Here is a 43652-nt window from a genome sequence, read left to right as displayed (position 1 = left end):
ATGATCCTTCTGATCAGCCTGCCAGCCGTGGCACGCTGATCAGCCCGGCCCCATGCCGGAGAGCGCGGCGACCAAGCCGTCAGCTACACCACTCCCTGGGACACGATCACGACGCGTGCCTGACATTTAGTCAAGGAACGAACACTGTCCGGTTCTGTGTAGGTTTTCGGATGCCGTTCGGCGATAGAGATAGCTCTCGGAAAGGCCGAGGCGGCGGCACGACTGGACGGCTGGTGATGAATGAAGCACGGTGCTGTCGCAGATTGCAGCCGTCGTCTTCACAACAGCACGCTCCCACGGCTTCAAGGTCCAGCGGTCGCCGAGTTCCAACCGCTTGCGGACCCATTGGGGTAGGATCTCGACGGCCGCCTTCAGAAGCGGCCGCTGAAGGGGTCGAGCAACTCCCGGCAAGGCGGGAACTTCTTCCATGATCTCCAGGAACTCCGACACGATCGGCGACGCGACGAGTCTTTGCCTCATCACGTCGAACAGCGCGTAAAGCTCGGCCTGAGACGTGGGCGCGCCGACCGCACCATAGAGAAGCGCCACGGGGCGAGCCTCAGCAAACATCGCGTCCCGTTCGAAAAAATGCAGACGATGCACATAGACGTGATAGGCCTCCATGAAACCAAACTCGGCCGTCGCTTGCACCCAGTCCAGCAGCTCCGGGTCGGTGGCGTGGTATGGCTCGCCTTCGCTGGTTCGACCCGAAACGCGCCCATGCATCCTGACCACATCTTCAATCATGGCCTTAGCCTTGGATCGGGGGCCGTAGACCGTGACCAAAGCAGCGAGGCCCGTACGCTGCAATCGTCGGAGCGCGAGGGAGCGGAAGCTGCTGTGCTGCCAAATGGCGTCGCGAACCCGCGGCTCTGCCAATTCGAGCAGCACCGCCGTTACCCCGCCGATGAACAGCGCAACAGGGTTCTTAAAAATGCGCCAGGACACCGAGTTGGGTGGTAACAGCGCCGGCTCGCCTTCCGGAGTCGAGAAGTCCATCTGAGATCCGAGCCGCTGGCGCATGAACGACTGGGCAAGAGTGTCCACACGACGCTCAAGCGGGCGAGGCAGAGAAATGATGCCCGAGTTGCGAAACATGGTACGCCTCGAACTACTGAGAATAGCAAGCATTAGACCTGTGGCTAGCGGATGCAATATGCACGAACGTCTTTGGTCTTCCCGTCGTTCCAAATCATCCTCGCGCGAAGCCGATGAACCCTGCTTGATCTGCCCTGTTGCCAATGATGATGGAGCAAGGCTCGGGCGTGGTCATCCATGTCACCTCGATCCAGCGCGAGCTTCCGCCGCAGTCGGGCCTCGTCTGCCGATAGGAGAAGGCAAGATCTTGTGGCTTGACGACACCGGCATCGAGCATGAATCCGGCGATCGCGCCGCCCAGCCAGCCCGCTCCGATGCCGATCCTGGTCGAAGTGCTCATTTCCTTGCCTCCGTTCGACTGTCTCACGGTCAGAGCAATCCAGTTAGTTCGAGTGTCTGGTAGCCGGCCAAAAGCGTGATCAGAAATCCCACAAGCCGCAGGAGCGTCCTCTCCCGCAATGTCTTGACCATCCTTCCCGCCAGCGGCGCCGCTAAAACGCCTCCAACGATCAGTCCGGCAACAGATGTTAGGTCGCGGAATTCGCCGGCTTGCTCCCAATGGCCGGTTACAATCGTGGCGAGGAAGCTCAGCGACACTGAAAGTGCAATCAGGAACTCGCTCGCATTGACCGTGCCGATAACGAATCGCGGTTGTCCACCCGCGCCGAGTAGACCGGTGGTGGCAACAGGACCCCAGCCCCCACCGCCTGCGGCGTCCAGGAATCCGGCGGTTGCGCCCAACGGCGCCACGATTTTCAGCTTCACGGGGTTGGTGGGGATACGATGAAACGACCGATATAGTAACCAGCTCCCAATAACCGCGAGATATGCTGTAACGAATGGCTTGACCTGATCTCCGTCAAACGAAGTGAGTACGAAAGCGCCGAGCATACCGCCGCCGACACCAAAGGGGATCAGTCGCCAAAACAGTTTCCAATCGATGTTGCGATGATAAAGATGAGCCGATCCGGAAGCGGCGGTGGTGAACAATTCCGCAGCATGAACTGAAGCTGATGCTTGTGCCGGTGGCACCCCGAAGGTGAGGAGCACCGTCGAAGAGATCACGCCATAGGCCATCCCTAGAGCACCATCGACCGCCTGGGCCAGAAACCCGACGGCTGCGAACAGTAGGAACTCTTCCATGAGTGGCTCCGCGCATGAGTAGCGTCGCGCATAACGAAGCCTCACATGTGCAGTGGCACACCGAGGCTTTATAGCTCGACCAAGCTGCAGTCGTGATGCTCTTGGCACGCAGGAAACGGACCCATGCGTCGGCTTGTTCCGCGAAACTCAGCCCTTAGCGCGGGCCTAATAGCATAATGGCCGCAAGGCCCATGAATGACGCCAATCCCGCCCGGTTTGGTGGCAATGGCGATGACCTGGCTTCAGGGGCATTCCCGTTCTTGCGACAGGGGATAATAAGCAACCGAGAGTTCGGCATTTCTTGAATTGAAGGTCACTAGCAAGACGCTGACCTGACCTTCAACGTGCAATGTCGGCTTCTGGTGCACGTTGTCCTCCGAAATGTTGTGCGCCTGATCTCTAGTCGGACTAGCCGAGACTGAGACGAGCCAGCGCGTGGGTCCAAATCGCTCGGCGACGCCGCGACATCGTGCGGTGCGACCCATTAGTCCGGAACCGGAATTTATGACCTTAACCGGTCCTTCTTCAGCCTTATCATGAATGTCGCACATGCTTGTAAATCCGACATTGCGCTGGCGCTGTTCAGAGCGCTCCAGTTAGTTCGAGCGTCTGATAGCCGGGCAAGAGCGTGCTTAGAAATCCGACAAACGCAGGAGCGTCCTTTTCCTGCAATGTCTTGACCGTTTTGAGGGCGGCTAAGAGATCTTGGGCACTTCTAAGAGATTTGCTCGCAGCGGTTGGCGGTGCTAAACTTCAAAGCTGCCGCACTGATGTGTCCGATTGCGCCGCCTCCTGCCGCTGTTGATGTGTGTCTTCGGAGTGACGCAAAAAAGGCGGAGACCGGGATGATGAGCTTGACGCGCCGGGATGTGTTGATCGCCGGGAGTGCAGGGTTTGCCGGAGTCGCGCTCTTATCGCCGCAGAGCGCGCGTGCGAACGATGAAGCGCTGGATCTCGTCGAACAGTTCACCGGACGGACAGCCACGGTGTCGGATCGCCTTCACCTGATAATGCCGACATACTTCCCGACCGGCTATACCGTGCCCATGAGTCTTTACATCGACAGCCCCATGACTGAGGCCGACCATGTGAGGCAAATGCGCGTGTTCGCGCCGCGGAACCCGCTTATCGAAGTCGCCAGTTTCCATTTCGTCCCCCAACGCAGCCTGCCCCGCGTGTCGACCCGCATCCGCCTTGCCAAACCGCAGCATGTCATCGCTGTCGCCGAAATGAATGACGGCAATTTGCTGATGACCACGACGTGGGTCCGTGTCGCCACAGATGGCTGTGCCTGAGAACGGAGAGAGACAGTGACTACCGCAACACCACGCGTGATCGTGCCGAGCGCTGCGGCGAAGGGAGAGTTTTTTCAGGTCAAGACCATCATCAGCCATGAGATGGAAACAGGGCTGCGCCATGATGATCAAGGCAATGTAATCCCGCGCAAGATCATCAACAGGTTTGTCTGCCGCTACAACCAATCCGTGGTGTTCAGCGTCGATCTCCACGAGGCGATTTCGGCTAACCCGTTCTTCGAATTTTCCCTGCGCGCGACGGAGAGCGGCCGGCTCGATTTCGTATGGGAGGAGGACGGCGGTGCCGTCTACACGTTGTCGCACCGGCTCACGGTCGGTTGAGGTGGCGACGCAATCGAGCTGCGCGAGTTATGGCGTGACAAGTTGAGTGGGAGCGTGACCGGAAAACTCCGAAACAGACGGGTATTCAGCATGCGTCCCGTCGCGAGATCTGCGATTGCCACGGGCCTCGTGCTTCTCGTCAGCCAATCCGGCGCGGCGGCGGGGGCCGATCAAGGCGCTCAACTCGCCGCGACCTGTGCGTCCTGCCATCGCCTCGATGGCGGCGGCACAGGCATTCCCAGCATCATCCGGCTTGGTGAGGAGAGGCTCACCAACGCCCTGCTTGCCTACCGGGCGAGCGAGAGTCCAAATCACATCATGCACGCTATCGCGCTGTCGCTCAGCGACGAGGAGATCGCGAGCGTCGCGCGCTATGTCGCAGCGCAGGGAAAGTAGCGCGCCATGAAATTCTGGACGCGTCGCGAGTTCGGCCGCCTGACTGGAGCAGCGTTGCTAACGGCGCTCAACCAGCCGAAGGCGCGGGGCCAGGCCAAGGCGCGTGTCGTCGTGATCGGCGGCGGCATCGGCGGCGCAACGGTCGCCAGATATCTCGCCGTCAGCGCCACGGCTATCGAGGTGACCCTGGTCGAACCGCGACAGAGCTACACGACCTGCTTCTTCAGCAATCTCTATCTCGCCGGGCTCCGCCCGTTCAAATCGCTCAGTCATGGTTATGAAGCGCTGGCAAAACAATATGGCATCACCGTCATTCATGAGTCCGCTGAAGCGATTCACCCGGCGGCGAAAACCGTTGCGCTGAACAACGGTTCGAAGCTCAGCTACGACCGTCTCGTTGTTGCGCCAGGCATCGCATTCAGGGATCGGGCGCTTAGGGGCTATGACGAAGCTGCGATGGAGATCATGCCGCACGCCTGGAATGCAGGGCCGCAAACCAGCCTGTTGCGCCAGCAATTGGAAAGCATGGAGGACGGCGGCCTATTCGTCATCGTCGTCCCGCCGAATCCATTTCGCTGTCCGCCCGCCCCCTATGAGCGCGCTTCGCTCATCGCCTCCTATTTCCAGCGCAGCAAACCCAAGGCCAAAATTCTGATCCTCGATTCGAAAGACAGCTTCAACGCGCAGGACCTGTTCCAGGACGCTTGGAACCGCCACTATCCGGGAATGATCGAATGGCTACCGGCCCAGTTCACTGGCGGGGTCACGGCGATCGACGCGAAGACCCGGTCGGTGATCACCGAGGGAGCAACATTCAAGGCCGCGGTGGCCAATGTCATCCCGGCGCAAATGGCCGGGCGCTTGGTGCAGCAGGCAGGGCTCGCCAATCAGTCGGGCTGGTGTCCGGTCGATCCGGTCACCTTCGAATCGGCGCTGCAGCCCGGCGTCCATCTGGTCGGCGACGCGATCATCGGCGGGGATATGCCGAAATCCGCCTTCTGCGCCAACAGCCAGGCCAAAGCCTGCGCCTTTGCCATCGCGGCCGATCTCACCGGATCAGCGCGTTTCCCGGCGCATTTGTTCAACACCTGCTACACCTATCTCGCCCCCGACGATGCGTTCAGCAACGCCATCAGCTTCAAGCCCGTCGACGGAAAGCTCAAGAGCGTCATCAGCTTCGTCAGCAAGGTCGAGGAAAGCTCCGAGGTCCGCCGGCAGGCAGCGCGCGCGGCGGAAGGCTGGTACGACGCCTTCACGCACGACGTGTTTGGCTGAAACGAAACTCAACTCCGCTCGACGGCCGGGCCGGCCATTGCGGAAATGCCGGCACCATTCTGGGCGCGCTCCGCCTCGGCGCCGGATCGTTGCTCCGGGATCAGCGTTGCAACAGGATCGGGCAGCCGCTCCAGCCGCAGCGAATTCACCACCACGAGGATGCTCGAGCCGGCCATGACCGCCGCCGCAAGGATTGGCTGCAGAAGTCCGAATGCTGCGAACGTCAGGGCGACGAGATTGTAACCGAACGCCCACATAAGGTTGGTCAAGATGGTCCTGCGCACCGCGCGGGCCACGTCGACGATCCAGGGCAGCATCCACAATCCGTCCGCAGGCAGCACGAGCGCCGCAGTCTCGCGGGCGAGATCGGTGGCGGAGCCGACGGCAATACCGACATCTGCGGCGGCCAGAACTGGCCCGTCATTCAGTCCATCGCCGACCATTGCCACCGCATCGTGGTCATGGCGGAGCCGATCCAGGGCCAGCCGTTTGGCCTCCGGCGAAAGGCCCGCTTGGACGTCCTTGATCCCGACCAGGGCCGCGATCCGCTCCGCCGCTTGCGCCAAGTCGCCGGTCAACAGCGTGGCGTCGAGCCCGCGCTCACGCAGGGCCGCGATCGCGGCCTGCGCCTCGGGAAGCGGCGAATCATCGAGCGACAGCACGGCGTGAACCCGCTCGCCCCAACCGACATAGACCACCGAATGACCGCTCGCCTCCAGCGACCGCGCACGCTCGGCCAGCGAGGGGGGAAGCGGCCAGCCCAGATCATTCATCAATCTGCCGTTCCCTGCCGCCACGGGCCGGCCTTCGGCGCTGCCGCGGATGCCACGGCCGGGAACCATCCGGACCTCGCGGGTGACGAGCGGCGAGATGCCCCGCTGAGCGGCGGCTGCCGCGATGGCCCGCGCCAGACCATGCTCGGAATGGCGCTCCAGACCGGCGGCGCGCGCCAGTACTTCGTCGATGCCGACCTCCTCGCGGTCGACGCCGACGAGACGCGCTTTGCCCGCCGTCAGAGTGCCGGTCTTGTCGAAGGCGACCAACCGTACACGCGCGAGGGTCTCGAGCACGCCGGGGTCGCGGACGAGGCAGCCGTGCCGCGCCAGCCGGCCGATGCCGAGCGATATCGCCATCGGAGCAGCGAGGCCGACGGCACAAGGACAGGCAACCACCAGCACCGAGAGGCCAGTCAGCAACGCCCGATCGAACGGCAATGACTGGGCCCAGTAAACGATCGTCAGCCCGCCGAGGGCAAGGACGAGCGGCACGGACACGCCAACGACGCGATCGGCAAGGCGCTGGGTTGGACTGCGACGGCCCAGCGCTTCGCGCACCGACCGGCAAATCCGTGCCCAGCGGGTTGCGGTTCCGTCACCGCTGCTTTGGATCAGGAGCGGGCCGTCGATATTGATACTACCGGCAATCACCTTGGAGCCGGCGCGCTTTGTCACTTGCCGGCTTTCTCCGGTAATCACGGCTTCATCGGTGTTCGATTCCCCCTCGACAACCACGCCGTCGACCGGAATGCGCTCGCCTGGCCGGACCCGCACCAGCATGCCGGCCGTCACCTCCCGCACCGGACGGCGGATCTCTGCCGCGCCATCGACCGCGGTCGCGCTCTCGCTTTCTGCGGCCAGAAGTGGTTCGAGGTCGCGCGCCGCCCTGGCGCGGCCAACAGCCTCGAGATAGCGGCCAACTGTGAATAGCATCAGCACCATCACGGCGGTGTCGAAATAGACATGCGGGCTGCCCTCGAACACGGCAAATGCCGAATAGAGGTAAGCGGCAGCGACGCCAAGCACGATGAGTGCCGACGACGTCACTCGTCCCTGAATGCCATTGAGCCACATGTCGCGCAGATAGGGTCCGCCGAGAATCACCACCGCCGGCGTGGCGAAGATCCAGAGCAAAAAGTGAATCCACGGCAGCACGCCCGCATCGACGCCGGTGAACGCGTCCGAATAGAGGAGGAGGCTGAACATCATGATATTCATGGAGAGAAAGCCTCCCACGCCGAGCTGGATCAGAAGCCAGGCGGCTTCCCACTCTTCGTGTCTGCCGCTCTTCACCTGAAAGGCGATACAACAGCCGTAGCAGCAGAACGCGCAAGCCTCACCGTTGAGCCTGCGCTCCATCGGGCGCAGACCGACGGGGAGCGAACAATGGCTACAGAGGATATCGCCATGCGCAGTCATGCGGGATGCCCGCCCGGCCAGGCAAGGCCGATATGCGCGTCGGAAGGCAGGAGACCACGGCCGAGCGTGATGAGACCGAGCAAAAGAATAAAGCCACCAGCCAGCCGCACGCCGCGCCGCCGCCAGGCTGGCCCGAGTATCCGGCCAACGCCGCCCATCATCAACATCGCGGGGAAGGTTCCCAGTCCGAACCATGCCATGACGAGAAACCCGGGAAGCGCTCCGGCGGTGCTCGCCGCCTGAGCGGCGAAGGCATAGACCAAGGGACATGGCAGGAAGCCGTTGAAAACGCCAAAGGCGAGCGGTGCGGCGCTGCTCCGGGCCGTCAACAGACCGCGCAGGGACAATGCAAATGTGCTGCCGCCAAATCCGATCGCAAGGCGATGAAAGACCTGCAGCAAGCCGAAGAACTGCAACGCCATGGCAATCATGAGCAGGCCAGCGACGATCGCGAGAATTCGTTGGGCGATGTCGAGGGAGCCGTTCAAGAGCGGCGCCGCCGTTAGCCCTTGCGTGGTGCAGATGACCTGACCGATCGCGCCCGCGAGCCCGCCCAGAAAGCAATAGGTTGTCAATCGGCCGGTATTATAGAGCAGGTGGCGAAGGACGGTTGCGCCTCCCCCTCGCTGATCGCGGCCCAGCGCGCAGGCAAAGCCGCCGCACATGCCGATGCAATGAAAGCTGCCTGCAAATCCAGCGGCGAAGATCACGAGGTAGTACATCATTGGCGTTTGCGCAGTGGCGCGGACGCGGCGCTATTGCCGCACAAGATACAAAAGAAAGAGGATAAAGCCGACGGTGCAGCCGCCATAGATGAGGAAGCCAAGCATCTGCGGCAAGCCGGCGTCAGCAAGCTTGAAGACGGTATCATGTAGCATCCGCTGCTCCTATGTCAGCCGAAATAAAGACGAAGCACGTTTATCGCCAGCTCGAAGCACAGGAAAAGGAGGTTCAATGCGGCGACCCCAAGGAGAATTTTGGCTATCATCGTCTCCATCACTCCTGTCTTACTGGCCCTTGCGACCGTCTACTTAGAACAGACGGCCGGGCCCGAGCCCGCCCCAATAAACATACATGTAGTACAGCCCCCAGGCGAACAGCAGCACGTAGACGACGAGAAGCCATAGCGGAATGAATCCCACACGCGCCTGTATCAGGCCGCCGGCATAGTCCTCCAGTTCAGGGTGCGAGCTTTGACGCACATCCAGTTCCGGATGCGTCGGGCTCTCCGGATCGCTGCTCTGCAGATCGCTCATTCTCCATTTCCCTTTCAAAAAACCCGTTGGCGGCTTTATCGGTGCCGCTCAACGCGCCGGATAGGACGCCCCAGATGAACAAGAACAGGGCCGCCAGGCTCATCAGCATGGCGCCCGCATAGGGTCCGGTGACTTCAAAACCGAGCATGCGCTAACCTCCGGTGGGCGCCTGTTCCTCGCCAGGCGGAGCTGGCGGGCCGGACGCCGGCACCGACGGATCGGGCACATAGGCTCGCTCCGGCTTGTCAGCGACCAGTTTCAGATCGTTCAGCGCCGCGCGGGTCTCCTTCTTGATCGACAGCGGCTGCAGCGAGAGCGGGTCTTTATAGGCGGAAAGCGCCACCACGAAATAGGAAAGCGCCCACCGGTCCTCGTCCGGAAAGGCATCCCGATAGGACGGCATCGGCGTGCCGCTGAGGCCGGTAGTTATCGTCCGGAAGATGTCTTCGACGGCCGGGCCAGACTTGAACTGGCCGCTGGTGAGGTCGGCCGGCACGGTGGCGAACCCGATATCATCCTTGAGGCCCGCCGCCTTCTCGCCGTCGCCCTTGCCAGCTTGGCCGTGGCACTCCCAGCACTTCGCCACCTGCCAAACCTCCTTGCCACGGTCCAGCATCGTCTGGGACGGGGTCGGCGGGCGCCCGATATACAACGGTGGGCCAGGCGGTTCCTCGACGAAGAAAGCGTAAGGACTGGCGGGATTGGAACGGTCAACCGCTAGCTCATACTTGATGTACTGGATCACCGCCAGCCGATCGTTGAGCGGCAGTTCGTACCAAGGGGGCATTGCCGTGCCGCGGATGCCGCGAGTAATGGTGCGCAGCATGTCGCCGTCCGTGGGCAGGGGCTCCTTTGTCAATCTGAACTTGAAGACTGCGGACGTGAAGTTCCTGGGCCGCTGGTTAAACATAAAGGTGGCGGCCGGCCCGTTGCCGTCGCCTTTGGCACCGTGGCAACCGATGCAGCGGCGCTCATAGACTTCCTTGCCATAAGCAATCCATTCCTCGGAGCGCGGCATCGTCGCATCCATGACCTCCAGGCTTTGCGGCTCGAAAAGATCGCGCCATTTACCCCGGTTCGTGCCGAGCTTCTGGACGTAGGAAACAAGCGCCGCCAGCGATTCCGTCTCCGCCGCGATGCTGACGGTTTCGCCTGTGTATTCGTCGTTCGGCGTCAGGATGATCGGCTTTCTTTCGCGCGCCTTCAGCGGCACGAACAGCAACCCGTACGCATTGGGCGTCAGCTGGATCGCTTGCTTGCTGTCGAAGTCGAACAGGCCTTTGGTGACCTCTGTCCTTTCCAGGGTCCGATTGCCAGCGCCGTCGTCAACGATACGGACGGCTGCATCGGGCTCGTGGAAGAGGCCGCGATACGGCGCCATTATCGAGTCCGGCACCAGCATCCGCGGATTGTAGAAGTGCGCCAGGTGCCATTCGTCGCTGTATTTCAGGCCGACGCGCGTCAGGTCCGGTCCGATCCGGCGTGTGCCTAACAGGTGCGGCACGTCATAGGCGTATTCGCCCGCCTCGCTGACCGGTCCCCAGCGGCGGATCTCGCCGGTCACCGGCCGCACGAATTGCGAATGGCAGTACCAGCAGCCTTCGCGCAGGTAAATGTTGCGGCCGCGACGCTGCTGCTCGGTGTAGTCCGTCGCTTCTGAAACCGTCCATTTCAGCTGGCCGAAATCCGTGCGCACCACCGAGGTCACGCGCGTAGTTCGCGAGGACGGCTCCACGAAGGGCAGCACGCCCTGCGTGATCACCGCAAGGGTGATGCAGAAGACGCCGGCGAACAGCGCGAAGAAGCGAACGTTCACTGCGCGGGCCCTCCCGCCGGGGCCGGGATAGGCGCCTCCACCGGCCCGCGGGCGCGTCGCGCCTCAGCCGCCGGGCTGGTCAGTGCGGTCAGCATCAGATTCACCACCAGCAGCGACATACCGATATCCATGCTGATGCCTGCCAGGGTCCGCGCCAGCCAGTAGGGCTTCACCCAGACGAGCGAGTCGAGCCATTCGACCCCATTCATCCATTGATAACCCTGCTGCAGCCCGCCGGCTGTGAGGACCAGGCCCATGGTCGTGATGCCGACGGTGATCAGCCAGAACGACCAGTTGCCGAGCTTGAAGGACCAGAGTTCGCGCCCGAACAGCCGCGGCCAAGTATAGAGGAGGCCCCCCATCGCCCAGACGACGAAGGTGCCGAACACGGTGAGATGCGAATGCGAGATGACGAAATCGGTGAAATGGGTCGGCTGCTGCAGCTGCCGCAGCGCCTCGGTCGAGCCCTGGAAGCAGCCGACGAGATACATGAGCGAGCCCATGATCAGGAACTTCGCCGGCAAGTTCCTGCCGAACTCATGCCACCTGCCCATCATGGTGCCGAAGAAGTTCACCAGCACCGTCCACACCGGAATGATCAGCAGCATCGACGTGACGACGGCCAAGGTCTCGGCCCAGTCCGCGATCGGGCTGTAGAGGTAATGGTGGATGCCGACGAACGGGTAGAACAGTGCCAGGGACCAGAAGCCTACCAGCGAGAGCTTATGGGCATAGAGCGGATTTCGCGCGCTGACCGGCAGGAAATAGTAGATGATCACGTAGCCCGCGGGCGTTATCCACAGCCCGACGATGTAGTGGAGATAGAGGCCATGGAAGGCGGCGCTGTTGATGCCCGAGATCGTGTATGGCAGGATGAAGCTTCCAAGCACGAAGTTCATCGTCGTCCACACGAAAGTGGCGATCAGGTACCATAGCGCGACATAGATCGCCGGCTCCAGCCTTCGACTGATCGTGATCAGGAACTGCGCGGTAGCAACAGCCACCACGATGAAGAATGCGACCTTCGCGTAGAGCGGAAGCTCTCCGGCTTCCAAACCGTCACTGTCGCCGAGCAGCAAGCCGACCAAACCGGCAAGCGTTGCGACGTTCCAGACCCATGCGAGAAGAACCGACCACTCCGACCATATCACCCGCACCCCCGACAGACGCGGCACGAGATAGTAGCAAAGGCCGATGAAAAGCGTCGAGAAGGCGCCGAAGATGACACCGTTGACGTGGACCGGGCGCAGCCGGCCGAAGGTGAGCTCGAGGTTCCCCGATCCGAGATAGTCGGGGTAGTTGAAGGTGCCCGAGATCATGACGCCGACGGATGGCGTCACCATCAGCCAGAACATGCCGAAATAAAGCCAGGTCCGCACGACCCGTTTGTCGACCAGCGCATCCAGGTCCACATTCGCGAACTTGCCGCGCAGCTCCATCGCAGTCTCTGCCAACGCATGGCCCTCCCCGCGCGGTTCAAGGGCCGCACGACTGCTTTAAGCCCACCGTTCCCCATCGAGGTGTCACTCCGATGGCGGACTCGCTTCGCGCTCCCTGAAGCCGGTGCCCCGGCTATCGACGAGACTAGTATTTGCCTGGCACCAACACCGAGCCGCTGTTCGACCAGGTGATGTACGCCTCGAGCGCCTTCATCGCCTCCGATTCGGGATCGATCTTCTCGCCCTGGCTCGGTTTCTCGATGCACCAGTTGATCATGTCGCGCAGTGTCGCGAACTTGGCCATCGACGCCTGGAACTTCGGGAACGCCTGCGGGTGGGTATCGGAGGCCATCGGATGGCACATGGCGCAGGCCCACCCGGTGGTCGACAGCTTGACGCCCAACTGCTCCTTCATCGCCGCATCACCATGGAACAGGAGGTCTCCTTTCCTGACCTCCTCCATGAACGCTTCTTGATAGAGTTTCAGCTGCTTTGGCGTTACCGGATCCTTGTTGGCACTGGCCGGCCCGACGACGGCAGCTGCGACGACTGCTCCGGCGACGATGGAACGCCTCAGAATGCAGAGGAATGTCGATGTGTTTATCATAGCCACCACCGTTATGGATTTGCCCATGGGTACTGTTTGTCGGCGATGCGTGACCGTATGACCTCCGCAATGCTCTTGTCGTGGTCCTCCGGCGACTGGACGAACACCTCCTTGCGGCCCCACATGATGTACTCGACATCGACCTTATCGTCGGCGTTGACGTTCACGGTTTCCCAACCGACCCCGTCGAAGGGATCGCCCGGATCGACACGGATCATCGGCTTGGTAAGCTTGGGCAAGCCTTCCGGCGCATACGGCCACGGCCAGGAGGTCGCCAGCATGCCGATCGAGCGCATGCTGCCGATCTCGTTGTAGAGCACCTGGTGCACGTGACCGTGGATGTTGGTGACCTTGGTATAAGGCTTCAGCACGTCATTCACTTCGCGCCAGTCGCGCACCCAGAAGTTCCAGGGCGGGTAGTACTCGTACAGCGGATTATGGCTGAAGATGACGATCGGTTTGGACTTATCCCAGTCGGCGAGTGTCTTCTGCATCCAGTCGAGCTGGTCGCGGCCGACGCCGGCCCACGCGCCGGCAACCGTGCCGTCGAGGGTAGCCATATGGCCCATGCGCTCCTCTGGCGTCATCTTCTTCGCTGTCCAGTAGTCCGGTCCCCGGCTGACCGTATCGAGCCCAATGAAGCGCACGCCCTTGTGATCGAAGGTCCAGTTGGGTTGGCCGAACAACTCGCCCCACTTCTGGCCCATATCCAGATACCAGTCATGCTCGCCCGGGATGTAGTATTTCTTGATCGTCAGATCCTTGAGGAGCTCAACGCCAAGCTCAAGTTCCTCGATCTTTCCGAGCTGGGCCAGGTCGCCGCCGAAGATCAGGAAGTCGGCCGGCGGATCCATGGCCTGGACCTCTTGCACGGCGCGCACCACCTTGTCGACGAAGCGCGTGTTGAGCGATCTCTCGTAGAGATGGGTGTCCGAAATCCAGGCAAACTTGAAGGGCGCTTCGGCGGCGTGAGCGACGTCGATGGTGTTGAGCAGCGGCCACCACGCGAAGGTCTGGCCGACGGAAGCAGCGCCGAACAGCAGCGATCTGTGAATGAAGGTGCGGCGGGTGATTTGGAGCGAGTCGTCGGGGCGTACGCCAGGCTGCTGCAGCACCGCATGCATTTCGCGCCGAATGCGGTCAAGCTCGTCAGACATCAGGGTTCCTCCTCAGTGCAGACCGTTTCTTAAAGCGTCGGTCTTCTCGCAGGAACGCGACCCTGTTGAATCAGTGGGTCGCCCATTTTGTTATTTTTTCAGTTCAATCGTCAGACTGGTGGCCTTATTCTCCTCTACCGTGACGGGCTGCTCGATGGGCCCGGTGAAGGGATGGATCGCCACGAGCTTGTAGTCCCCCGGCGGAACATCGGTTATGCTGAATTTGCCATCGGCGCCGGTGACCGCGTAGTAGGGATTGTCCACCACATAGACCCAGCCCTCCATCCAGCCATGCGCGTCGCAATCGATGCGGACAGTGCCGGCACGCTTCAGTTCGACCGGTATGCGCTGGCCCTTATTGGGCAGCGCCAGGTTGAAGGCGGTGCGCTTGCCATAATAGCCGTGGGTGTTGTGGAGCACTGGGTCGCTGTTGACCACCTCCAACGAACCGGCCGGTATCATCTGCACCGCGGGCTCAAAGCGACATTTGAGGTTGTTAAGTTCAGGCAGCTTTCCGGGCTGCGGCCAGGCCTTTCCCTGTGCCACGTCGACCAGCTGCACCGCCGCGTTCAGCACGGCCTGATCGCTGCCGACTTCGATCAGCGGCTCCTCGCGGGGGTCGCCGCACACCTCGATATTCTTGGTGGGGATGATCTTTGTTGTCGGCACGTCGCCGCGGTAGACGATCGTACCCTCGATCGTTCCGCCTCCCGTGACCGGACCCACTTCGTAGGCTTGCGCAGACGCGGACATTATCGCAACGAAAGAGATCGCCGCTAGTCCGCTCATCAATTCGCGAATCATCATAAAAGCCACCTCCTTCAAGAGAGATGAGGGGCAACTCTCAAAAATAGAGCCAAACCAGTGCCATGTCTAGCCATCCAGCAACAAAATATGATAAAGTGGGTTGGTTTAGGCGAGTTTGTTAATCACAAACACACGCGGGGGTTTTGGCGCGTCATTCTCGAAGTGCCGGAGGTCCTTGATGAAGCGACGGCATCGACTCCTCCGCCCCTGGGCCTACGGTCCGCATCCCCTCTTCTGCATCATATTCGCAGCGGCCCTGTCGATCTGCCAACCGCTCGTGCGAGCTGACACGGCGCCTGTGACGGTCGGTGGCCCATTCACGCTCACGGCGCCGGACGGAACGACGGTCACGGATGAGACTTATCGCGGCAAATGGCTGCTGGTTTTCTTCGGCTATACGTCTTGCCCCGACATCTGTCCGACGACGCTGTCCTCAATCGCCGCGGCGATTAAGGAACTCGGCCCCGACGCCGCAAAACTGCAACCGCTCTTCATCACCGTCGATCCCGAACGCGACACGCCTGAGGTGATGGGAAGCTTTACCGCGGCGTTCGATCCGCGGATCGTCGGGCTGACCGGCAGCCCGCAACAGATCGCTGCGGTTTCGGAGGCATATGGCGCCTATGGTGTGGCGCGCCAGGGCGAGGCGGGCGATGACGACTACCTAATGGATCATGGCACCTACATATACATCATGAACCCACAGGGGCAATTCGTGGAGGGGCTAGACTCTGACACACCAAGCAGCGGTATTGCCGCTGTGTTGGGTGAATTGGTGCGATGACACGAGCCCTGGGATGACGGAGATCACGATTATGCAGTTGATCAATGCATAGCAGTTGTCATCCGGAAGGAAAGCGGCCATGCAAAGGCATACAAAGGAAGCTTCGGAGCTTAAGGCATTGATCCTCGCGGATCTTCATAAGGAGCCGGGATGCGAGCACGTCACCGATTTTGTGATTCAGCGGCTCGAAACCAAGGAGAACGGGGCAAACTGGACTGTCAAATATCTGGATCCCAATCAAGATAAGGTCTGCGAGACGATTCTGATAAACATAGCGCGAATGCTGCAGCTCAACTTCGACCTTCCTGAACGCGGGTCGTGAGGAACGATGCGAGCGGGACCGGCGCGCATTGCGCTTCGACATCGTTCGTATGCAAGCAGGGGAATCGGGCGATGGCGGAATCCACAGCGTTGCACACCGGCAAACCCGGCGGCGTAAAGAACGTCATTGCGCCGCGGCGATTTGGACCTCCGACGACCGGAAATGCGGGCGATATGGCCGATGGGCAAGGCAATATCGTGGAGCCAGGCATTACGAGTTATGACGGTTTCTTTGCGGATGCGATCGCGCGTCTGCAGGAGGAATGGCGCTACCGTGTGTTCGCGGACCTGGAGCGCATCGCCGGGCGCTTTCCCAATGCCGTGTGGCATTCCCCGCATGGACCGAAGGACGTCGTGATCTGGTGCTCCAACGACTATCTCGGGATGGGTCAACACCCAAAGGTGGTCGCCGCCATGGTGGAGACTGCTACCCGCCTGGGAACGGGGGCCGGCGGGACGCGCAATATCTCCGGCACCAGCCATCCGCTCGTAGAGCTTGAGGGCGAGCTTGCCGATCTCCACGGCAAGGAGGCGGCACTGGTCTTCACGTCCGGCTATGTTTCGAACCAGACTGGCATCTCGACTATCGCCAAGCTGATCCCCGGTTGTCTGATCCTGTCCGATGCGCTCAACCACAATTCGATGATCGAGGGCGTCCGCCAGTCCGGTACGGAGAAGAGCATCTTCCGCCACAACGACGTCGATCATCTCGAGGAATTGTTGAAGGCGGCGGATCCGGATCGGCCAAAACTCATCGTCTTCGAAAGTCTCTATTCAATGGGCGGCGACGTCGCGCCAATCAATCGCATTTGCGAAATCGCCGATCGTTACGGCGCAATGACCTACCTCGACGAGGTCCATGCTGTGGGCATGTACGGCCCTCGCGGCGCCGGTATCGCCGCGCGCGACGGCGCCATGAACCGGATCGATGTGATCGAAGGCACGCTCGCCAAGGCCTTCGGCTGCCTCGGCGGCTATATCACGGGAAGTGCTGTGCTGATCGATGCGGTTCGTTCCTATGCTCCGGGTTTCATCTTCACCACCGCGTTGCCGCCGGCGATCTGCGCCGCGGCCACAGCGGCGATCCGGCATCTGAAAACCTCGCAGTGGGAGCGCAAGTGCCAGCAGGACCGCGTCCGGCGGGTCAAGGCGGCGCTGGGTGCCGCTGGGCTGCCGGTCATCCTGAGCGACACCCATATCGTTCCGGTGGCAGTCGGCGATCCGGCGCATTGCAGAGCGGCGAGCGACCTGCTGCTGAGCGAGCACGACATCTATATCCAGCCGATTAATTATCCGACCGTGGCGAAGGGAACTGAGCGGCTGCGCATCACGCCGACACCCTGTCATGAGGACATCATGATTGATCGGCTCGCGGCAGCTCTGTTCGATGTCTGGAACCGGCTTGGGCTGCCACGGGACAATCTCGCCTGAGCGGCCGAATGAAGCTTCGCCGTTGCCCGGACGTTCCGGGTCTTAAGGTTCAAGGAAATGGCTGCCAAGGAAATCATGTTCTCGTTCGAGGCTCGCGACAGAATGCTGCGCGGCATTGACACCCTGGCGAATGCGGTGAGCGTCACGCTTGGCCCGCTAGGGCGCAACGTCGCGATCGGTAGGGAGCACGGCGCGCCGCGGGTCACGAAGGACGGCGTGACCGTCGCCAGAGAAATCGAACTCGACAACAAGTTCGAGAACATGGGCGCCCAGATGGTGCGCGAGATCGCAACAAGAACTTCCTATCAGGCCGGCGACGGCACGACCACCGCCGTCGTGATCGCGCATGCGATCGTCCGGGAGGGCGCCAAGGCGGTGGCCGCCGGCATGAATCCCATGGACCTGAAGCGCGGCATCGATCTCGCGGTCGAAGCCGTCGTCGCGGAACTCAAGAACAACGCCACGAAGGTCACCTCGAACGTCGAAATTGCGCAAGTCGGCACCATCTCGGCCAACGGCGATAGGGAGATTGGCCGCTGCCTAGCCGACGCCATGAAGAGGGTCGGCAATGACGGCCTGATCACTGTCGAGGACGGGACGTCGCTCGAAACCGAACTCGAATTCGTCGAGGGCATGCAGTTCGACCGCGGCTACATCTCGCCCCATTTCATCACCAATCGCGCAAAGATGCGGGTCGAGATGCAGGATGCCTATGTCCTCATCAGTGAGAAGAAACTGTCCAGCCTGAACGAAATACTGCCGCTGCTGGAGAAGGTGGTGCAGGCCGGCAAGCCGCTGCTCATCATCGCCGAGGATGTCGAGCGTGAGGTGATTGCGGCGCTGGTGGTCAACAAGTTGCGCGGCGCTCTCAAGGTTGCAGCAGTCAAGGCGCCGGCCTACGGAAACCGCCGCAAGGCGATGCTGCAGGATCTCGCGCTGATGGCCGGCGGAACGGTGATCTCGGAGGATTTGGGCATCAAGCTCGAGCATGCTTCCCTCGATATGCTCGGGCGCACCAAGAAGGTGATGATCGACAAGGCAAACACCACGATCGTCGGCGGCGCCGGCAAGCGGGCAAGCATCGAGGCCCGCATCGCTGAGATCAAGCTCGAGCTTGCGGAAACCACCTCCGATTACGACCGCGAGGAGCTCCAGGAGCGGCTGGCCAGGCTCGCCGGTGGCGTCGCCGTGATCCGGGTCGGCGGTGCCACCGAAGTCGAGGTCAGGGAAAAGAAGGATCGCATCGATGACGCGATGAACGCGACAAGAGCCGCGGTCGCAGAGGGCATTCTCCCGGGCGGCGGGGTCGCCTTGCTGCGCGCCGGCAGGGCGCTTAAGAAGCTCAAGGGCGGCAACGAGGACCAGCAGGTCGGCATCGCGATCGTCAGGAAGGCGATCACCTGGCCGGCTCGGCAGATCGCGATCAATGCCGGCCTGGAAGGCTCGGTCGTCATCGCCGGGATCCTCGAAAACGACGACAACGCCTATGGCTACGATGCCCAATCGGGCGTGTACGGGGATCTGGTGTCAAAGGGCATCATCGACCCGGCCAAGGTGGTGCGAACGGCGCTCCAGGGCGCGGCCTCGGTTGCGGGTCTTCTCCTTACAACGGAAGTCATGGTGGCCGAAGTGCCTGGCCCGCCGCCGCCGGAGCTTCCCGGTCACGAGCATCATCATCACGACATGGATATGGATTTCTGAGCGCATTGCGGGCGGCGGAAGCACCGAAGTGTCCGGACTGGATCGCCGCTGGCGACTGCTAGAGAAAGCCCACTCGTCCGAACCGCGGCCAACACAGCACTATTCGGGATCAACTCCTGGAGGCACTCCCGGCTGAGCCATGATCATCGGTCGGCGATTCCGACGTGACGGTGACAGGCGGGGTGGTTCAATTTTGGGGTGCCTATCGTCCAAAGAGGACCGGGCTGCATCGCGCGTTCTGGCCGAGACTATCGCGGGCCTGCGCGAAGTTCAGGATCATCGGGTCTCGATCGAAAAAATCCCCCCAACCGCGTCTGACGCCACCCGGCAAGCGCGTCGCTTGGTATCCTATCCGTCCGTGTGCGGTAGAGATCTAGCTGCACACAGCCGCATCTTCCGCTTACTGTCGTGGCGGACGGTTGTCCGCGCGCGCAGTGGCTACCCGCTGCGCTGCGGCAAACAAATCCGGTCCATGGCCGCAGCGGCGCACTGCATTCGGCTCCAAGTCGTGAAGAGTGAGGCCTCACAATTCCAAGGGGATATGCTCATGAAAGCGTCGCCGCCGAGCTTTTCGGCACCTTCTTGTCTTCGGCTGCGCGTCAGTGGTGACAGGCGGTTTTGGCGGGCTGCTGCCGGCTCGGTCGCTTGGCATCGGCCTCAGCTTCGGCATCGCTGTAACCGCCCTGGCTTACGCGATTGGGCCACTCTCGGGCGCGCACCTCAATCCGGCCGTCACGCCGTGGACGCCTCCCACAAGGGCCACTTTGTATCCTGTTTCCCACATCGCCGCAGTCCTCAACGAAGGTCTACAGATGGCGCATTTGGTCCTTATCGGCTGCCGCAGAGCCAATCGCTCTCGAGTGCAGGCACTCCAGTGGAGTCCAGACGTTGGATTGGACCTCGACCTCTACAAAAGCACACTGAGCTTCCGGTCGGGCTACGACGGCATTCCGAAGCGATCGCTTCGGCGAGAAGTCGTCGTTCTCAATCGGGCGACCGGGGATACATCGGCGAAGACGGCATAAGGGAGGATGGGCCAGACCGAGCCGACGGAAAGGTCGTAGCCAAGGCCTTGGGGCGCATAGCGCCTGGCCGGGAGGCCGCCGCCAGTCAGACTGACGCGACGCGTCGTTGAGCGAGGTGGAGACCCGAGCGGGCTCGACGAGGGTCCACGGCGGTCACAATGTTGTGGTGATGATCGCAGTAGACGCGATCCGGCGAAGTTGGCCCAGCACAAAAACGATAACCGCCGGGTACTGACGGGTCTTCGCTCACCGGGAAGCGGCACTGATAGAGGCCTAGCTGAATGAGGGGGACGTCTCTCGAAGTTAGTCTGATATTTTCAGGCATGATGGTTTCCTAGTTCATAGCAATTGCCGGCTGACGGCCGCAGTGCGACCCGTCGGGGCGAGCTAGGACAACGGTCGAAGCCAGTCCGTGATTTGAACCTATGGCTTCGGATCGACAATCAGCGGGTTGGCCGCATCCAGGTGGCAAGTGTCCAACAAACTCAGCAGATGATCTTGCTGGCGGCTGTCCTTTTCACACGTCGTCGCATCCGATCTGTACGACCATGCGCCTGGCCCTCTTCCTTAGCACCGCACGGCCTCACATCCTTCACTCCGATGAAACAGTCGGAGAACAAACGGAATGCTGCGGGGCCAAGTGCTTGCATGCGTCAGGCGTTGGAGCATGCGCTCGATCCCACGTTAGTTCAGTTCGTGGAAGCTCTTGCGATTGCCGACGCTAGGCGCGATCATCTCGCTGTGAGGCTATCTGCTTCGACACCTAACTTGGATGTCGTCGAAGCAATTGGCTGCAACGGCGAGGTTCGTGAATGATACGCGCAGCCATTTACGCCCGGTTCTCGACCGAGCTGCAGAACGAGAAATCCACCGATGACCAGATCGTCCTTTGTCGCGCGTATGCAGCACGGCATCAGCTTGATGTGGTTGCGGCTTACGAGGACAAAGCTCGCTCGGGAGCTTCGATGTTTGGCCGTGCCGGCCTCATGAGATTGATGGATGCGGCGCGCGAACGAAAGTTTGATGTCGTCATTGTTGAGGCACTCGATCGCCTTTCGCGCGACATGGAGGATCTCGCTGGACTGCACAAACGACTGTCATTCCTAGGGATCGAGATCCAAGCTGTTCACGACGGCACAGCTGACGCAATCTTGATCGGAATACGAGGTTTGGTGGGCGAGGATGGCGCAAAAAAGGTACGTCGAGGAATGGCCGGAGTGGTTCGCGACGGGCGCCACGCCGGCGGTCGCGCATTCGGGTATCGGGCAGTTCTTGGGCGTCCCGGTGACTGGAGATCGTTGAAGAGGAGGCTGAGGTAGTTCGCCGGATCTTTGCGGCCTACACCTCTGGCCGGCCACCACGCGAAATCGCACAAGATCTCAATCGCGAGGGGGTTTGTCCGCCTCGCGGCACTCGTTGGAACGCCTCTACCATCAACGGAAACGCACAACGCGGCGCGGGGCTGATTTTGAACGAGCTCTATTTTGGGCGCATCGTCTGGAACAAGGTTCGGATGGTTAAGGACCCAGATACCGGCAGGCGTCTGTCCCGTCCGAATAGCCGCGACCAGTGGCAGACGATTGATGTCCCACACCTGCGTATCGTTGACGAAGAGATATGGCGACGCGCGCAGGACTTGAAGACAGAAAGATCTCGTCTGAAATTGAACGTGAAACGTCGGCCACCGCATCTCCTCTCGGGCCTGTTGCGATGTGGCTGCTGCGGTTCGGGCATGTCGGTGCACGATCGCGACAAGACTGGCAAAACACGAATCCGCTGCTCGACAGTTCGTGAGAGCGGCAGCTGTCCCAATCGTCGCATAGTTTACCTGCGGAGCGTGGAGAATGCTGTATTGGATGGAATGCGTGACGAGCTGAAGGACCCGCGTCTCATTGAGATCTACGTCCGGAATTATAATGAAGAGCGTCAACGGCTAGCAGCCCGTGCGTCCAACGTTCGGGTCACCCTTGAGACAAAGATCGCACGGATTGAAGCCGAGCGACAACGCAGCATTGACCTGGTGGTCAAGGGAATTATTGGTGATGACGACGCCCGAGAGCGTATCGCCGAGTTGAAAGATCGACGCATCGAGGCGGAGGCAGAACTTGCCAGTCTTGACGAGGCGCCATCGACCCTTACTCTGCATCCGGCAGCGATAGAGAAGTATGTCAAAACGGTCGATGAGCTCGCTTCGGTCTTAGCTCATCACGCCGAGGCGGATGACGATCGGGGCGTGCTGGTCAAGAGCTTCCGCGCGCTCGTTCATTGTGTGACGGTTCATCCCAAAGGGCCGCGACAGGATATTGAGATCGAGGTCAAAGGCAAGCTTGCCGCCCTCATCGGCGGCAACACATTCCCCCAAGCGCGGTATGCTGGAGAACGCGCGGTGGCCGAGGAGCGCCACAGGCAAGATCCCACTATTACGTACGATAGTGGGTTTAGGGTGGTAGCGGGAGAGCGCTACCGCCTTTCCCCCCACTCATCGAACCACCAGTTCCGGCTTCGTTGCTGCGGCTGAGCGAGATAAGTCGAGCGGCGACAATGCCTTTGGTCGCCGAAGGCAGACCGTCGTCGCCGATCAGCCGCCGGACTTGTCGAGAACTGGAACTGTGCGCGATTTCGCCCGGTCGGCTTCCATCGTGACGCAAAAAATGCGGACCGCCGCGGACGGGTACAGTCGGTCCCGCGTCTCGGTCTGCGGCCGGCGCTATGCTGACGCTCCTACGGCTGTCCCGTTCACCGCCCGCGGCGGGGGCGAATTTCCTCCGTCCCGCGCGCGACAACTGTCCACTGTTGCGGACGCGCGCAGGACTGCGGGTTATACGCCATCTTTCTTAGAGCGCCGACGACCGCCGGCGCGAAGATCAACGCGGTGCGTCGTTTGGAAAGACGAATGAGGACGGCGTCATCGCTACTATTCGCTCCCGTCGATTCTCTCCTCGATGGGACGCACCGGGAGATAGGCGTTCGTCTCCAGCCATTCGCGCAATAGAGAGCCCATCCAACTACAAATTTGGGAGGCAGGGCTTGCTCTCCGAATTCTTGCATCCAAGGTCAGCGATGGGAGTGTCGTGCGCACCCGATGGTGAGGTTCACTATCGGCCGTTCCCGCTCGCATCGGGTCAACTCCCCAGGCCACCATCCACCACGTGCACCTGGCCGGTAACGTAGCTGCTCATTGAGGATGCCAGATAGAGGGCGACGCTGGCCACCTCGTCAGGGTCGGAGTGGCGCTGCAACGGAACGGCCTTGTTCACCGCCTCCGTGACATTGACGCCGCTGATCGCGCTGATGCGGTTCTCGATTTCGTGCTGGAACGTGTTGTGGATCGGACCTGGATTGAGGCATTGACGCGGATGCCGCGCGGCGCGAGCGCCCGGGCCGCCGCGCAGACCACGCCGACCTGCGCATGCTTGGCGACGGTGTAGCTGATGTTCTGCCCCGCACCTTCGCCACCACGCAGGCCGGCGAGGCTTGAGATGACAATGATGCTACCGGGCACTGTAGCCGCCGTCGGCCATCAAGATATGCCCTGTCACGAATGACGCGTTCGGACCAGCAAGATAGACAAGGGCATCGGCGATTTCACTAGGTTCGGCCCAGCGGCCAATGGGATGGGCGCTCTTGATGGCCGCCTCGCCTGCGGCTGGGTCGTCCAGGCCTTCGAGGTAGCGAGTCAGGAACGGCGTATTGATTGATCCTGCTCCAACGGCGTTCACACGGATGCCTCGGGAAGCATAATCTACGGCCATCTGTCGTACCAGTTGAAGCAGGGCGCCTTTGGCCGCGCAATAGGCTGCCTGTTCCGGCAAGCCGACGACGCTTGAAATGGATCCCGTCGCGACGATCGAACCGTGGCCACGCGCGAGCATCGAAGGCAGCGCGCGCCTCGACATCAGGAAGAAGGATTTGGCGTTCGCATTCATGACAGCGTCCCACTCATCCTCGCTGGTTTCGTGAGCGGACTTCGAAATGATGAAGCCGGCGTTGCTGACGAGCACGTCGACCGGACCGAACCGCTGTTCTGCCGTCGTGAATATTTTCTCGACGTCAGCGACCTTGGTGACATCAGCGGCAACCGCGACGACATGATCGGGCGAGTCTCGTTCCAGTTCGTCGACGGCCGGGTTGAGATCTGTTGCGCATACCTTGGCACCGTTTTCGATGAAAAGTGAAACTGCAGCCCGGCCGACACCTCCCGCCGCTCCTGACACGACGACGGTTTTGCCCTCAAAGCTACTGGTCATGATGGTTCTCCGATCGTTGATGTTGGTACTAAATTGTAAGCGGCTGGCTCGGGGGTCGCTCACAGAGAGAAAGCAACCCCTGTCTATCAGGCGGCCAGAGCCGAAACCGACGGATCAGCCCGACCCACGTTCCTTTCGGCCGTCGTATCCTCTCTTCGTTTTCAATCGAGCCTCGCAAGCGCTTCCGCAAAGAAGTTTACGTCGCCGAAATTGCCGGATTTGAGTGCCATCATCAGTTCGCCTCCCGGGTATCCGATGGCGCGCAGCATCGGGACGCCGGGGGCAAGTTCATCGCCGACCTCGAACGAGCCGATCGCCAGCTTGTCCACCACGGCGCCCGAGGTCTCGCCTCCCGCCACCACGAGCCGCCGAACGCCGGCGTCGACGAGCCCGATGGCGATTTCCGCCAAGGCGTTCTCGATCGTCTGCCCGGCCTCGTGCTTGCCGTGCTGCCGCTGGAGGGCTGCAACCGCATCGGGGCTGCCGGAGGACGCGATGAGCACTGGCCCAGCCGCGAGCTGCCGTCGAGCGAATTCAAGGGCCTCTTCGACGGCGCCGCCGCCGCCGGAGACAATGCGCTGCGGATCAAGGCGTAGCACCGGCATATGTCTTTCGGCGGCATCGATCTGCTCCAGTGTCCGGGCGGAACAGCTGCCGGCAATGACCGCCGATCGGCCACCGACAGCAGCAAGGTTAGCCATTGATCCCCGGGCTGGGCGTGCGGCCAGAGCGGCCCTTGCGAGTCCGTAGCCAAGTCCGGACGCACCCGTCGAAACGGCGCCGCCGGACGCCAATTGGCCGAGGACATCGAGATCGCTGTCCCGGATGGCGTCGGCGATGATCGATTTCCGCCGGCCAGGCATTGCGGCGATCTTCGCTCTGCAGCTTTCCAGGCCAAGTGCGACCGTCTGGCAGTCGAGACTGTGAACAGCGTGCTTGGATTGCCTCGCAAGAACACGCGTAAGATTGGCGTCATGCATCGGGTTCAAAGGATGGTGCCGCAAGGCGCTTTCGTTGAGTGGGACATCGTTGACGAACAGGTGCCCCTTGTAGACGGTGCGTCCGGTTTCCGGAAACGCCGGCGTAACCACGGTCCAGTCCTGTCCAGCCCGCTCCATGAACGCATCGGTAACCGGACCGATATTGCCCGCATCGGTCGAATCGAAGGTCGAGCAAATCTTGTACATGACGTGGCGGGCGCCGATCCGCCGGAGCAATTCCTCGGCGGCGAGCGCACTTGCGACCGCATCGACAGCCGGCACGGAACGGATCTTCAGCGAGACCACAAGCGCATCAATCGTTTCGAACAGACGGCTATCGACCGGGACTCCTATGGTCTGGACGGTTCGAAGGCCGCATTTGCGCCAGGTGTTCGCAAGATCTGAGGCCCCGGTGTAGTCGTCGGCTATGGCTGCGAGAATGACCGTCACTGCCTGCGCCCCCTATACGGCGCAAACCAGCCAAGGCCAGCTTTCGTCTCGCCAGCGGGCTGATACTCGCAGCCGACGAAACCGGAATAATTGCTCGTCTCAAGCTGTTCGAAGAAGTGCCGATAGTTGACCTCGCCGGTATCCGGCTCGTGCCGTGCAGGCACCCCAGCTATCTGGACGTGCCCGATGAGCGGCTGCAGATGCCGGAAGCTCTCGGTGATGTCACCATGCATGATCTGTCGATGGAACACGTCGAACTGAAGCCTGACGTTCGGGTGATCGAGTTCCTCAATAAATGCTGCGGCACGCGCAAAGTCGTTCAGGAAATAACCGGGCATGCTGCGGCCGTTGATCGGTTCCAACAGAAGGTTCAGGCCTTGGGCGGCCAGCTTCGATCCGGCGAAGTCCACGGCACGCCTGTAGCTTCTCAACGCTTCTGCGTCTGACGGGTCCGCAAGGCCGGCCATCATGTGGAGGGAGCGCACGCCAGTCGCCGGGGCGTAGTCCAGCGCCTTGTCGACGCCTGACTGGAACTCTTCGAAGCGATGCGGCAGGGCAGCGATGCCGCGTTCGCCCGCAGCCCAGTCTCCGGGAGGAAGATTAAACAACGCCAGTTCGAGTTCGCATGCCCTCAGTCGGCTGCCTACGGTTTCGGGTGCGAATTCATAGGGGAACAGGAATTCCACGGCTCCGAAGCCGGCTTCCGCGGCAGCCTCGAAGCGGTCAAGGAACGACCATTCCGTGAACATCATGGTGAGGTTGGCGGCGAAGCGTATCATGCGGCGAGATCGATCATGATGCCGCCTTGGCTGTTGGCAGCGATGCGCCGGACAACTTGGCATAGGTGCGTGCAACCGACGCGTCGTCGTCATGTCCCATGCCTGCGCCCGAGGTCGCGAGATACATCTGGAGGGCCGCCGCTGCGAGCGGCACGGGATATCGTTCGGCCCGAGCCATGTCCTGGAGAATGCCCAGATCCTTGACGAATATTTCAACCGAACTCAGCGGCCTGTAGTCGCCATCGAGGATATGCGGGACACGGTTCTCGAACATCCAGGAGTTTCCCGCGGACGCGGTTATGACCTCGTAGACAGTGGAGAGGTCCAAGCCGAGCTTGGATGCGAGCACCATGGCCTCGCATGCGGCCGCGATATGGATTCCTGCCAGATGCTGGTTGATCATTTTCACCGAAGCGCCGATGCCGGGTTCGTCGCCCAGGCGATAGACCTTCGCCGCGACCGCATCCAGGACATGCCGCGCCCGTGCGAAGGCATTCGGGCTGCCCGACGCCATGATCGTCAGGGCGCCGTTCGCGGCTTTCGCTTCGCCGCCCGAGATCGGGGCGTCGAGATAGAGGATTTCGCGCTCCGCGAGGCGCGAGGACAGGCGTTTTGCCTCCGACGGCGCCATGGTCGCTGACGAAATGAATACCGAGCCCGGTGGCATCACCGGGAACACGCCGCCGTCGCCGAAAAGCACCGCGTCGGTCTGCGCGCTGTTCACGACGACGCAGAGGACGACGCTCGCATTGGCAACAGCTTCGCTCGGTGATTCCGCTATCCGCGCGCCGCTTGCAACCAGCCTTTCCGCAGCGGTCGCGGAGGGATCGTAGCCGACGACCGCGTGTCCGCGTCGCACAAGCGAACTCGCCATGCCAAACCCCATCGAGCCCAACCCGATGACGGCGACGTTTGATTTTTCCGCGCTTTTGCCAGCAGACATGCGTATCCAACCTCTTGCTTTCAATCCAATCATAATGCAGATTATCTACAATCTGCAACGGGCTGTCGCCGCACTTTTGAGATTTTCAGGTTGGCGTCCGTGGGTAAGCTCAGTGCGTTTGGCTTCGTGCCATGCGCCTAGAATCTCGGGTGATATGGATCAGACGAAACTCTGTGAACAGATTGTCCGCTTCGGCAGGTCGCTGTTCGATCGCGGACTCACCCCCGGTTCCTCGGGAAACATCTCTGTTCAGCTCGACGAAGGCGGCTGGCTTGTGACCCCGACAAACGCGTCGCTCGGATTTCTGGATCCAGCGTCCATTTCCCGCCTTGACGCAAAGGGCAATCTTGTCTCGGGCGACAAGCCGACGAAGGAGATCCCCCTGCATTCCGCGCTCTACGACACAGTCAAAGGATCTCGGGCTGTGGTGCATCTGCATTCGACGCATTCGGTCGCCGTCACGATGCTTCCCGAGATCGATCCGAAGTCGGTGCTGCCGCCGATGACGCCGTACTATCTCATGCGCGCTGGCCGAACGGCGCTGGTGCCGTATTTCAGGCCGGGCGATCCGGCGGTCGCCGGGGCCATCAAGGGATTGGTCGGCAAATATACGTCGGTCCTGCTGGCCAACCATGGGCCGGTCGTGACCGGCAAGGACCTTGAGGGCGCCGTCTTTGCGATCGAGGAACTCGAGGAAACAGCAAAGCTGTACCTTCTGCTGCGCGGTCTCAACCCGCGATATCTATCTGCGGAGCAAGTCGAGGATCTGGCCAGGCAATTCCCGCTCCCGGGCCCTGACGGAGCGCACGACCACCATTAAACAAGGCAGTTTCGTCTGGAGCGGGGTGGTCCAAAAACACATTGACAGATTGTAGACAATCTGCAATTTTGAAGATGGGAACAAGGAAGCAAATAATGCTCTCGCAGGACCTGAGTACCGAGCATTTCCGGCAATCGATGCGGCGCGTGGCGTCGACGGTCTGCGTGATCTCGTGCAGGCACGACGGGCGCCGATATGGCATTACCGTCACGTCGGTCACGCCGCTCAGCTTCGCTCCCATTTCGATCCTTGCGTGCGTCAACCGCAACTCGTCGATCAATGTGCCGCTCAAGGAAGAGGGGCAATACTGCATCAACGTGCTTCGGGCCTCGCAGGCTGACATATCCAACTCTTTCAGTGGCGGACGGCCGTCCGAGAGGCGTTTCGACATTGGCGAGTGGACCGAAAAGGACGGCATCCCCTACCTGGCAAGCGCGCAGGCGAACCTGTTCTGCGAGATGGATCAGGCGATCTCCTATGCCACGCACGACATCATCATCGGGCGGGTCGCAGGGGTGGCATTTGCCTCCGATGTCGACCCGCTGATCTACCATAACGGCGCCTACGCGCTGACTTCACCCATGGTCCTGCAGAAGGCTGGATAGGACTGTTTACCAACGTCGACAGCCGTCGCCGAGGGATCTTAGGAGCAAATGAATGCAGCTTGGCCTTTTTAACCTGATGACGCTTCGCGATCATCCCGACGGTGCCCAGGGCGTGATGCGCGATACCCGCAAAATGGTGGAGACCGCCGATGAGCTCGGCTTCGATGTCGCGTGGTTCGCCGAACACCATTTCGCCAACTATTCGAGTTCGCCGTCGCCGCTGATGATGTGTTCCTACGCGGCCGGATGGACCAAGCGGATCAAGCTAGGCCCGGGCGTTATCGTGCTGCCGCTCTACAATCCGCTTCGTGTCGCCCAGGAGATCGCGGTCGCCGACACACAGACCGAGGGCCGCCTCGTCATCGGCCTGGGTACCGGCTATCAGCGCTATGAGTTTGATCGCTACAACATCGTGCTGGACGACAGGGTCGACGTTTTCCTTGAGTATTGGGACGTCATCGAAAGAGCGCTCGTCGATGGCGAGGTCGAGTACAAGGGAAAGTACATTTCCCTCCCCAAGACCAGCTTCGCGATCAGCACCCAGCAGAAGCCTCTTCCCCCGATTTTTGTGACCTCCTCCCACCCGAAGCTTCTCGATCGCTTCAAGAAGTGGAAGGCGGTCCCGTTCCTTGCAGCCAGCACGCTCGGATCGCCCGTGCTCTACAAGATGGTCGACGGGCTCAACGACGCCTGGACATCCATCGGCGAGCAGCCTTCGACCAAGCCCTTGGCGATCATGCAGTACCTGGCCATAACCGACAGCCGCAGCGAGGCATTGGTCGTGGCGGAGCGGGCCCGGTACGTGGGGCGTATGGCGCATTATCTGCGCCAAGCCTCGCCGCCGCTGGACGACAACAGCTACATCAGCAACCAGACGTTCGAAGGCGAGTACACGCTCGACCAATATGCGGACAACATGGTGGTAGGCGATCCGCACGCCGTTGCCGAGAAGATGGTCGCGGACATCAAACGTCTCAATCCAAGCAACTACACCTGCAACTTCTCCTTCGGCTGCATGCCAATCGAGTTGGCGCATCGCTCGCTCGTTCGATTCAAGAACGAAGTCGTGCCCCTGATCGAGAAGGAAGTGGGACCTATCGAAGCTCTCGGCGTGACACCCAGGCTGGCGAGAAAGGCGAGTTGAGCGGTCTCAATTGCTCAGCCAACAAACTACTTGGTCTGCAACAAAGAAAAGGGGAATGAAATGAAAATGGTTATGAGGGCTCTGCTGGCTACGGCGGTCGCCACATTCACGCTGGCTGGTCAGGCGCATGCCGACTCCGCGCTCGACACGATCATCAAGAACAAAAAGCTGCGTTGTGGCATCATGCTGGACAGTCCGCCTGCCGGCTTCCGCGACTCGAACAACGAGCCCGACGGGTATGACGTGACGTACTGCAAGGACATGGCAAAGGCGCTTGGCGCAGAGCCGGAAATCATCGAGACGCCTTCGCCGGATCGTATCCCGGCGCTGGTTTCGAACCGCATCGACGTCCTTATCGCCTCGACTACGCCGACCCCGGCACGTGCGCTGACCGTGGCGTTCACCCAGCCATACACCAACAACGTCATGGCAGTCGTGACCCGCAAGGACACCGGCATCGCCAAATACTCTGACCTGGCGTCCAAGAAGCTTGGTGGTGTCGTTGGCACCACGCCTGAGCAACTCTTCAAGGATGAGCTGGGCAAGGGCTGGGAGGGTACGGGTGCGACCTACACCGGCTTTGCGAGCGATGCGGAAACCTTCCTGGCTCTGCAGCAGGGCAAGATCGACGCCATCGTGATCAATGTCGCCGTCTTCAACTCGCTATCGCAAAGTGGTCAGTTCCCAGAGTTCGTGATGGCCGGACTTGCCCCTCTCGCCGACTTCGGATCGATTGCCCTCAAACGTGACGACCAACAATTCCTGAACTGGGCGCGGGTTTTCGTGTTCACTCAGGTTTCGAACGGGCGTTGGGCCGAGGTGTACCACAAGTACTACGGCAATGGTCCGCTGCCGCCGCTGACAGCTGAAGGCATTAACTTCTAAGCATAGAGCTTATGCCGGCAGGAAAACCCTGCCGGCATGAGCATGGGATGATTGGCATGAACGGCTATCAGTTCTACTGGTCCATAGTCTGGGATTCACTGCCCCTGCTGCTGGCCGGAGCCTGGGTGACGATCCAGATCACCATTCTCGCCTTCATTATCGGCACGCTCATTGCGATGCCCATGGCTGTCGCGCGCCAGCAGGGCGAGGGATGGGCCTACCGGTTTTCGACCTGGTGGGTGGAGCTGTCGCGCAACACGCCTGCTGTCTTTCAGCTCTATCTATTTTATTTCGGGCTGGGCGCCTTCCACATCAACATCCCCAGCTACGCCGCCGTCCTCATCTCCGTTTCCTTCAACAACGCCGGATACATGACAGAAATCTTCAGGGGTGGTCTCAACGCCATCCCGCGACAGCAGCTGTCGGCTTCGCGCTCACTCGGCATGACCAGCCCGCAGAGCTTCATCCATGTGATCTTTCCACAGATGTTCAAGGTGATCTTCCTCGCCTATGTCACTCAAGGCATCTGGGGAATGCTGAACACCTCGCTTGGCATGCTGGTCGGACTGCAGGAGCTCTCGGGCGCCACGCAGTACGCGCAGTCCGCATCCTTCCGGACATTCGAGTTCTTTCTGGTCACGGCGCTGATCTATTACCTCATCGCCAAAGGGCTGCAGTTCTCGTCCCACCTGGCCTTCCGCCTCATATACAGGAGCTAGGCGTGCAGTTTCAGTTCGCAAACCAAGGCCTCGCCTGGTCGGATGCTTATTTCCTGGCTCAGGGGCTGCTCAACACCGTCAGGCTGGCCGCCGCAGCAACCCTTGTCGGCACCCTTGCCGGGATCGTCCTTGGCTGGTTGCGCACCGTGTCAATGACCGTGAGGATCGCCACGGCCCCCTTCATCGACATCCTGCGCAGCGTGCCGATGATCATCCAGCTGATACTCGCCAACAGCCTTCTATCGATCCTGGGCTTCGGCACTTCACCCTTTTGGTTCGGTACCGTCGCACTTGGTGCCTGGATGTCGGCAGTAACTGCCGAGGTGGTCCGGGCGAGCCTGCTCTCAGTCCCGGTTCAATACCGCAAGAGCGCTCGCTCGCTCGGCATGAACGGCTACCAGGAGCTCTTGTACATATCCATGCCCCTGGCATTCAGGACGGGTCTGGCTCCGTGGATCGGGCTCGTCCTCAGCCTGATCAAGGACAGCGCTCTCGCAGGCGTGGTCGGCTACATCGAATATATGCGTTCCACCCAGATACTCATCACCAGGACACATGAGACCTGGCTGCTGCTGATGGGTGCGGGGCTTTTCTATTTCCTTATCTGCTATCCTGTTTCCCGGTACAGCCGGCACCTCGAAAGAAAGGTCCGCGTATGATCCGCATCAGCAACGTCCAGAAGGCCTTCGGATCGGTGATCGTGCTCAAGGGCATCGATCTCACGGTCGAAAAGGGCGAACTCGTCTGCCTCATTGGCGCGAGCGGGTCGGGAAAATCTACGCTCCTGCAATGCATCAACGGGCTCGAACCGATCCAGGGTGGCGAGATCCTCGTAGACGGCATCAGCGTCCACGATCCGAAGACGGATATCAACAAGCTGCGCAGCAAGCTGGGCATCGTCTTCCAGCAGTACAACGCCTTCCCGCACCTCACGGCGCTGGAAAATGTCGCGCTGGCACCCCGGGTGGTCTCAAAGCGAAGCCGCGCTGTGGCGCGCGCACTTGCGCAGAAGCACCTCGAGCATGTGGGGCTGGGCGACAAGGGCGACAGCTTGCCGTCTCAGCTCTCAGGCGGCCAGCAGCAGCGTCTCGCCATCGCCCGAGCGCTTGCAATGGAGCCGAGCTACATGCTCTTCGACGAGGTCACCTCCGCCCTGGATCCCGAACTTGTCGGCGAAGTGCTTGAGACCATGCGCCTCCTGAAGAGCGAAGGCATGACGATGGTGGTTGTCACGCACGACATCAATTTCGCTCGGGAATCGGCGGACCGCGTGGCCTTTCTCTGCCAGGGCGAAGTCTGCGAAATCGGCACGGCCGAAGAGGTGATCGACAATCCCCGCAAAGAACAGACACAGAAGTTCCTGCGGCGCGAGAATCGCAAGCCCCTTGAAATCGTCAGAAGCTCAGTCGCCTAGCGAATTCCATCCAAACGCAGCATCGAAGGGTAACTCATGATCTCGTTCAATCTCACGGGAAAGGCGGCGCTTGTCACCGGGGGCGCGTCGGGCATCGGCCTCGAAACCGCGCGCATGATGGCCAAGGCAGGCGCCAAGGTCGCAATCAACTATCTACCGGCCGACCAGAGGGGCGAGGCTGCTCTCGCTGGGCTCCAAAGAGAGGGGCTCGACGTTATCGGTGCTCCAGGCGATGTCGGCGACGCCGGGCAGGCCAAGGCAATGGTGCTCGAGGCGGTGGCGAAGCTCGGCCGTCTCGATCTGCTTGTCAACAACGCGGGAATACCGGGCGTGAAGGTCCCGGTGCCGATCAACGACCTGGACAGCATAACGGAGGAGCTTTGGGCAAATCTGCTGAACGTCAACCTGATGAGCGTTTTCAGGTGCTCGAAGGCCGCGGCGCCTGCTCTCAAGGTGGCCAAAGGTTCGATCGTGAACACCGCTTCCATCGCCGGCTTCGGCGCCGTGGCCAGCACCATCGCCTATAGCGGCTCCAAGGCCGCGGTCATCAACCTGACGAAGAACCTGGCGCGTGCGCTCGCGCCCGATGTGCGGGTCAACGCGGTGGCGCCGGGCGTCGTCGAAAGTTCGTGGGCGATTGAATGGTCGGTGGAGCGTCGCCAGAGCACCCTCGCCAGCACACCTCTGAAGAAAGTCTGCACCACGGCGGATGTCGCGGAGCTTATCGTCTTCCTGGGTTTCGCCGGCGCGCTGATCACCGGTCAGACGGTGGCGATCGATGGCGGCATCTCGATCTGATCAGCACTGGAGAACGGCATGGAACTCGTGAAGCTAAAGTCCGGCAGCATCCTGGAAGAGAAGGAAGGCTATTCGCGGATCGTCGCCCTCGACACTGGATCTTCATGTCCCTGACCGCAGGACGCGACTACAAGACCCGTGTGATGCCTGAGACGGCCGTCGAGCAGGCAAGGCAAGCGATGAAGAACGTCGAAGGCGCGCTTGAGGCGGTCGGCAGCAGCCTTGCGGATGTTGTGCGGCGACGCATCTTCATTCCGCGCCAGGAAGACGTCCCGGAAGTCATGGCCTATATGGGCGAGAAGTTCCGGGACATCTCTCCGGCAAGCTGCGTCAGCTGTGGTCCGTTGGGCGGACCTGAGTATCTCTTCGAAATAGAGCTCACTGCGTATCGTGGTGCTGGCTCCCTTCCGGCGAAGAACCTGGTGGTCTCGCTCAAACGGCAAGTCAGGCGGGACAGAACGTTTTCCACTTATTCCGTAAGGATAGCTTAGTGGCAGGCTTCTCATTAGATTATCGCATTCGTATATAGTCTACATTCCGAATGCCTGTGCAGCCGATCTCCTGCGGTCGCCTTATGAGGATCCTGATGCGACACGCAAATGAAACAGGCGCCATTCTGGCTCCCATGACGCAGATGGAAAGCACGCAGTTCGCTGCGGAGCAAATCCGGAACGCGATCATTGCCGGGCACTTCAAGCCCGGCGACCGGCTCGTCGAGCAACAGCTTACCGACATGTTGAACGTCTCCCGGCATCCGGTCCGGGAAGCATTGCGCCTGCTTGCTCGCGAGGGGTTCGTCGAGATCAAGCGGAACAAGGGAGCATCTGTCAGGGCGGTGGACGCAGACAGCGTCATCGAAGTCTACAATATCCGGATGGCTCTAGGAAAAATTGCCCTGGACCATCTGCTCGCGGAACCAGGTCGCCTAGCTTCGGTTGACCTCAAGCGTCTCGAAAAATTGGCTGAGAATGCCGTCAAGTTTGCTAACCTCGATAGCCAGGTCGAGACCGTTCGCAACGATCTTGAGTTCCAGCAAGCGATCATTGACGCGACGGGATTGCAGCGGACCATCCGCTACTTTTCCGAGCTGACCGCAGATGTGAGGCGCTTCAACCATCAGTTGGGCGTTGTCTATACAGACCGAAAGGGCGACGCCGAGAAGTATGTCGTCAAGCTACTCGAAAGCTTGCGCGACGGAGATCTCCGCACTGCGCATGAGATCTGGCAAGCCAAGTTCTCGAAGGCTCTCGAGCGCTACCTTTCGCTGATTGCCGACAGTGAATCAGATGGGGCGAGCCGCAACAGCGTGAAGACCGGTCGACCCTCACGTCGGTAGCAAGGGACGGCCTCGCACGAAGCATCTTCGCGCGTTGATTGTCCTCCCGATTTCGGCATCTAGGTCATGATGCGGCTCGGGCTTGATCGCCAACATGCACGCGCTTTTGCTTAAACAATGTTGCACCTGATTTCACTAGCAGAATCGACGCAGACGCGTCATTGTGCAATGAATATTGCGAAAGAGTGCAACATGAAACCGACCGCTGAAGCGCCGCGTGACTATGAAGAGCTCATCCGGCTCATCCACGACCGCTACGACGAAATGAGCAAATCCTACCAGAAGATCGCGCTCTATCTCACCCAGAATCCTAACGACGTTGCTGTCAGGTCGGTGAATGCAATTGGGGATAGCAGCGGAGTGCATGCCTCAAGCTTCGTGCGCTTTGCGCAGGCGCTCGGTTATGAAGGCTTCAAGGAACTCAAGTCTCTCTTTCAGAAGCGCCTGTCGACCGCCGCGCCCGGCTTCGAGGCTCGTATCAAGGCGCTGGAAGGCGAATTGGGAGCGCGAACAGATCGTAGCGAAGTCGGATTCATGCGCGACCTCGTGGTTCGCGACATTGCCTCGCTTCAGGACATGCTGACACAGATACCACCCGAGGATCTGGCCAAGGCAGTGACCCTTCTCGAAAAGGCCGACGCGATCTACCTGATCGGGCAGTTGCGATCGACGCCTGTGGTCGAACTTCTCCGCTATATCTTGACGATGCTGGGCAAACGTTGCGTGCTGCTTGATCCCGGCGGCGGACTTGCTACGCATATGGCGCGCATGATCCGCAAGACCGATGTCTTGTTTGCCGTGTCCTTTCGCTTCTACGCCAATGAAGTGGTCAATGTCGTGGAAGAGGCCGCTCGCAGCGAAGTTCCGATAATTGCTATTTCCGACAGCACGCTGTCTCCGCTAGCCAAGAACGCCAGTGTTCTCTTCGCCGTACCGGAGCATGAATATACCTTTTCCCGTTCGCTTGCCGCCCCAATGTGCCTCGCCCAGGCGCTGACGGTTGCACTCGCGGCGCGACTGCAGAACAACGCTGTCAGTCCGCGCATACCCACCGTCACCGGGCAGTAGCGGTTCCCCGACAACAACCCGGGCGTTCCGCGTCCTTGGCATTCCGGTTGCGAACCAAGCGCGCCAGGTGCACTCGAGCCTGGATGTCGCAATAGAAATTGCGCGTTTCGCACGATGCAAAGATTTCATTGTCGCATCGTTGACACATCGTTCATTGCGGAATATTTATATCTTGCAATTTTCGTTGCAGCCTATCCTTAAACCGGTTCGGGGGTGCCCCGTGCCGTCGTGAAGGGGGGCGAACTGAGTATTCCATGGGAGGAAACTATGAAGCGACTTCTGACCGCATTTCTGACGGCAACCGCTATGGCAAGCGCCTTGGCGGCGGCACATGCTCAAGATGCCAAGAAAGTGTTCTTTTTACTGCCGAATACCACGACAATTCGCTTCACAAGCCGGGACGCGCCGTTCTTTGTCGCGGCAATGAAGGAGAAGGCGCCGAACGCTCAGGTGACCGTGCAGAATGGCGAGGGGGATCCGGCGCGGCAGCAGCGGCTGGTCGAAGACGCCATCACCCAAGGCGCCAGCGTGATCGTGCTCGCGGCAACGGACGCAAACCTCGCCGCTGGCAGTCTTAAGGCGGCAGCTGATGCGAAGGTGCCGGTGGTCCTTTATGATCACGACGCGGTCGGCGGCAAGGCCGAAGCGCACGTCGTCTTCGACTCATTGTCAGTTGGCCAAGCCCAAGGCAAGCGCGCCGCCGAGCTGATCAGCGCAATGAAGAAGTCGCCGGTCAAGGTTGCGCGCGTGAAGGGTAATGAGGGCGAATACGGTACAGGCCAGTATGAAAAGGGCCAGAACGAATTCCTTCAGCCGTTGATCGATTCCGGCAAGGTGAAGGTCGTCTGCGAGCAGTACACGCAGAACTGGGATCCGGCGCTGGCTCAATCTTTCGCCGAAGACTGCCTGACCCGCAATGGCGGTGATGTCGATGTCTTCCTCGGCATGAATGACGGTACCACCGGAGGCTCGGTTGCCGCTCTGATCAGCCAGGGGGCCAAGCCTGGCGACAGGCTGGTGACCGGCGGACAGGACGCGACCGTTGAAGCGTTGCGGTACGTCGCACAGGGATGGCAGGACAACTCCGTGCTCAAGGATCTCAAGGTTGAAGCGACCTATGCGGCGGACGTCGTGGCTTCGATCCTGGATGGCAAAGGAGTGCCAAAGGATCTGATCAACGGCAAAGTGAACAACAAGTTCATGGATGTGCCGGCTGTCTTCCTGCCGGTGAAGAACATCACCTTGGATAATCTCTCGGACGTCGTCACCGCCGGCGTCTGGACCTGGCCAGAAATCTGCAAGGGCATCGAAGACACCGAAGTCTGCAAGAAGAACAACAAATAGCGAGATCGACCGAAGGACAGCGGCGCTCGCTGTCCTTCGGTCACCTGATGGGAGGAGCCTGATGGTCAAAGCGGCAGCAACCCGCGGCGGCGCCGATGTTCGTGCGGCGCATAAATCCACGCCGCTAATTTCGATGCGCAATATCCGTAAGTCGTTCGGGTCGGTCCATGCTCTTCAGGGGGCTTCGGTGGACGTCCACGCCGGCGAGGTGGTCGCCCTGGTCGGCGACAACGGCGCCGGCAAGTCCACGCTCGTCAAGATCATGGCGGGCGTCTTCGGCTTCGACTCTGGAGAGTACACCATCGAAGGCCAACCGGCGAAAATCGGCAATCCTGCCGACGCCACTGCCCTTGGGATCCAGACCGTCTATCAGGATCTAGCGCTCTGCAACAATCTGGACGCCGTGCAGAACCTGTTTCTCGGGCGCGAGCTGACCGGTCCGACATGGTTCGGCCGACGGATCCGGCGTGCCGAGTGCGAAGTTCGTGCCCGCGAGGTGCTGACGCGCATGCGACTCGGCCAGCTGTCACTGACGCGTCCTGTCGGAGCAATGTCTGGCGGCCAGCGACAGAACATAGCCATCGCACGTTCCATTCTGTGGACGCCGAAGGTCGTCATATTCGACGAGCCGACAGCCGCACTCAGCCACTCCGCAGCCGAACAGGTCTCGGCCCTGGTCCGCACGTTGGCCGACGAAGGGCTCGGCATAGTCGTGGTTAGCCACGACATCCACAATTTCGTCGTCAACGCCACCGACCGCATAGAGGTCATGCGCCTGGGCGCGAACGTCGCGAGTTTTAAATCGAGTGAAGTGACAGGCGAGCAAGTGGTCAACGCGATGGTCGGTGGCAACGAGGCAGTCAACCTCGCTGGCTGAGCCCCGCGGGGCGAAAAGTATCAGAAGGATACGTCAAGAATGGCAAACTCGGCCGCCGCTTCCGGTGACGTCAAACGCCGCACCATCGGCGAAGTGCTCAACAGCGACATGCGTGCGCTGCCCGTCATAATCGGGCTGGTGGCGCTGTGGGTGTTCTTCGCGCTCCAGAGCAATGTCTTCCTGACACCGCAGAACCTGTCGAACCTGCTCGTCCAGAGCACGGTTGTGGGCATCATGGCGATCGGTCTGATGTTCGTGCTGCTGGTCAAGGAAATAGACTTGTCGGTCGCAGCGATCAACGGCGTGACATCGATCCTGATGGCCAAGCTGGTTGTCGACTACGGCGTTTCGCCCTGGCTGGCGGTGACGGTCGCAATCGTAATGGGTGCTGCTATCGGCAGCTTTTCGGCGCGCTGGGTCACGTTTGTCGGCGTACCGTCCTTCGTGGTGACGCTGGGGCTCGGACTGGCTCTCAATGGCTTGCAACTCGTGCTTTTGCCTCCGACCGCCCGCTACGGTTTGATGGGAACCGGTATCGACAAGATTGCAGAGACTAAGATTTCGGGGATCACGTCATGGAGCGCGCTGGCGATTGGGCTCGTCGCGTTTGCCGCTCTGGTCCTGTCGGGCATTGCCCGCAGAAAGCGCGCCGGTCTGGAAGCTTCCCTGTTCAGCCGATTTGTGCTGCCGCTCGGCGCGGCCGCGATTTTTGGCGCCATCGTCGTGATGATCCTCAACGCACATCAGGGCATACCAGTTGTGGTTTTGATCTTTGCAATCCTGCTCGGGATAGGCGGGTATATCCTCAAGGAAACCCGGTTCGGCCTCTATCTTTATGCGGTCGGCAACAATGACGAGGCTGCGCGACGGGCCGGCGTCAAGGTTGCGCGCATCAAGATGTTGGCCTTCGCTATTGCCGGCGCTATCGCTGCGCTGGCTGGCGTACTGGGCGCGTCGCGGGCACTAGGCGTTGGCGTCTTCTCCGGTGGCGGAGTAGGGGGCGGCACGCTGCTGCTGGAATCAATTGCCGCCACCGTCATCGGCGGCGTCAGCCTGTTCGGCGGCCGCGGCTCCATTCACGCGGCCCTGTTGGGCGCGCTTGTTATCGGAACAGTCCAGAACGGGCTCAACCTGATGGGCGTCGAGAACTACGTTCGCCTCATCGTGACGGGACTGCTTCTCGTGCTGGCGGTATCGATCGACAAGCTGATCGAAAAGGCCATGGGTCAGCAGAATTTCTGATTTGCTTCAAACCCACTCTGAACGACCGAATTCGATACCTTGGCGGTCGTTCAGTTTCGAAGGTTCGATGACGCGATCTGACCCGAAGCAGACTCGCAGGTGAAGCAGGGCATAGCCGCTTCGCGCCCAAATATAGCCGTTGAGGTCCGTTTGTGCATCACCTGAAAGCGGACATCCTTATCGGGTCGCAGGACGCCCGCGCCAGTAGCTGACATCTGCGTCAGATATTCTCCGGCGTGACGATTTCAAAAGGTATGGATCGCTGAAGGGTGGCAAATGGTGCTTGCGGTCCAATGACATCGATCATCGTTTGGACAAGAAGGGCCGAGGTCGATTCGAGCGGGTGGCAAAGAGCTGCAGTGATCAGGCCCTCAGACAGTCCCTTTCGAGTTTCGGGTCCAATGTCACGGCATACTACTTTGATACCCGACCGCCGCTCAGGAGACACCTCCCTCAAGGCACGAAGTACACCAGTTATTCCGCCGCCGACGATCAGAATTCCGACAAGATCGTCAGTCGATTTCAGAAGCTCAGTCACCATTCGACAGGCCTCACTGGCTTCCTCGTGGGTCGGACGGCTTTCCTCTACCGCTAGCCGTGGAGCGTGCTCGCGCAAATAGGAACGGAAACTGGCGTCTGACACATCCTGGCATTGATACCGGTGGTTGCCTATGAAAACCGCTATACGACCCGGTCCGTGAGTGGTTTGGGTAATCAGGAAGGCTGCAGTGCGCCCCAGCTTCCAGTTGTCGGTGCCTACATATGCGGCCCTTTCCGGCGCGGACTGATCCGTGATGTAGGAGACAACCGGTTTGCCCATCTCCTTCAGCGACCGGATGGCCTGGCCAATGATGGGATGATCTGCCGCGACCACCGCAACGGCGTCGCATGAATCGCCCAGCGCAATCAGACGGCTCGCGATTGTCTCCGGCGTCAGCAGATCCACGAAGTCGACTATTGGATCGATGACCTCGTCGCGACGCTCGCGACAGGCGGCAATAATCTTCTTCCCGAACAATTGGTAGAGATCACGGGTCGACTGCTGAAGCAGGAAGCCCAATCGGTAGTGTGGAGATATTTTACGAGCCCGATCATCAATGGCTCCGATTCCGTAAAACCCAATTTCCTCCGCTGCGCTTTGTACTCGTTGGACGGTCTTCGGGCGTACTGAAACGGTGCCACTTAGAATTCGATTCACGGTCGCCACCGAAACGCCTGCCGCAGTAGCGAGATCGTGGATTGTCGGTCGCCTCATGAGCTCCATCCCATCTATATCATCATGACTGATATTAAATGATACAAATGTCGCTTTGATACTATTTTCGCCTTCTAGAAATATCAAGCCTCCGATATGAATGCCACCCAATTGAGGGCCGATGTTTTGACGAGCCCAGTTGGGAATAGTTCCGCAGGGAGGCGCTGTTACGATGGATGACCTTCAGTATGGAACGCGCGATAAACGCGGTAACTGGGCTCCGCATCGCCGGGCCGAGCCGGCGCCAATCTGGCATCATCCGTTCAATGCAAAGAAGGTGGTGGCGTGGATTCCTGAATTTCTCTGGCCGTGGAACGCCTTTCATATTGCCACGTCGATTATTTGGGTGAACTTCCTTATCCCAAGCTGGCAGAGCCTCGCGACCTTCTCAGTTCTCAACTACTTCTGGCTATACGGCCTAAACGCCGCCGGCATATTCCTTTTCTATGGCTTCTTCGAGCTGCGCTATTACTTCCAGCGGAAGCAACAGAACCGCTTCAAATATAATCCAAAATTCCCTTCGGACGCGCCGTCTGACGTGTTTTGGTTTCAAAGCCAGAACATCGACAATTTCACCCGCTCGTTTTTCGTCACCATACCGCTGTGGACCGTGGTCGAGATCGTGATGCTGTGGGTCTATGCGAACAGCTGGGCGGTCTGGCTGCCATGGACGACGAATTGGCTTTACCTGTCTTTCCTGGTGATTGTCTCGCCAGCCGTGCACGAGGTCTATTTCTTCTTCCTGCACCGGGCGATCCATTGGCCGCCACTCTACAGATGGGTGCACTCGGTCCATCATAACTCGATCAATCCAAGTCCCTGGTCGTCGCTGTCGATGCACCCGGTCGAAGGCTTCCTCTATCATGCTGAAGCCTGGCTGCACCTGTTGATCCCTTCTAATCCGGTCTGCGCCTACTTCACGCTGCACGGAGCGGGATTTGGAGCGGTGAACGGCCACCTCGGCTTCGAGACATTCGAAATCACCGATAAGGTTAAACTCGATAGCCATTCGTACGTGCACTACCTGCACCACAAGTATTTCGAGGTGAACTACGGCGGTGATGGGCTGGTACCCCTCGATAAGCTGTTCGGCACTTGGCACGACGGCAGCAAAGAAGCTGATGAGGTCATGAAGGCCCGCTTCCGCAAGAAGAAGGAAAAAATGCGTGGCCAGCAGGAAGGCCGCAGCGATCCCACGTCTGGAATGCCGGCGGAATAACGATCCAAACGCTGTTTCGACTGCGCCTGAGAGGAGTGGGCCCGGGACAGCAAGACTTTTTTGTTGAGACCCCACGGGGTAAATTGGGAGGAAGACTATGAAGCTTTTCAAGACACTCGTGTCGACAGCGGTGCTGATTGGATTCAGCGCCGGCGCGACGCTCGCTGCCAATATCTTCGTGGTTGGCGGCAAGCCGGACGATCCGTTTTGGTCGATCGTAAAGCGCGGTGCTGAAGACGCTGGCAAGGTCGTCGAGGCCCAAGGTGGCAAGGTCACCTGGCTCGGGCCGCAGAACTATGACAATCTGGGCGTGGACGCCGCCGAATTGATCCGTCAGGCCATCGATCAGAAGGCCGACGCCATCGTCGGCCCGGACTGGGTGCCGGAAGCGATGGACCCGGCGTTCAAGGCAGTGAGGGATGCTGGCATTCCCCTGATCATCTACAACGCCGGCGGGCTGAAAGCGGCCGATCGTCTTGGCGCCATGAACTATGTCGGCTCAGACGACTACAAAGGCGGTGTCGCGGCTGGCGAGTACCTCACCAAGGCCGGCAACAAGAAGGGCGTCTGCATCAACACGCTGCCCGGCGCCGCCAATATTGAGGCCTTCTGCGGCGGCTTCAAGGAGGGGATGAAGAACGGCGGTGGCGAAGCCGACGTCCTGCCATTGCCCGCTACATCCTTCGGCTCGGCAACGGCCGTCGCCCAGGCGGTCAAAGCCTATCTGCTGCAGCACCAGGACGTGAATGCCGTCTTTACCATCGGCAACGTTGACGCCAACTCGGCCATGAACGGCCTTACCCAGGCCGGCAAGGTTGGGAAAGTGCAACTCTGCGGCATGAACTTTGACGAAACCATCCTGAACAACATCAAGGATGGCAAGCAAGCCTGCGCGATCGACCAGCAAGGCTACCTGCAGGGATACCTGGCTGTAGCGATCCTGAACGGCCACGTCAATTACGGCTTGGCGGTGCCCACCCGCGAAATCCTTACGGGACCAGGCATCATCGACAAGACAAACGTCGACGCCACCATCGCCGGTGTGAAAGCAGGGACGCGATAATCCTCCCGCCTGGGCCGCCCTCGCTTTACAGCGGGCGGCCCTTTTTCCCTCTCTCTGCGGCGGCCACATCGCGGCCGGCCGCTTGCTCGCGGATTACCCTAATGGCACATCCCGTGACGTCCACATTAACCCCGGCGCCTCACCGCACGCGGTCCGGACTAGCCCTCGGCCGGCTGGCGCGTCGACCAGAGGCGGGCTCGTTCCTCGGGCTGGTCGCAGTTCTGCTTTTCTTTGGCCTGTTCGGCGGAAGTGCCTTCACGTCGGCAGCCGGCACGGCCAGCTGGTTGAACATCGCGTCTGAGATCGGGATCATCGCGCTGCCGATAGGGTTGCTGATGATCGCCGGGGAACTCGACATCTCGGTCGGTGCCGTGAT

At 60.5% G+C, this 43652-nt stretch carries 44 protein-coding genes and 3 pseudogenes; 28 read left to right on the top strand and 19 right to left on the bottom strand.

What is annotated here, in order from left to right; genetic code table 11:
- Nucleotides 1–126 precede the first annotated feature (126 nt).
- The 4 genes and pseudogenes from NKH71_RS30895 to NKH71_RS33570 form a co-directional block, all read right to left on the bottom strand.
- Nucleotides 127–1098, bottom strand: coding sequence for an oxygenase MpaB family protein (locus NKH71_RS30895; RefSeq protein ID WP_352589338.1), 972 nt, complete (start codon nucleotides 1096–1098; stop codon nucleotides 127–129).
- A gap of 94 nt (nucleotides 1099–1192) precedes the next feature.
- The gene (locus NKH71_RS33575; RefSeq protein WP_023718681.1) at nucleotides 1193–1438 is read right to left on the bottom strand and encodes a hypothetical protein; all 246 of its coding nucleotides are present in this window, start codon (nucleotides 1436–1438) and stop codon (nucleotides 1193–1195) included.
- Nucleotides 1439–1467: 29 nt separating this feature from the next.
- On the bottom strand, nucleotides 1468–2241 hold the full coding sequence (locus tag NKH71_RS30885) for a sulfite exporter TauE/SafE family protein (protein WP_023718680.1): 774 nt from the start codon (nucleotides 2239–2241) through the stop codon (nucleotides 1468–1470).
- A 582-nt stretch (nucleotides 2242–2823) separates the two neighbouring features.
- Nucleotides 2824–2922 (bottom strand): annotated as a pseudogene (locus NKH71_RS33570) (sulfite exporter TauE/SafE family protein); the annotation flags it as partial.
- Nucleotides 2923–3086: 164 nt separating this feature from the next.
- On the opposite strand from NKH71_RS33570, the gene NKH71_RS30880 reads away from it, so the two are divergent.
- The 4 genes from NKH71_RS30880 to NKH71_RS30865 are packed head-to-tail and all read left to right on the top strand — an operon-like array spanning nucleotide 3087 to nucleotide 5549.
- Nucleotides 3087–3536 carry a thiosulfate oxidation carrier protein SoxY gene (locus NKH71_RS30880; protein WP_023718679.1) on the top strand — a complete coding sequence of 150 codons (450 nt, stop codon included), beginning with the start codon at nucleotides 3087–3089 and terminating at the stop codon, nucleotides 3534–3536.
- Between the two features lie 39 nt (nucleotides 3537–3575).
- Nucleotides 3576–3878: a thiosulfate oxidation carrier complex protein SoxZ gene (soxZ, locus tag NKH71_RS30875; RefSeq protein ID WP_084642623.1), complete on the top strand. Its 303-nt coding sequence runs from the start codon at nucleotides 3576–3578 to the stop codon at nucleotides 3876–3878.
- Between the two features lie 54 nt (nucleotides 3879–3932).
- Nucleotides 3933–4274: a c-type cytochrome gene (locus NKH71_RS30870; RefSeq protein WP_352547756.1), complete on the top strand. Its 342-nt coding sequence runs from the start codon at nucleotides 3933–3935 to the stop codon at nucleotides 4272–4274.
- A 6-nt stretch (nucleotides 4275–4280) separates the two neighbouring features.
- Nucleotides 4281–5549 carry an NAD(P)/FAD-dependent oxidoreductase gene (locus NKH71_RS30865; RefSeq protein ID WP_023718676.1) on the top strand — a complete coding sequence of 423 codons (1269 nt, stop codon included), beginning with the start codon at nucleotides 4281–4283 and terminating at the stop codon, nucleotides 5547–5549.
- A gap of 8 nt (nucleotides 5550–5557) precedes the next feature.
- Here NKH71_RS30865 and NKH71_RS30860 read toward each other — a convergent pair whose 3' ends face one another.
- The 9 genes from NKH71_RS30860 to NKH71_RS30820 form a co-directional block, all read right to left on the bottom strand.
- Nucleotides 5558–7684 carry a heavy metal translocating P-type ATPase gene (locus NKH71_RS30860; protein WP_352790492.1) on the bottom strand — a complete coding sequence of 709 codons (2127 nt, stop codon included), beginning with the start codon at nucleotides 7682–7684 and terminating at the stop codon, nucleotides 5558–5560.
- Between the two features lie 56 nt (nucleotides 7685–7740).
- Nucleotides 7741–8469, bottom strand: a complete 729-nt coding sequence (locus NKH71_RS30855) for a sulfite exporter TauE/SafE family protein (protein WP_352790432.1) — start codon at nucleotides 8467–8469, stop codon at nucleotides 7741–7743.
- Between the two features lie 30 nt (nucleotides 8470–8499).
- Nucleotides 8500–8622 carry a hypothetical protein gene (locus NKH71_RS30850; RefSeq protein WP_023718673.1) on the bottom strand — a complete coding sequence of 41 codons (123 nt, stop codon included), beginning with the start codon at nucleotides 8620–8622 and terminating at the stop codon, nucleotides 8500–8502.
- Between the two features lie 153 nt (nucleotides 8623–8775).
- Nucleotides 8776–9000: a hypothetical protein gene (locus NKH71_RS30845; protein ID WP_023718671.1), complete on the bottom strand. Its 225-nt coding sequence runs from the start codon at nucleotides 8998–9000 to the stop codon at nucleotides 8776–8778.
- 151 nt (nucleotides 9001–9151) lie between these two features.
- On the bottom strand, nucleotides 9152–10816 hold the full coding sequence (locus NKH71_RS30840; protein ID WP_023718670.1) for a cbb3-type cytochrome c oxidase subunit II: 1665 nt from the start codon (nucleotides 10814–10816) through the stop codon (nucleotides 9152–9154).
- Nucleotides 10813–12255 (bottom strand): cbb3-type cytochrome c oxidase subunit I, encoded by a 1443-nt coding sequence (locus NKH71_RS30835; protein WP_023718669.1) that lies wholly within the window; start codon nucleotides 12253–12255, stop codon nucleotides 10813–10815. Before NKH71_RS30835 ends, NKH71_RS30840 begins: the two co-directional genes overlap by 4 nt.
- A 145-nt stretch (nucleotides 12256–12400) precedes the next feature.
- Complete coding sequence (locus tag NKH71_RS30830) at nucleotides 12401–12862, bottom strand: c-type cytochrome (protein WP_023718668.1); 462 nt, start codon at nucleotides 12860–12862, stop codon at nucleotides 12401–12403.
- A gap of 11 nt (nucleotides 12863–12873) precedes the next feature.
- Nucleotides 12874–14019, bottom strand: a complete 1146-nt coding sequence (locus NKH71_RS30825; RefSeq protein WP_023718667.1) for a metallophosphoesterase family protein — start codon at nucleotides 14017–14019, stop codon at nucleotides 12874–12876.
- A 90-nt stretch (nucleotides 14020–14109) separates the two neighbouring features.
- On the bottom strand, nucleotides 14110–14808 hold the full coding sequence (locus NKH71_RS30820; RefSeq protein WP_502897183.1) for a carboxypeptidase regulatory-like domain-containing protein: 699 nt from the start codon (nucleotides 14806–14808) through the stop codon (nucleotides 14110–14112).
- Nucleotides 14809–15004: 196 nt separating this feature from the next.
- On the opposite strand from NKH71_RS30820, the gene NKH71_RS30815 reads away from it, so the two are divergent.
- The 7 genes from NKH71_RS30815 to NKH71_RS30780 all read left to right on the top strand — a co-directional run bounded on the left by NKH71_RS30815 (nucleotide 15005) and on the right by NKH71_RS30780 (nucleotide 22606).
- Nucleotides 15005–15610, top strand: coding sequence for an SCO family protein (locus NKH71_RS30815; protein WP_352790430.1), 606 nt, complete (start codon nucleotides 15005–15007; stop codon nucleotides 15608–15610).
- A gap of 79 nt (nucleotides 15611–15689) precedes the next feature.
- A complete protein-coding gene (locus NKH71_RS30810; protein ID WP_027154144.1) occupies nucleotides 15690–15932 on the top strand; it encodes a hypothetical protein in 243 nt (80 codons plus the stop codon).
- 173 nt (nucleotides 15933–16105) lie between these two features.
- Complete coding sequence (gene hemA / locus NKH71_RS30805; protein WP_352790488.1) at nucleotides 16106–17362, top strand: 5-aminolevulinate synthase; 1257 nt, start codon at nucleotides 16106–16108, stop codon at nucleotides 17360–17362.
- A gap of 57 nt (nucleotides 17363–17419) precedes the next feature.
- The gene (groL, locus tag NKH71_RS30800; protein ID WP_023718662.1) at nucleotides 17420–19063 is read left to right on the top strand and encodes a chaperonin GroEL; all 1644 of its coding nucleotides are present in this window, start codon (nucleotides 17420–17422) and stop codon (nucleotides 19061–19063) included.
- Nucleotides 19064–19665: 602 nt separating this feature from the next.
- Nucleotides 19666–20088 (top strand): aquaporin, encoded by a 423-nt coding sequence (locus NKH71_RS30795; RefSeq protein ID WP_023718661.1) that lies wholly within the window; start codon nucleotides 19666–19668, stop codon nucleotides 20086–20088.
- Between the two features lie 812 nt (nucleotides 20089–20900).
- Entirely contained in the window at nucleotides 20901–21407 is a 507-nt protein-coding gene (locus tag NKH71_RS30785) for a recombinase family protein (protein ID WP_352494532.1), read from the top strand.
- On the top strand, nucleotides 21377–22606 hold the full coding sequence (locus tag NKH71_RS30780; RefSeq protein ID WP_352895946.1) for a recombinase family protein: 1230 nt from the start codon (nucleotides 21377–21379) through the stop codon (nucleotides 22604–22606). Before NKH71_RS30785 ends, NKH71_RS30780 begins: the two co-directional genes overlap by 31 nt.
- A 604-nt stretch (nucleotides 22607–23210) precedes the next feature.
- On the opposite strand, the pseudogene NKH71_RS30775 reads toward NKH71_RS30780, so the two are convergent.
- The 5 genes and pseudogenes from NKH71_RS30775 to ltnD all read right to left on the bottom strand — a co-directional run bounded on the left by NKH71_RS30775 (nucleotide 23211) and on the right by ltnD (nucleotide 27487).
- Nucleotides 23211–23590: pseudogene (locus NKH71_RS30775) on the bottom strand (SDR family oxidoreductase).
- Nucleotides 23580–24398 carry an SDR family NAD(P)-dependent oxidoreductase gene (locus tag NKH71_RS30770; protein ID WP_352790427.1) on the bottom strand — a complete coding sequence of 273 codons (819 nt, stop codon included), beginning with the start codon at nucleotides 24396–24398 and terminating at the stop codon, nucleotides 23580–23582. Before NKH71_RS30770 ends, NKH71_RS30775 begins: the two are co-directional and overlap by 11 nt.
- A gap of 98 nt (nucleotides 24399–24496) precedes the next feature.
- A complete protein-coding gene (otnK, locus tag NKH71_RS30765) occupies nucleotides 24497–25765 on the bottom strand; it encodes a 3-oxo-tetronate kinase (protein WP_352790425.1) in 1269 nt (422 codons plus the stop codon).
- On the bottom strand, nucleotides 25762–26544 hold the full coding sequence (otnI, locus tag NKH71_RS30760; RefSeq protein WP_023718654.1) for a 2-oxo-tetronate isomerase: 783 nt from the start codon (nucleotides 26542–26544) through the stop codon (nucleotides 25762–25764). Before otnI ends, otnK begins: the two co-directional genes overlap by 4 nt.
- Nucleotides 26545–26557: 13 nt before the next feature.
- The gene (ltnD, locus tag NKH71_RS30755) at nucleotides 26558–27487 is read right to left on the bottom strand and encodes an L-threonate dehydrogenase (protein WP_352790423.1); all 930 of its coding nucleotides are present in this window, start codon (nucleotides 27485–27487) and stop codon (nucleotides 26558–26560) included.
- Nucleotides 27488–27641: 154 nt separating this feature from the next.
- On the opposite strand from ltnD, the gene otnC reads away from it, so the two are divergent.
- The 14 genes from otnC (at nucleotide 27642) to NKH71_RS30685 (ending at nucleotide 39739) form a co-directional block, all read left to right on the top strand.
- Nucleotides 27642–28307, top strand: a complete 666-nt coding sequence (otnC, locus tag NKH71_RS30750; RefSeq protein ID WP_352790486.1) for a 3-oxo-tetronate 4-phosphate decarboxylase — start codon at nucleotides 27642–27644, stop codon at nucleotides 28305–28307.
- A 95-nt stretch (nucleotides 28308–28402) separates the two neighbouring features.
- Nucleotides 28403–28912 carry a flavin reductase family protein gene (locus NKH71_RS30745; protein ID WP_023718651.1) on the top strand — a complete coding sequence of 170 codons (510 nt, stop codon included), beginning with the start codon at nucleotides 28403–28405 and terminating at the stop codon, nucleotides 28910–28912.
- 52 nt (nucleotides 28913–28964) lie between these two features.
- Nucleotides 28965–30056, top strand: a complete 1092-nt coding sequence (locus tag NKH71_RS30740; RefSeq protein ID WP_023718650.1) for an LLM class flavin-dependent oxidoreductase — start codon at nucleotides 28965–28967, stop codon at nucleotides 30054–30056.
- A gap of 60 nt (nucleotides 30057–30116) precedes the next feature.
- On the top strand, nucleotides 30117–30941 hold the full coding sequence (locus tag NKH71_RS30735; protein WP_352790422.1) for an ABC transporter substrate-binding protein: 825 nt from the start codon (nucleotides 30117–30119) through the stop codon (nucleotides 30939–30941).
- Between the two features lie 56 nt (nucleotides 30942–30997).
- Nucleotides 30998–31660: an amino acid ABC transporter permease gene (locus NKH71_RS30730; RefSeq protein ID WP_352494528.1), complete on the top strand. Its 663-nt coding sequence runs from the start codon at nucleotides 30998–31000 to the stop codon at nucleotides 31658–31660.
- A gap of 2 nt (nucleotides 31661–31662) precedes the next feature.
- Nucleotides 31663–32319: an amino acid ABC transporter permease gene (locus NKH71_RS30725; protein WP_023718647.1), complete on the top strand. Its 657-nt coding sequence runs from the start codon at nucleotides 31663–31665 to the stop codon at nucleotides 32317–32319.
- Nucleotides 32316–33074, top strand: coding sequence for an amino acid ABC transporter ATP-binding protein (locus tag NKH71_RS30720; RefSeq protein ID WP_023718646.1), 759 nt, complete (start codon nucleotides 32316–32318; stop codon nucleotides 33072–33074). Before NKH71_RS30725 ends, NKH71_RS30720 begins: the two co-directional genes overlap by 4 nt.
- A 36-nt stretch (nucleotides 33075–33110) precedes the next feature.
- Nucleotides 33111–33872 carry an SDR family NAD(P)-dependent oxidoreductase gene (locus NKH71_RS30715; RefSeq protein ID WP_023718645.1) on the top strand — a complete coding sequence of 254 codons (762 nt, stop codon included), beginning with the start codon at nucleotides 33111–33113 and terminating at the stop codon, nucleotides 33870–33872.
- 104 nt (nucleotides 33873–33976) lie between these two features.
- Nucleotides 33977–34363 carry a Rid family hydrolase gene (locus NKH71_RS30710; protein WP_023718644.1) on the top strand — a complete coding sequence of 129 codons (387 nt, stop codon included), beginning with the start codon at nucleotides 33977–33979 and terminating at the stop codon, nucleotides 34361–34363.
- Between the two features lie 95 nt (nucleotides 34364–34458).
- The gene (locus NKH71_RS30705; protein ID WP_051409654.1) at nucleotides 34459–35208 is read left to right on the top strand and encodes a GntR family transcriptional regulator; all 750 of its coding nucleotides are present in this window, start codon (nucleotides 34459–34461) and stop codon (nucleotides 35206–35208) included.
- A 117-nt stretch (nucleotides 35209–35325) separates the two neighbouring features.
- A complete protein-coding gene (locus NKH71_RS30700; protein WP_352895926.1) occupies nucleotides 35326–36276 on the top strand; it encodes a MurR/RpiR family transcriptional regulator in 951 nt (316 codons plus the stop codon).
- 267 nt (nucleotides 36277–36543) lie between these two features.
- A complete protein-coding gene (locus tag NKH71_RS30695) occupies nucleotides 36544–37620 on the top strand; it encodes an ABC transporter substrate-binding protein (protein WP_352895923.1) in 1077 nt (358 codons plus the stop codon).
- Nucleotides 37621–37681: 61 nt separating this feature from the next.
- A complete protein-coding gene (locus NKH71_RS30690; RefSeq protein ID WP_023718640.1) occupies nucleotides 37682–38497 on the top strand; it encodes an ATP-binding cassette domain-containing protein in 816 nt (271 codons plus the stop codon).
- 39 nt (nucleotides 38498–38536) lie between these two features.
- Nucleotides 38537–39739: a sugar ABC transporter permease gene (locus NKH71_RS30685; protein ID WP_352895920.1), complete on the top strand. Its 1203-nt coding sequence runs from the start codon at nucleotides 38537–38539 to the stop codon at nucleotides 39737–39739.
- Between the two features lie 220 nt (nucleotides 39740–39959).
- On the opposite strand, the gene NKH71_RS30680 is transcribed toward NKH71_RS30685, so the two are convergent.
- Nucleotides 39960–40994, bottom strand: a complete 1035-nt coding sequence (locus NKH71_RS30680) for a LacI family DNA-binding transcriptional regulator (RefSeq protein WP_352790485.1) — start codon at nucleotides 40992–40994, stop codon at nucleotides 39960–39962.
- Nucleotides 40995–41166: 172 nt separating this feature from the next.
- On the opposite strand from NKH71_RS30680, the gene NKH71_RS30675 reads away from it, so the two are divergent.
- The 3 genes and pseudogenes from NKH71_RS30675 to NKH71_RS30665 all read left to right on the top strand — a co-directional run.
- Nucleotides 41167–42213, top strand: a complete 1047-nt coding sequence (locus tag NKH71_RS30675) for a sterol desaturase family protein (protein WP_352790415.1) — start codon at nucleotides 41167–41169, stop codon at nucleotides 42211–42213.
- Nucleotides 42214–42310: 97 nt separating this feature from the next.
- Nucleotides 42311–43276, top strand: a complete 966-nt coding sequence (locus NKH71_RS30670; protein ID WP_352704786.1) for a sugar ABC transporter substrate-binding protein — start codon at nucleotides 42311–42313, stop codon at nucleotides 43274–43276.
- Nucleotides 43277–43389: 113 nt separating this feature from the next.
- A pseudogene (locus tag NKH71_RS30665) lies at nucleotides 43390–43652 on the top strand (ABC transporter permease); the annotation flags it as partial.

Origin of the sequence: Mesorhizobium sp. M0983 (assembly GCF_040318975.1) — a bacterium.
Taxonomy (GTDB): domain Bacteria; phylum Pseudomonadota; class Alphaproteobacteria; order Rhizobiales; family Rhizobiaceae; genus Mesorhizobium.
Note: the sequence above shows the minus strand (reverse complement) of the source record. Positions and strands in the feature narration are given on the sequence as shown.

What these genes read in the sequence shown, in the direction of transcription:
- hemA (WP_352790488.1), top strand. Translation starts at nt 16,106, where the DNA reads ATGGCCGATGGGCAAGGCAATATCGTGGAGCCAGGCATTACGAGTTAT.
- NKH71_RS30745 (WP_023718651.1), top strand. Translation starts at nt 28,403, where the DNA reads ATGCTCTCGCAGGACCTGAGTACCGAGCATTTCCGGCAATCGATGCGG.
- NKH71_RS30700 (WP_352895926.1), top strand. Translation starts at nt 35,326, where the DNA reads ATGTTGCACCTGATTTCACTAGCAGAATCGACGCAGACGCGTCATTGT.
- NKH71_RS30705 (WP_051409654.1), top strand. Translation starts at nt 34,459, where the DNA reads ATGCGACACGCAAATGAAACAGGCGCCATTCTGGCTCCCATGACGCAG.
- NKH71_RS30810 (WP_027154144.1), top strand. Translation starts at nt 15,690, where the DNA reads ATGCAAAGGCATACAAAGGAAGCTTCGGAGCTTAAGGCATTGATCCTC.
- NKH71_RS30710 (WP_023718644.1), top strand. Translation starts at nt 33,977, where the DNA reads ATGTCCCTGACCGCAGGACGCGACTACAAGACCCGTGTGATGCCTGAG.
- otnC (WP_352790486.1), top strand. Translation starts at nt 27,642, where the DNA reads ATGGATCAGACGAAACTCTGTGAACAGATTGTCCGCTTCGGCAGGTCG.
- groL (WP_023718662.1), top strand. Translation starts at nt 17,420, where the DNA reads ATGGCTGCCAAGGAAATCATGTTCTCGTTCGAGGCTCGCGACAGAATG.
- NKH71_RS30885 (WP_023718680.1), bottom strand. Translation starts at nt 2,241, where the DNA reads ATGGAAGAGTTCCTACTGTTCGCAGCCGTCGGGTTTCTGGCCCAGGCG.
- NKH71_RS30830 (WP_023718668.1), bottom strand. Translation starts at nt 12,862, where the DNA reads ATGATAAACACATCGACATTCCTCTGCATTCTGAGGCGTTCCATCGTC.
- NKH71_RS30715 (WP_023718645.1), top strand. Translation starts at nt 33,111, where the DNA reads ATGATCTCGTTCAATCTCACGGGAAAGGCGGCGCTTGTCACCGGGGGC.
- NKH71_RS30730 (WP_352494528.1), top strand. Translation starts at nt 30,998, where the DNA reads ATGAACGGCTATCAGTTCTACTGGTCCATAGTCTGGGATTCACTGCCC.
- otnI (WP_023718654.1), bottom strand. Translation starts at nt 26,544, where the DNA reads ATGATACGCTTCGCCGCCAACCTCACCATGATGTTCACGGAATGGTCG.
- NKH71_RS30860 (WP_352790492.1), bottom strand. Translation starts at nt 7,684, where the DNA reads ATGGAGCGCAGGCTCAACGGTGAGGCTTGCGCGTTCTGCTGCTACGGC.
- NKH71_RS30850 (WP_023718673.1), bottom strand. Translation starts at nt 8,622, where the DNA reads ATGCTACATGATACCGTCTTCAAGCTTGCTGACGCCGGCTTGCCGCAG.
- NKH71_RS30815 (WP_352790430.1), top strand. Translation starts at nt 15,005, where the DNA reads ATGAAGCGACGGCATCGACTCCTCCGCCCCTGGGCCTACGGTCCGCAT.
- NKH71_RS30695 (WP_352895923.1), top strand. Translation starts at nt 36,544, where the DNA reads ATGAAGCGACTTCTGACCGCATTTCTGACGGCAACCGCTATGGCAAGC.
- NKH71_RS30680 (WP_352790485.1), bottom strand. Translation starts at nt 40,994, where the DNA reads ATGAGGCGACCGACAATCCACGATCTCGCTACTGCGGCAGGCGTTTCG.
- NKH71_RS30820 (WP_502897183.1), bottom strand. Translation starts at nt 14,808, where the DNA reads ATGAGCGGACTAGCGGCGATCTCTTTCGTTGCGATAATGTCCGCGTCT.
- NKH71_RS30880 (WP_023718679.1), top strand. Translation starts at nt 3,087, where the DNA reads ATGATGAGCTTGACGCGCCGGGATGTGTTGATCGCCGGGAGTGCAGGG.
- NKH71_RS30720 (WP_023718646.1), top strand. Translation starts at nt 32,316, where the DNA reads ATGATCCGCATCAGCAACGTCCAGAAGGCCTTCGGATCGGTGATCGTG.
- NKH71_RS30835 (WP_023718669.1), bottom strand. Translation starts at nt 12,255, where the DNA reads ATGGAGCTGCGCGGCAAGTTCGCGAATGTGGACCTGGATGCGCTGGTC.
- NKH71_RS30785 (WP_352494532.1), top strand. Translation starts at nt 20,901, where the DNA reads ATGATACGCGCAGCCATTTACGCCCGGTTCTCGACCGAGCTGCAGAAC.
- NKH71_RS30855 (WP_352790432.1), bottom strand. Translation starts at nt 8,469, where the DNA reads ATGATGTACTACCTCGTGATCTTCGCCGCTGGATTTGCAGGCAGCTTT.
- NKH71_RS33575 (WP_023718681.1), bottom strand. Translation starts at nt 1,438, where the DNA reads ATGAGCACTTCGACCAGGATCGGCATCGGAGCGGGCTGGCTGGGCGGC.
- NKH71_RS30865 (WP_023718676.1), top strand. Translation starts at nt 4,281, where the DNA reads ATGAAATTCTGGACGCGTCGCGAGTTCGGCCGCCTGACTGGAGCAGCG.
- NKH71_RS30735 (WP_352790422.1), top strand. Translation starts at nt 30,117, where the DNA reads ATGAAAATGGTTATGAGGGCTCTGCTGGCTACGGCGGTCGCCACATTC.
- NKH71_RS30895 (WP_352589338.1), bottom strand. Translation starts at nt 1,098, where the DNA reads ATGTTTCGCAACTCGGGCATCATTTCTCTGCCTCGCCCGCTTGAGCGT.
- NKH71_RS30670 (WP_352704786.1), top strand. Translation starts at nt 42,311, where the DNA reads ATGAAGCTTTTCAAGACACTCGTGTCGACAGCGGTGCTGATTGGATTC.
- NKH71_RS30675 (WP_352790415.1), top strand. Translation starts at nt 41,167, where the DNA reads ATGGATGACCTTCAGTATGGAACGCGCGATAAACGCGGTAACTGGGCT.
- NKH71_RS30825 (WP_023718667.1), bottom strand. Translation starts at nt 14,019, where the DNA reads ATGTCTGACGAGCTTGACCGCATTCGGCGCGAAATGCATGCGGTGCTG.
- NKH71_RS30690 (WP_023718640.1), top strand. Translation starts at nt 37,682, where the DNA reads ATGGTCAAAGCGGCAGCAACCCGCGGCGGCGCCGATGTTCGTGCGGCG.
- NKH71_RS30845 (WP_023718671.1), bottom strand. Translation starts at nt 9,000, where the DNA reads ATGAGCGATCTGCAGAGCAGCGATCCGGAGAGCCCGACGCATCCGGAA.
- NKH71_RS30685 (WP_352895920.1), top strand. Translation starts at nt 38,537, where the DNA reads ATGGCAAACTCGGCCGCCGCTTCCGGTGACGTCAAACGCCGCACCATC.
- NKH71_RS30740 (WP_023718650.1), top strand. Translation starts at nt 28,965, where the DNA reads ATGCAGCTTGGCCTTTTTAACCTGATGACGCTTCGCGATCATCCCGAC.
- ltnD (WP_352790423.1), bottom strand. Translation starts at nt 27,487, where the DNA reads ATGTCTGCTGGCAAAAGCGCGGAAAAATCAAACGTCGCCGTCATCGGG.